Source organism: Helicobacter pylori (assembly GCF_011175115.1).
Taxonomy (GTDB): Bacteria; Campylobacterota; Campylobacteria; order Campylobacterales; family Helicobacteraceae; genus Helicobacter; species Helicobacter pylori_DF.
In genome coordinates, this window is the sequence record NZ_SHOW01000003.1 from 1 (window position 1) to 55,255 (window position 55,255).

At 40.4% G+C, this 55,255-nt stretch carries 63 protein-coding genes and 1 pseudogene (1 of these 64 cut by a window edge); 27 read left to right on the top strand and 37 right to left on the bottom strand.

Features of this window, described 5'->3' with window-relative positions; all coding sequences use genetic code 11:
• The 12 genes from EXS92_RS04150 to EXS92_RS04205 all read right to left on the bottom strand — a co-directional run.
• Positions 1-1,423: SabA family sialic acid-binding adhesin (locus EXS92_RS04150; protein ID WP_341848048.1), on the bottom strand; the 1,423-nt coding region annotated here is incomplete at its 3' end.
• A 306-nt stretch (positions 1,424-1,729) separates the two neighbouring features.
• On the bottom strand, positions 1,730-1,987 hold the full coding sequence (gene rpsR / locus EXS92_RS04155) for a 30S ribosomal protein S18 (RefSeq protein ID WP_000440196.1): 258 nt from the start codon (positions 1,985-1,987) through the stop codon (positions 1,730-1,732).
• A 22-nt stretch (positions 1,988-2,009) separates the two neighbouring features.
• On the bottom strand, positions 2,010-2,555 hold the full coding sequence (locus tag EXS92_RS04160; RefSeq protein WP_165515663.1) for a single-stranded DNA-binding protein: 546 nt from the start codon (positions 2,553-2,555) through the stop codon (positions 2,010-2,012).
• Positions 2,556-2,564: 9 nt separating this feature from the next.
• Positions 2,565-2,993, bottom strand: a complete 429-nt coding sequence (gene rpsF, locus EXS92_RS04165) for a 30S ribosomal protein S6 (RefSeq protein WP_079373994.1) — start codon at positions 2,991-2,993, stop codon at positions 2,565-2,567.
• Between the two features lie 154 nt (positions 2,994-3,147).
• Positions 3,148-4,176: a DNA polymerase III subunit delta gene (holA, locus tag EXS92_RS04170; RefSeq protein ID WP_165515664.1), complete on the bottom strand. Its 1,029-nt coding sequence runs from the start codon at positions 4,174-4,176 to the stop codon at positions 3,148-3,150.
• Positions 4,166-6,100 (bottom strand): RNB domain-containing ribonuclease, encoded by a 1,935-nt coding sequence (locus tag EXS92_RS04175; RefSeq protein WP_165515665.1) that lies wholly within the window; start codon positions 6,098-6,100, stop codon positions 4,166-4,168. Before EXS92_RS04175 ends, holA begins: the two co-directional genes overlap by 11 nt.
• The gene (locus tag EXS92_RS04180; RefSeq protein WP_165515666.1) at positions 6,100-6,891 is read right to left on the bottom strand and encodes a shikimate dehydrogenase; all 792 of its coding nucleotides are present in this window, start codon (positions 6,889-6,891) and stop codon (positions 6,100-6,102) included. Before EXS92_RS04180 ends, EXS92_RS04175 begins: the two co-directional genes overlap by 1 nt.
• Positions 6,892-6,898: 7 nt before the next feature.
• The gene (locus EXS92_RS04185; RefSeq protein ID WP_165515667.1) at positions 6,899-7,489 is read right to left on the bottom strand and encodes an SH3 domain-containing protein; all 591 of its coding nucleotides are present in this window, start codon (positions 7,487-7,489) and stop codon (positions 6,899-6,901) included.
• 8 nt (positions 7,490-7,497) lie between these two features.
• Positions 7,498-8,544, bottom strand: a complete 1,047-nt coding sequence (locus EXS92_RS04190; protein ID WP_165515668.1) for a microcin C ABC transporter permease YejB — start codon at positions 8,542-8,544, stop codon at positions 7,498-7,500.
• The gene (locus EXS92_RS04195; RefSeq protein WP_165515669.1) at positions 8,541-10,325 is read right to left on the bottom strand and encodes an ABC transporter substrate-binding protein; all 1,785 of its coding nucleotides are present in this window, start codon (positions 10,323-10,325) and stop codon (positions 8,541-8,543) included. Before EXS92_RS04195 ends, EXS92_RS04190 begins: the two co-directional genes overlap by 4 nt.
• Entirely contained in the window at positions 10,326-11,306 is a 981-nt protein-coding gene (gene trpS / locus EXS92_RS04200; protein ID WP_165515670.1) for a tryptophan--tRNA ligase, read from the bottom strand. It abuts the gene before it with no gap.
• 70 nt (positions 11,307-11,376) lie between these two features.
• Entirely contained in the window at positions 11,377-12,099 is a 723-nt protein-coding gene (locus EXS92_RS04205) for a methyltransferase (protein ID WP_207625101.1), read from the bottom strand.
• A gap of 123 nt (positions 12,100-12,222) precedes the next feature.
• On the opposite strand from EXS92_RS04205, the gene secG reads away from it, so the two are divergent.
• The 22 genes from secG (at position 12,223) to EXS92_RS04315 (ending at position 33,465) form a co-directional block, all read left to right on the top strand.
• Entirely contained in the window at positions 12,223-12,825 is a 603-nt protein-coding gene (secG, locus tag EXS92_RS04210) for a preprotein translocase subunit SecG (RefSeq protein WP_165515672.1), read from the top strand.
• On the top strand, positions 12,825-13,382 hold the full coding sequence (gene frr / locus EXS92_RS04215; RefSeq protein WP_000938344.1) for a ribosome recycling factor: 558 nt from the start codon (positions 12,825-12,827) through the stop codon (positions 13,380-13,382). The genes secG and frr overlap by 1 nt, the downstream gene beginning before the upstream one ends.
• Before the next feature lie 3 nt (positions 13,383-13,385).
• A complete protein-coding gene (gene pyrE, locus EXS92_RS04220) occupies positions 13,386-13,991 on the top strand; it encodes an orotate phosphoribosyltransferase (protein ID WP_165515673.1) in 606 nt (201 codons plus the stop codon).
• Positions 13,981-14,445: an RDD family protein gene (locus tag EXS92_RS04225; protein ID WP_165515674.1), complete on the top strand. Its 465-nt coding sequence runs from the start codon at positions 13,981-13,983 to the stop codon at positions 14,443-14,445. The genes pyrE and EXS92_RS04225 overlap by 11 nt, the downstream gene beginning before the upstream one ends.
• A complete protein-coding gene (locus tag EXS92_RS04230) occupies positions 14,442-15,131 on the top strand; it encodes an SIR2 family NAD-dependent protein deacylase (RefSeq protein WP_165515675.1) in 690 nt (229 codons plus the stop codon). Before EXS92_RS04225 ends, EXS92_RS04230 begins: the two co-directional genes overlap by 4 nt.
• Before the next feature lie 107 nt (positions 15,132-15,238).
• Entirely contained in the window at positions 15,239-15,640 is a 402-nt protein-coding gene (locus EXS92_RS04235; RefSeq protein WP_001183540.1) for an NAD(P)H-quinone oxidoreductase subunit 3, read from the top strand.
• Positions 15,640-16,119 (top strand): NuoB/complex I 20 kDa subunit family protein, encoded by a 480-nt coding sequence (locus tag EXS92_RS04240; protein WP_001183508.1) that lies wholly within the window; start codon positions 15,640-15,642, stop codon positions 16,117-16,119. The genes EXS92_RS04235 and EXS92_RS04240 overlap by 1 nt, the downstream gene beginning before the upstream one ends.
• The gene (locus EXS92_RS04245; protein ID WP_001862738.1) at positions 16,119-16,916 is read left to right on the top strand and encodes an NADH-quinone oxidoreductase subunit C; all 798 of its coding nucleotides are present in this window, start codon (positions 16,119-16,121) and stop codon (positions 16,914-16,916) included. Before EXS92_RS04240 ends, EXS92_RS04245 begins: the two co-directional genes overlap by 1 nt.
• A gap of 1 nt (position 16,917) precedes the next feature.
• Positions 16,918-18,147 carry an NADH dehydrogenase (quinone) subunit D gene (nuoD, locus tag EXS92_RS04250; protein ID WP_165515676.1) on the top strand — a complete coding sequence of 410 codons (1,230 nt, stop codon included), beginning with the start codon at positions 16,918-16,920 and terminating at the stop codon, positions 18,145-18,147.
• Positions 18,144-18,374 (top strand): NADH-ubiquinone oxidoreductase subunit E family protein, encoded by a 231-nt coding sequence (locus tag EXS92_RS04255; protein ID WP_000819164.1) that lies wholly within the window; start codon positions 18,144-18,146, stop codon positions 18,372-18,374. The genes nuoD and EXS92_RS04255 overlap by 4 nt, the downstream gene beginning before the upstream one ends.
• Positions 18,375-18,376: 2 nt before the next feature.
• A complete protein-coding gene (locus tag EXS92_RS04260) occupies positions 18,377-19,363 on the top strand; it encodes a hypothetical protein (protein WP_165515677.1) in 987 nt (328 codons plus the stop codon).
• Complete coding sequence (locus EXS92_RS04265) at positions 19,360-21,891, top strand: NADH-quinone oxidoreductase subunit G (RefSeq protein ID WP_165515678.1); 2,532 nt, start codon at positions 19,360-19,362, stop codon at positions 21,889-21,891. The genes EXS92_RS04260 and EXS92_RS04265 overlap by 4 nt, the downstream gene beginning before the upstream one ends.
• Positions 21,888-22,877 (top strand): NADH-quinone oxidoreductase subunit NuoH, encoded by a 990-nt coding sequence (gene nuoH / locus EXS92_RS04270; RefSeq protein ID WP_001277308.1) that lies wholly within the window; start codon positions 21,888-21,890, stop codon positions 22,875-22,877. Before EXS92_RS04265 ends, nuoH begins: the two co-directional genes overlap by 4 nt.
• Positions 22,878-22,887: 10 nt before the next feature.
• Positions 22,888-23,550: an NADH-quinone oxidoreductase subunit NuoI gene (gene nuoI, locus EXS92_RS04275; RefSeq protein WP_165515679.1), complete on the top strand. Its 663-nt coding sequence runs from the start codon at positions 22,888-22,890 to the stop codon at positions 23,548-23,550.
• Entirely contained in the window at positions 23,543-24,091 is a 549-nt protein-coding gene (locus tag EXS92_RS04280) for an NADH-quinone oxidoreductase subunit J (RefSeq protein ID WP_000464222.1), read from the top strand. Before nuoI ends, EXS92_RS04280 begins: the two co-directional genes overlap by 8 nt.
• Positions 24,088-24,390 (top strand): NADH-quinone oxidoreductase subunit NuoK, encoded by a 303-nt coding sequence (gene nuoK / locus EXS92_RS04285; RefSeq protein WP_000579758.1) that lies wholly within the window; start codon positions 24,088-24,090, stop codon positions 24,388-24,390. The genes EXS92_RS04280 and nuoK overlap by 4 nt, the downstream gene beginning before the upstream one ends.
• 2 nt (positions 24,391-24,392) lie before the next feature.
• Positions 24,393-26,231, top strand: coding sequence for an NADH-quinone oxidoreductase subunit L (gene nuoL, locus EXS92_RS04290; RefSeq protein ID WP_165515680.1), 1,839 nt, complete (start codon positions 24,393-24,395; stop codon positions 26,229-26,231).
• A 3-nt stretch (positions 26,232-26,234) separates the two neighbouring features.
• Positions 26,235-27,773, top strand: a complete 1,539-nt coding sequence (locus EXS92_RS04295) for an NADH-quinone oxidoreductase subunit M (RefSeq protein ID WP_165515681.1) — start codon at positions 26,235-26,237, stop codon at positions 27,771-27,773.
• Positions 27,760-29,232, top strand: a complete 1,473-nt coding sequence (nuoN, locus tag EXS92_RS04300) for an NADH-quinone oxidoreductase subunit NuoN (RefSeq protein WP_165515682.1) — start codon at positions 27,760-27,762, stop codon at positions 29,230-29,232. The genes EXS92_RS04295 and nuoN overlap by 14 nt, the downstream gene beginning before the upstream one ends.
• The gene (locus EXS92_RS04305; protein ID WP_165515683.1) at positions 29,222-31,633 is read left to right on the top strand and encodes a DUF7494 domain-containing protein; all 2,412 of its coding nucleotides are present in this window, start codon (positions 29,222-29,224) and stop codon (positions 31,631-31,633) included. The genes nuoN and EXS92_RS04305 overlap by 11 nt, the downstream gene beginning before the upstream one ends.
• Positions 31,634-33,013 (top strand): phosphomannomutase/phosphoglucomutase, encoded by a 1,380-nt coding sequence (locus EXS92_RS04310; RefSeq protein ID WP_165515684.1) that lies wholly within the window; start codon positions 31,634-31,636, stop codon positions 33,011-33,013.
• 176 nt (positions 33,014-33,189) lie between these two features.
• Positions 33,190-33,465, top strand: coding sequence for a hypothetical protein (locus EXS92_RS04315; RefSeq protein WP_021175450.1), 276 nt, complete (start codon positions 33,190-33,192; stop codon positions 33,463-33,465).
• 242 nt (positions 33,466-33,707) lie between these two features.
• On the opposite strand, the gene trpA is transcribed toward EXS92_RS04315, so the two are convergent.
• The 8 genes from trpA to EXS92_RS04355 form a co-directional block, all read right to left on the bottom strand.
• The gene (gene trpA, locus EXS92_RS04320; RefSeq protein WP_021175451.1) at positions 33,708-34,496 is read right to left on the bottom strand and encodes a tryptophan synthase subunit alpha; all 789 of its coding nucleotides are present in this window, start codon (positions 34,494-34,496) and stop codon (positions 33,708-33,710) included.
• Between the two features lies 1 nt (position 34,497).
• Entirely contained in the window at positions 34,498-35,670 is a 1,173-nt protein-coding gene (trpB, locus tag EXS92_RS04325) for a tryptophan synthase subunit beta (RefSeq protein WP_165515685.1), read from the bottom strand.
• Complete coding sequence (gene trpCF, locus EXS92_RS04330; protein WP_165515686.1) at positions 35,671-37,029, bottom strand: bifunctional indole-3-glycerol-phosphate synthase TrpC/phosphoribosylanthranilate isomerase TrpF; 1,359 nt, start codon at positions 37,027-37,029, stop codon at positions 35,671-35,673.
• Complete coding sequence (gene trpD / locus EXS92_RS04335; RefSeq protein WP_165515687.1) at positions 37,022-38,029, bottom strand: anthranilate phosphoribosyltransferase; 1,008 nt, start codon at positions 38,027-38,029, stop codon at positions 37,022-37,024. The genes trpCF and trpD overlap by 8 nt, the downstream gene beginning before the upstream one ends.
• A complete protein-coding gene (locus tag EXS92_RS04340) occupies positions 38,026-38,610 on the bottom strand; it encodes an aminodeoxychorismate/anthranilate synthase component II (protein WP_165515688.1) in 585 nt (194 codons plus the stop codon). Before EXS92_RS04340 ends, trpD begins: the two co-directional genes overlap by 4 nt.
• A complete protein-coding gene (gene trpE, locus EXS92_RS04345) occupies positions 38,607-40,109 on the bottom strand; it encodes an anthranilate synthase component I (RefSeq protein WP_165515689.1) in 1,503 nt (500 codons plus the stop codon). Before trpE ends, EXS92_RS04340 begins: the two co-directional genes overlap by 4 nt.
• A gap of 233 nt (positions 40,110-40,342) precedes the next feature.
• Entirely contained in the window at positions 40,343-41,401 is a 1,059-nt protein-coding gene (locus EXS92_RS04350) for a glycosyltransferase family 9 protein (RefSeq protein ID WP_165515690.1), read from the bottom strand.
• 67 nt (positions 41,402-41,468) lie between these two features.
• Positions 41,469-42,206 (bottom strand): 5'-nucleotidase, lipoprotein e(P4) family, encoded by a 738-nt coding sequence (locus tag EXS92_RS04355; protein ID WP_165515691.1) that lies wholly within the window; start codon positions 42,204-42,206, stop codon positions 41,469-41,471.
• 123 nt (positions 42,207-42,329) lie between these two features.
• Here EXS92_RS04355 and EXS92_RS04360 point away from each other — a divergent pair, with 123 nt between their 5' ends.
• Positions 42,330-42,878 (top strand): YceI family protein, encoded by a 549-nt coding sequence (locus tag EXS92_RS04360; protein WP_097696189.1) that lies wholly within the window; start codon positions 42,330-42,332, stop codon positions 42,876-42,878.
• 63 nt (positions 42,879-42,941) lie between these two features.
• Here EXS92_RS04360 and tenA read toward each other — a convergent pair whose 3' ends face one another.
• A complete protein-coding gene (gene tenA / locus EXS92_RS04365; protein ID WP_165515692.1) occupies positions 42,942-43,595 on the bottom strand; it encodes a thiaminase II in 654 nt (217 codons plus the stop codon).
• A gap of 726 nt (positions 43,596-44,321) precedes the next feature.
• On the opposite strand from tenA, the gene EXS92_RS04370 reads away from it, so the two are divergent.
• The 4 genes and pseudogenes from EXS92_RS04370 to EXS92_RS04385 all read left to right on the top strand — a co-directional run bounded on the left by EXS92_RS04370 (position 44,322) and on the right by EXS92_RS04385 (position 46,600).
• On the top strand, positions 44,322-44,657 hold the full coding sequence (locus tag EXS92_RS04370) for a pantothenate kinase (protein WP_207633379.1): 336 nt from the start codon (positions 44,322-44,324) through the stop codon (positions 44,655-44,657).
• A 23-nt stretch (positions 44,658-44,680) separates the two neighbouring features.
• Positions 44,681-45,150, top strand: a pseudogene (locus EXS92_RS04375) (hypothetical protein).
• A 185-nt stretch (positions 45,151-45,335) separates the two neighbouring features.
• The gene (gene pnuC / locus EXS92_RS04380; RefSeq protein WP_165515694.1) at positions 45,336-45,998 is read left to right on the top strand and encodes a nicotinamide riboside transporter PnuC; all 663 of its coding nucleotides are present in this window, start codon (positions 45,336-45,338) and stop codon (positions 45,996-45,998) included.
• Positions 45,986-46,600: a thiamine diphosphokinase gene (locus tag EXS92_RS04385; protein WP_165515695.1), complete on the top strand. Its 615-nt coding sequence runs from the start codon at positions 45,986-45,988 to the stop codon at positions 46,598-46,600. The genes pnuC and EXS92_RS04385 overlap by 13 nt, the downstream gene beginning before the upstream one ends.
• 506 nt (positions 46,601-47,106) lie before the next feature.
• Here EXS92_RS04385 and rplQ read toward each other — a convergent pair.
• From rplQ to rplE, 16 genes are all read right to left on the bottom strand, one after another.
• Entirely contained in the window at positions 47,107-47,457 is a 351-nt protein-coding gene (rplQ, locus tag EXS92_RS04390) for a 50S ribosomal protein L17 (RefSeq protein ID WP_001216119.1), read from the bottom strand.
• Entirely contained in the window at positions 47,457-48,491 is a 1,035-nt protein-coding gene (locus tag EXS92_RS04395; protein WP_165515696.1) for a DNA-directed RNA polymerase subunit alpha, read from the bottom strand. The genes rplQ and EXS92_RS04395 overlap by 1 nt, the downstream gene beginning before the upstream one ends.
• 11 nt (positions 48,492-48,502) lie before the next feature.
• Positions 48,503-49,129, bottom strand: a complete 627-nt coding sequence (gene rpsD, locus EXS92_RS04400; protein WP_000135247.1) for a 30S ribosomal protein S4 — start codon at positions 49,127-49,129, stop codon at positions 48,503-48,505.
• A gap of 9 nt (positions 49,130-49,138) precedes the next feature.
• Entirely contained in the window at positions 49,139-49,534 is a 396-nt protein-coding gene (gene rpsK / locus EXS92_RS04405) for a 30S ribosomal protein S11 (protein WP_001129277.1), read from the bottom strand.
• 22 nt (positions 49,535-49,556) lie between these two features.
• Positions 49,557-49,919 carry a 30S ribosomal protein S13 gene (rpsM, locus tag EXS92_RS04410; RefSeq protein ID WP_000090809.1) on the bottom strand — a complete coding sequence of 121 codons (363 nt, stop codon included), beginning with the start codon at positions 49,917-49,919 and terminating at the stop codon, positions 49,557-49,559.
• 3 nt (positions 49,920-49,922) lie between these two features.
• Positions 49,923-50,036 (bottom strand): 50S ribosomal protein L36, encoded by a 114-nt coding sequence (gene rpmJ, locus EXS92_RS04415; RefSeq protein ID WP_000868339.1) that lies wholly within the window; start codon positions 50,034-50,036, stop codon positions 49,923-49,925.
• Between the two features lie 78 nt (positions 50,037-50,114).
• The gene (gene infA / locus EXS92_RS04420; RefSeq protein ID WP_000090248.1) at positions 50,115-50,333 is read right to left on the bottom strand and encodes a translation initiation factor IF-1; all 219 of its coding nucleotides are present in this window, start codon (positions 50,331-50,333) and stop codon (positions 50,115-50,117) included.
• A complete protein-coding gene (map, locus tag EXS92_RS04425; RefSeq protein WP_165515697.1) occupies positions 50,333-51,094 on the bottom strand; it encodes a type I methionyl aminopeptidase in 762 nt (253 codons plus the stop codon). Before map ends, infA begins: the two co-directional genes overlap by 1 nt.
• Positions 51,094-52,356: a preprotein translocase subunit SecY gene (gene secY / locus EXS92_RS04430; RefSeq protein WP_165515698.1), complete on the bottom strand. Its 1,263-nt coding sequence runs from the start codon at positions 52,354-52,356 to the stop codon at positions 51,094-51,096. The genes map and secY overlap by 1 nt, the downstream gene beginning before the upstream one ends.
• Positions 52,357-52,398: 42 nt before the next feature.
• Positions 52,399-52,800, bottom strand: coding sequence for a 50S ribosomal protein L15 (gene rplO / locus EXS92_RS04435; RefSeq protein WP_000522167.1), 402 nt, complete (start codon positions 52,798-52,800; stop codon positions 52,399-52,401).
• Between the two features lie 19 nt (positions 52,801-52,819).
• On the bottom strand, positions 52,820-53,263 hold the full coding sequence (gene rpsE, locus EXS92_RS04440) for a 30S ribosomal protein S5 (protein WP_001860543.1): 444 nt from the start codon (positions 53,261-53,263) through the stop codon (positions 52,820-52,822).
• Between the two features lie 14 nt (positions 53,264-53,277).
• Positions 53,278-53,634, bottom strand: a complete 357-nt coding sequence (rplR, locus tag EXS92_RS04445; RefSeq protein ID WP_108338159.1) for a 50S ribosomal protein L18 — start codon at positions 53,632-53,634, stop codon at positions 53,278-53,280.
• Positions 53,635-53,647: 13 nt separating this feature from the next.
• Positions 53,648-54,184 (bottom strand): 50S ribosomal protein L6, encoded by a 537-nt coding sequence (rplF, locus tag EXS92_RS04450; protein WP_000086607.1) that lies wholly within the window; start codon positions 54,182-54,184, stop codon positions 53,648-53,650.
• Positions 54,185-54,194: 10 nt separating this feature from the next.
• Positions 54,195-54,590: a 30S ribosomal protein S8 gene (rpsH, locus tag EXS92_RS04455; protein WP_000245802.1), complete on the bottom strand. Its 396-nt coding sequence runs from the start codon at positions 54,588-54,590 to the stop codon at positions 54,195-54,197.
• A 9-nt stretch (positions 54,591-54,599) separates the two neighbouring features.
• Positions 54,600-54,785, bottom strand: coding sequence for a type Z 30S ribosomal protein S14 (locus tag EXS92_RS04460; RefSeq protein ID WP_078248048.1), 186 nt, complete (start codon positions 54,783-54,785; stop codon positions 54,600-54,602).
• A 9-nt stretch (positions 54,786-54,794) separates the two neighbouring features.
• Positions 54,795-55,255, bottom strand: partial view of a 50S ribosomal protein L5 gene (rplE, locus tag EXS92_RS04465; RefSeq protein WP_000467365.1) — the 3' portion only. It continues 85 nt past the right edge of the window; 461 of the gene's 546 nt are visible here — the last part of the coding sequence; its start codon lies off the right edge, out of view; its stop codon occupies positions 54,795-54,797.

Genomic DNA, 55,255 nt, shown 5'->3' on the forward strand with positions numbered 1-55,255 from the left:
CGGCTTGCTGTATTTGCTGCTCTTGAGTGCCAAAATGAGCGATGCTGTTGGTTAAATTCGTTATGGTTTGTTCCACATAGGCGCAACCAGAAGCGAAAGTTTGATTGGTAACCGTGCCAGGAGCTGAACCTTGTGTGCCACCAGTGCCAGCTGTTGAGGGGTTGTGGCATGTGGCTAAAAAGCCTTTAACAAAATTTTGAAAAGTCCCGGTAAGCCTCTCAGGGTTAATGGCTTGCCCCACTTGATTGGCTAAATCAAGCATTTTGGCTTGCGCGCTAGCGTTAGCGAGCATGCCTTGCGCAAAGCTAGCGTCTGTGAAAGGGTTGAAAGGCTTGCCTCCACTGCCTCTCACTTGAGCTGTTTGTTCATTGGTATTAATGGCGCTCGTTTGATTGACAAGCTCTTGCGCGTCTGTGATCATCTTTTGGATCGTGCTGATTTCTTGTGAAAAAGCACCGCACAGCTTGTTAGAGGGCCATTCCCATTTTGGGCCATTAGCTTGGTTATTAGGCGCGCTGAAAAACGGGCATGCTTCGTTGATGGTGTTGATGAGCGTGCTCGCTTGCGCTAAGAGCGCTTGAGCGCTATCAGGCACTCCATTCAATGCGTTGGTGATTTCGGTGTAGGAGACCTTTGATGTATTACCTGGTGCACCCGAATCAACGACTTTTGAACTGATCGTGGTGCTTACTTGTTTGCCGTCTATGGTTTGGGTTTTGGTTACGGTTCCGCCATTTCGTTTGCTGTCATCTATTCCAAGTAATGACGGATCGCAGTTGTTATTCCCGTTCCCTGAGCATGTGTAAGTATAGCTTACATTCACCTTCCCATTGCTGTTGTTGAGCGCTGGCAAGCCGTTTTTTAAAGCCGTTTGGAGGATTTGATAGGCTTCGTTAAGCTTTTTAAAATTCTCAATACTCATAGGGCCATAGTATCCAGGAGGATAACCATTCAAAGAACAAGTGATGGAAGTGGATCGATACCCTGGCTCGTTGTTGAAGATGGTTGTTGAAGAAGTGCTTTTTGTGCCACCGGCATTACCCCCACACTGCGTAACATAGCCTACGACATTCCAAAACCCCACCGCCGCATTGATCGCTAAAAGCACGGCTTGATAGGCCGGGGAATTTTTGGTATCGCCAATCAAGTTTTTGGCGCTTGCGCCCAGGTTTTCACGCGCCGAGTTGATCGCGCTCGGGTCAGCGGACAATTGGATGAGGGTGTTTAGGGTGCTGTATCTGGTTAAAAGCTTGCTCAAGTTTTCATAATTGTCTGAAAGCTGTTGGATGCCTTTGGTGTTGGTTACCATTTGAGCGGCTTCACCGATTTGATAGCCCGCGCTCATGTAAAAGCCGTCGTCTTCAGCGCTCAAAGTGGAAACTAAAAGCGAGCCTAAAGTCAATGAAAGGATGTGTTTTTTCATGTTTTCTCCTTTTTAGATTAAATTGGATTTTAATATTAGGGATTTCATACATTAAGAATGCATTTGCATTGGAATGTATTAAAAGCATTATAGCATGAAAGCGTTTTTTTTTTTTTGTAATTTTGAAAAAATTGTGTCATTTTTTGCTTTTTTTTGTTTTTTTGCGTTACTTTTGAACGCTTTTAATTGGGTTTTAAAAACGCTTTTAACGCTTTTACAACCAACATTTAACAAAAATAGAACGAAGATTAAATAAGATTAAACAAGATTAAAAGGGCATGCCCCCCATTAGCCCTAATCAAAAACTTAATGCTGTTTAAAAGGGCTATCCACGACCTTTTTCCTGTCCACAATGTAGGGGATTAAAGCCATGTGGCGGGCTCTTTTGATTGCCACTTCCACCCTCTCTTGCCACTTTTTGCTATTGCCTGTCAACCTCCTTGGCATGATTTTATAGCGCTCTGATAGCGTGTGCTTGAGCATGTCTAAATCTTTATAGTCAATAAAGCTGATTTTAGCTTCGGTGTATTTGCAATAGCGCTTTGAATAGCGTTTTCTTTCCATAATGTCTCCTTAATTTTAACCCTTAAAAGGGGATTTCTTCTTCATCAATATTGATTTCAGGCACGCTGTTTTGATACTTGGACGGCTGTGCTTGTGAATTTTCTTTAGCGTAAGCGTTTTGCGGGTAGCTTTGGGCTTGGCTGAAAGGATCCTGGCTAGGGGCGTTGTAATTAGCGGGATAAGCGTTGTTGAAATTCTCATGCATTACGCTATCTTGCATAGCGCTTGCTTGGGGATTGTCTGACTTTTTATCCATAAATTGCAACGAGTCCGCTGTGATAGTGTGGCGGGAATTTTTTTTGCCCGTTTGATCCATCCAACTCTCATAAGTCAAACGGCCTTCTATCAAAACGCTTGACCCCTTGCTCAAATACTGGTTAGCGATTTCGGCTGTTCGCCCAAACAAACGAGCGTCTATGAAGCACACTTCTTCGCCTAGCGTGCCGTCTTGCTTTTTAAAGCGCCTGCTTGTGGCTAAACCTATTGTAGCCGCAGCCGAACCGCTAGGCAAATATTTCAACTCCACATTCCTAGTCAAACGCCCTACCATAATCACTTTATTAAACATGATAAGCCCTTATTCGCTATGAGATCCTGTGCTTTTTGCTTCCTCTGCGTGGTGAGAATGCGCGTGTTCGGTTTTTTCATGCTTTTCTTTGGCGTGTGATGGCTTTTTATTAGCCCTATCCACTAACGCATGCCACGCTTCTACTTCTTTCTTGCTTTCGTATTTGATCACAATGAAACGCAACACATCTTCATTGATGCGATACAATCTTTCAAGCTCTAAAATCATGGACGGCTCTGCTTTGAAATACGCCACATAATAATAGCCTCTTTTGTGCTTTTTGATTTCATAGGCTAAATTACGCATGCCCATATCTAGGCTCGTTTCAATCACGCCATGGTGCTTAGTGATCACTTCTTTATAAAACTCAATTTTGGATTTAATCTCTTCTTCTACTAAAGTAGGTTTGAGAATAAACATCGTTTCATAATGCCTCATCCATTCTCCTTGTGGTTGTATAGCCCTTTTTTTTACTAAAAAAGAGCAAGGTCTAAAAAACTTTCAATTATACCTTGCTTTCGCTTGTTTTTGGATTAAATTTAATTTTATTGGAATATTGAACCTAAAATCTAAAAATACCTTTCAGCATTTTTTAAGGGTTAATGATTTTTTGAATGGAGGTCAAATACAAAAAGCCCAATTCCTTTTGCCCTTGCATGCTTTGAATGTGCCATAACCTAAAAATTTCAAAAACCCTCTTATAGCCGGCTTCTTTCAAACGCAGGGCGTTTTTAGCGTAATTTTCAGCAATTTCTTTAGGAGGAGCGTAGCCTAAAACCTCTTTAGCGTCCATTAAACCGGTCGTTTTAATGTGGGCGAAAAATAAAAAAAGCTGGTAAAAATACCGCTCTAACCCCCTTAAAATATCCGCATCCTTTTTGCCCTCTTTTAACAAATAATCATAAATATCAAGCACGCTTTTTTTCAAAAAAAGCCCTAAAATGAGCTTTTGCAAATCCATATCCCCCGCATTGGAGCTTAATTCTTGAATGTCTTCTAAAGTGATGGGCGCATTTAAAACCGCTAGCTTGTCTAAATCGTTAAACGAAACGCCTAAATCTTCGTTATTGGTTTCAAAAAGAGCGTTTAAAAGATGGCTGCTGATGTCTAAATGTAAAAAATTAGCCCTTTCTTGTAAGAATTTCAAACTCTCCCAAGTTTTAGGGGTAAAAAAGCGCGCGCAGATCGCTTCATCTTTCAAGGGGCTTTTTTGGAAAAATTTAACGATAGCATCGCTAGTGTATTTGTATTTGTATTTGGTGGTGTCGCTTTTAGCATTATAAAGCCCTATGATAAGCCTGTTATGGCTAGGCCGCTCTAAAACTTTTAAAAAAAGATTGATATCATTTTCCTTAAATTTCTTATGCAGCACAAAATCCAGTTTTAAAACGACTAAACTGCTCCCTCCAAATAAAGAATCCTGCTCTAAAAGGGTTGCAATCTGGCTTTTTTCATAATCGCTCGCATAAAAAAACGAAGTTTCTGTGTCAGGGTTATTGCATTTAAAAAGCGAGCTAATCGTTTGAATGTAATAATGGATAAAAAAATCAAACTCCCCATACAAAAACACCGCTTTAGGGAGTCGTTGTTTTAAATAATTGTCCAAATCTTTACGATACATGCTCTTTAATCCTTTCTGTGATTTCGCCCCAAACTTGCCCTAAAACCAAATCCGCATGCGTGATTTTAACGCGCACCTTTTCTAAAGACTTAAAAACCTTGTTCGTTTTGACTAAAACTTTAAGCCCTATTAATTCTTTTAGCCCCACCACCACCCAATCTTTAACCTCCAAAACAACGCCCAAAAATTCTTTTTCTAAAAGTTCTAAAGCCAAGCGAGCGAATTTGCGTTTGACAAAATCCCTTTCAATCAAAGCGGCCTTTTTTTGTAAAGCGTTCAACTCAGCACACAATTTAGGCGTTTCTTCTAACAAATACGAACAGCCTTTAGCTTGATGAAACAACAATTCTTTTAAAAGCCTGTGTAAGGCTAAATCGCTGTATCGTCTAATGGGCGAAGTGAAATGCGTATAGCTGGCAAACCCCAAACCAAAATGGCTTTCTTGCATAGGGCTATAAAGGGCTAAATTTTGAGATTTAATGATCAAGCGCGAAACTTCTCTTTCTAACTTCTTTTCTTTGGCTATCTTTAAAGCATGCTCTAAAAAAGGAAAAAAGCCCATGTTTTTAGGGCGCATGATCTCATAATCAAAAAGCTTATCGTAGAGGCGTTTTTGCTGCTCCAAACTGGGCTCTTTGTGGGTGCGGTATATCCCCCTATGGTGAAAATGCTCATCTAATAACCTAGCACTAGACTGGTTGGCTAAGAGCATGGCTTCTTCTATAAGGGTGTGCGCGTTGCTTTCTGTTTGCGTTTCAATTTTTTCTATACGCCCTTCTTCATTCAAATACAGCTTGTTTTCAAACGAATTGAAATTAAACCCTTTTTTTAAACGCTCCTTTTTTAACTTCAAAGCCATTTCTAAAAACCCCAAAAGGCTTTGTTGCAAATCTTTATCTAACGAGCTTTGTTGGGTATTTAAAAAATGATTGATTTCTTCATAAGTGCAATTAGCCCTAACTTCAATAACGCCTTGAGATAATCGGGCGTTTTCCAAATCATCTAAAGGGATTTCATACACTAAAGCCAGGCGTTTTTCAAACGCTTTTAGTGAGCATGCCCCTTGAGACAAACTCAAAGGCAGCATGGGATACACGCTATTAGGGAAATACACGCTAAAGCCCCTAATCCTAGCTTCTTTATCCAAACTGGAATATTTCGGCACAAATTCGCTCACGTCAGCAACCGCCACAAACAAAACCCTTTTTTCTTGATCATAAAAAATCGCATCGTCAAAATCTTTAGCGTCTTTGGGGTCAATGGTGATAAAAGGGAGGTGAGAATAATTGATCCTGTTTTTAAAATCGCTCGCTTTAAGTTGCGCGTAATGTTGGGCTAAATTCAAACAATCTTTTGAAAAATCCTTAATCCTGTCAAAAAGGCTTAAAGAAAGGTTTTCATCTATTAAAGGGTCTTCTAAAGCCCCTAAAATTTCGCTGATTTCACGCTTTTTAAGATCGATTTTTACCACGCAATGCCTGGGCAATTCTAATAAGGATCTTTGGCTGTGCTTTAAAAGAATGGGTTTTTTAAAAGGCTCTTTAAAAGGGATAGCCACAATCTGGTGATTTTTTTTAGCCAAGTAAGCTATCATCGTGTGATCTGCATTTAAAAGAGTGGCTTTAAAAAAGGCCATGGGGCGTTTTTTAGAACATTCTATTTTGCATAAAATCAAAGCGTCTGTTTTAAAAGATGGGGGTAAGTTTTTGATTAAAGGGTCTTTGGGGTAATTTTTCGCTAAAGAAATGAAAAACGCCTTATTTTCTGCCCGCTCAATTCTGCCTATATCAAAGCCTTCTTTTAAAAAATAGCGTTCCTTGTTGAAACCAAGCGCTTCTTTTAAAACGCCCTTTTCTATTAGAGGGGCGAATGCTTTAGGGATCTTTTTAACCCCAAAAAACAGGCTTCTTAAAAACCCTTGCATCAAAAAACACTTCGCATGACTTCAAACGCTTTTGAATAAGGGATTTGAGAAGCGCTGAATTTTTCAAAACTTAAAGAAGCTTGATAGATGAGCATGTCTTTTCCGTCTTGAAAGGGGATTTTTAACTCTTTGGCTAAAGATAAAAAGGGCGTTAAAAACCCATACGCCAAATCATAAGCGAGCTTAGCCTCTTTAAAATACCCTTTCAAAACCTCTTTATTTAAAGGCAATTCGTTATTCAAACTCGCTGAAGTGGCGTTAATAATCAAATCAAAAGCGCTTTTAGGAGGCTCCATAAAACAATCACAGCCCAAGCGTTGGAAAAAATCCAATCCCCTAGCAGAGCGGTTCAACACGCTCACTTTCAAGCCTTGTTTTTTCAATTCGCACGCTAAAGCCTTAGCGCTCCCCCCAGATCCTAAAATCAGAGTGCTCTGGTAGCCCTCATCTCCCAAAGAGAGCCAAAACCCTAAAGCGTCGGTATTGTAGCCCACAAGTTCATCATTTTCTAAAACAAGCGTATTGACTGAAGCGCATTCAAGCGCAATACCCTTGATTTTGTCGCAAACTTGAAACGCCCTTTCTTTAAAGGGTAAGGTTACATTAACCCCACTCAATCCTAAATGCAAGAACTCGCTTTTGATGTGGCTTTCTAAAGGGAGTAATATGGGGTGGTAATGCCCCAAAAACCCCAATTCTTTTTGAAAAGTCAAAAAACAAGCGTTATGGATTAAGGGCGATTTGGAATGCTTAATGGGATTTCCAAAAACCCCAAAAGATTTTAATTTCATTATTCTTTCATTCAGCCTTTTTTAAAAGTTTTAAAAACACATAGCCCTTTGTTTCGTGAGAAAATTCAATTTCAGCCCAATCGTTTTGGATTCCTAAAACTTTCACGCTTTTATCTCTTGCAAGCGAGCCAATGATTTTACCTTTTGTGCTAGGAAAAGCGCGCACATTCACGCCACTGACTGCGACTTTATACTCTAAAGGTTTTTTTCCCATTGTAGAGATTGTAGGGGTTTTTTGATTGTTTTGAATAGGTGAAGCGCTGTTTTGTTTGGGTTCGTTTTGGATTTTATCCTCTTGTTTAGTTTCTTGTTTATTCTCTTGTTTTTGCGTGGGTGTTTCTAAAGGCAAAGGAGGATTTTTAGCGGGGTTTTCTTCTGTGGCGGTTGTGGCCGTGTTGGCTTCTTCTTGTTTGGGCGAAAGCGCACTACTTTGATGCTCTATCTCGGTTTTTTCTAAATTCTGGTTTATTGAAGTGCTGTCTTTTTTCGCATAAAAACCAAGCACAGCATGCGCTAAAGCATACAACAACATAAACCCTAAAACCACCAAAAAAGGCTGCACAAAAAGTTTTAAAGAAGATTTCATTTCAGTTTTCATTCCTACCCTCAACGCTTTTCAAAATCAATCCTAGGGTCAATCACCACGCAGAGCAAATCGCTTATCAAACTCGCTACCAAACCTAAAAGCGTGAAAATATAAAGCGAACCAAACACGACAGGATAATCCCTACTCACAATGCTTTCATACCCTAAAAGCCCTAACCCATCTAGGCTAAAAACAATTTCTATCAATAAGCTTGAGCTAAAAAACATGCCCAAAAAAGCTTGCGGGAAACCCGCCACCACTAATAAAATCGCATTGCGGAACACATGCGCATAAAAAATACGCCCCACTGAACAGCCCTTAGCCTTAGCGCTCACCACATAGAGTTTGCCCATTTCATCTAAAAAAGAGTTTTTCACTAAAAGCGTAAGGCTTGCAAAACCCCCTAAAGAAATGCAAAGAACGGGCAAAGTGATATGCCATAAATAATCCTTGATTTTGCCCAATGCACTCAAACTCTCAAAATTATCGCTCACTAGCCCTTTTAAAGGGAACCAGTGCCAATAATTCCCTCCAGCAAAAAACACGATCAACACCACCGCAAACAAAAAGGCCGGGATAGCGTTAGCGACAATGATCACCACGCTGCTTAACACATCTAAAGGCTCGTTATTGCGTTTGGCTTTAAAAATCCCTAAAGGGATAGAAATAAGATAAATCAAAAGCGTGCTAAAAAGCCCTAACGAAATGGATACGGGCAATTTTTCCTTAATCAAATCTATCACTTTAATCTGGCGATAAAAGCTCTCCCCAAAATCAAATTGCAGGTATTTTTTGAGCATGAGAAGGTAGCGCTCCCCTATAGGCTTGTCAAAACCATAGAGTTTTTTTAAATTTTCTAACAAATCGCTCTCTAACCCTTGAGACGCCCTATAGGCACGATCTTTAACAACGCCTTGAATCTCTTTGGATTGCGTGTTATTGATTTTAGCCATCATCTGCTCAATAGGCCCTCCTGGGGCGGATTGGATCAGAAAAAAATTAATCGTCATGATGGCTAATAAAGTAGGGATAATCAAAAGCAAGCGTTTGAGGATGTAAGCAATCATTGAAGATCCTTTTCTTTTATCCACCACAAATACGGCGAAAATCCATAGCTAGGGCTGATTTCAGGCATGCCAATGTAATTATACGCTGCGATCCTGTAATTAGGCAAATAAAAATGCGGTATCACATAAAACCCCCACAACAGCACTCTATCCATCGCTTGAATGGCGGCTAGTTGCTCCTTGTAATCTTTAGCGTTAATGATTTTTTCAATCAAATCATCTACCGCTTTGCTAGAGATTCCTGCATAATTCCTTGTGCCTTTTTCTTTCGCGCTCAAAGAGCCAAAATAAAAGCGTTGCTCATTACCCGGGAAAGACGATTGGCCAATCACTCCTACAATCATGTCAAAATCATAGCTTTTGACCCGATTGACATACTGGCTTAAATCCACTCTTTGGATTTTCATTTCAATCCCTAACACCCTTAAGTTTTTAGCAAAGGCTAGAGCTAATCTTTCAAAGGCCGGGCTGTTTAAAAGCAAAGTGAAACTAAACGGCTTGTTATTCTTATCCACCAAACGCATGTTTTTGTAAGAAAAGCCCGCGCTTTCTAAAAGCTTTTGAGCGTATTTTAAATTTTCTCTCAAATTATCGCCCAAAACATCAGCCCCATCGGTTCTAGGCACGACATAAGGCTCTTTAAAAACCCTTTCATCTAAACTCTTTTCATAAGGGGCTAGCAGGGCTTTTTCTTCAGGGCTTGGAAGGGGAGGGGACGCATAGATAGAGTTACTGAAAAAACTGGTGGTGCGCTTGTATTGCGAAAAAAACAAATTTTTATTCGCCCATTCAAAATCAAACGCATAAAATAAGGCTTCACGCACCCTTTTATCCTTGAAAATTTCTCGGCGCGTGTTGAAGAAAAACCCTTGCATGCCGCTTGGCATTTTGTGGGCTATGAGGTATTTAGTGATTTTTTTATTATCCATAGCTTTCCCCACATAGCCCCTAGCCCAAACCTTAGCCGTGCTTTCAAGGCGCCAGTCATACGCCCCGCTTAAAAAAGCCTGTAAGGCGACGGTTTCATCTTTGTAATACTCAAATTTGATTTGATCAAAATTGAATTGCCCCTTTCTGCTGGGCAAATTTTTCGCCCAATAATTAGGGTTTCTTTGGTAGGTGATTTTCTTGCCCACATCAAAAGAAGCGATCACATAAGGGCCGCTAGAAACAGGAATGAGTAAAGGGTTTTTTTCAAAATAATCCTTTTGAAACGCTTTTTTGGAAAAGATTTGCAACTGCCCTAAAATAAGGGGCAATTCTTTATTTTCAGTGGTTTTGAAAATGAATTTAACATGGTGTTTGTCTAAGATAACCGCCTTTTTAACATCTTGGTAATACTGCCTATAAATAGGCGATCCTAATTTCATGATCGTATCAAAACTAAACTTCACGTCGCTCGCTAAAATGGGAGCGTTATTGCTGAATCTCGCTCTTTTATCTATCGTAAAAATCACATAGCTGTTATCCTTAGCCACTTCTGCGTCTTTAGCGATCAAAGGGTATTCTGCAAAAGGTTCGTCTAAACTTTGCACCATTAAAGTGTCATAAATGAGATCCAAGCCTTCGGCTTTAGTGCCTTTAAGCGCGAAAGGGTTAAGGCTATCAAAAGTCCCTATAGCGTCATTTCTTAAAACACCGCCTTTTCTAGCGTTAGGGTTAGCGTATTCAAAATGCGTGAAATTGTCTTTATATTTAGGCTCTTCGCCTAAGTATAAATAAGGCGTAGCCTTAAGGAAACAAAACACCCCTAACCATAAACCTAAAATTTTAAAGACCACTCAAATTAACCCCATCAATTCTTTAGCCTTTTGGTAAGTCGCCCTCGCTAAAGGCCTGGCTTTTTCAGCACCGCAATTTAAGACGGCTTTCACTTCATCATCGCTGATTTCTTTGTATCTTTCTTGGATAGGCTTTAAAGATTGGATCACTACTTCAGCTAATTCCTTTTTAAAATCCCCATAGCCTTTATTTTTGAAACGCTCCTCTATGTTTTCTGGGCTTTCATCGCTTAAAAGCATGTAGATATTCAAAAGGTTAAAAATGCCCTCTCTTTTTTCATCAAATGCAATAACGCCCATAGAATCAGTGGCCGCTTTTTTGATTTTTTTTACAATAATGTCTGGCTCATCTAAAAGAAAAATCGCATGGTTAGCCCCTTTATGCGATTTACTCATCTTCACTTTTGGATCGTCTAGCCCCATAACCCTTGCCCCCACTTTAGCGATCAAAGGCTCTGGCACTTTAAAGCAGTCTCCAAAATCCCTGTTAAATTTTTCTGCAACGTTTCGTGTGAGCTCTAAATGCTGTTTTTGATCTTCGCCCACTGGCACTAAATCGCTTTGGTATAACAAAATATCTGACGCCATCAAAATAGGGTAATTGAAAAGCCCCACGTTCACGCTTTTAGGGTTTTTTAAAGACTTGTCTTTGAATTGCGTCATTCGTTGCATTTCCCCCATAGAAACCTGGCAATCTAGTAGCCACGCTAAAGCCGGGTGCTCATCCACTTCACTTTGAATGAATAATCCCGATTGCTTAGGACTAATCCCGCAAGCTAAAAGCAATTTAACCAGCTCATAGGTTTGGGATTTTAAAAATGTAGGCTCTATGGGTAGGGTGATCGCATGCGAATTGACGATACAAAAAAGGTTTTCATACTCATCTTGCAATTCTACCCAATGCTTGATCGCTCCTAGATAGTTGCCCAAGTGGATTTGCCCGGTAGGTTGGATGCCTGAAAAGACTCGTTTTTTATGCATGTTGTTTCTCGTTGGTTTAGTTAGTGTTATTGTAACCACCTAATTTTAATATTTTAATTTATCTTAGTTTTTAAGAACGCTTGATCCCCGAAAAGAGTAACACTTCATAGCTCAATTTTTCAAACGCCATGTTTTGAAAAAAATGTTTTTTTTGCTTGAAACTCAGCGTTGAACCCCCCAAAAGACCGCATTTTTTAAGGTAATTCAAGCAATCTTGTTTGCGGTTGAAATAAAGGGCGAAGCGCTTGTTTTCTAATTCTATTTGAAAATGTTTAAAAGCGTTTTTGATTAAGGATTTGAGCGTTTTAAGATCCCTTAAAGGCGAAGGCGTGCCTAAAAATTCATGCACTTCATGCAAACTAAAATCCGTATGGATAGCTAAAGCAACCTCCTTACTAGAAAGAGCGATTTTTTCTAAAACGCTTTTTAAATCCCTTGCCCATTGTAAAGAGGAAGAAGACACAACCAGATCGTAAGCGTGAAAAACATGTTCTTCAAAATCCGCATGCTCTAAAGAGATTTTTTGAATGTTAAGAGAACGCGTGGGGTGTAATTTGAGCATGTTCATGGAATTATCCAAAGCGATAAAGTCTTCAATCACAATGTTTTGCTGCTCTAAAGCGTTAAGAACAGCCCCACTCCCTGATCCTAGATCCAAAACTTTAGCGTAATGTTTTTGTTTTAAAAATTGAACAAGACAGATAGCGATTTGTTGCTGGATATGGGCAAAGAGGTGATAAGTTTTGGCATGCTTATTGAATGCATGCTGATTGAATGAATGAAATGAGTCCAACACCACCGCCTTTAACGCGCCGCGCTTGAAATTAAAACTAAATTTTAGTGTATTCTTAGCAAATTTTAGATAAGATCAAGCGTAATTTTTTCTAAATTTCAGGCATTTAAGGAATCAGTGTTTATGACAAGCGCTCTGTTAGGCTTACAAATTGTTTTAGCGGTATTGATTGTGGTGGTGGTTTTGTTGCAAAAAAGTTCTAGCATCGGCTTAGGGGCTTATAGCGGGAGTAATGAGTCTTTGTTTGGCGCTAAAGGGCCTGCGAGCTTTATGGCGAAATTGACCATGTTTTTAGGGCTGTTATTTGTTGCCAACACCATCGCTTTGGGCTATTTTTATAACAAAGAATATGGCAAAAGCATTTTAGATGAAACTAAAACCAACAAAGAGCTTTCGCCCTTAGTCCCTGCCACCGGCACGCTTAACCCAACGCTTAATCCCACGCTAAACCCAACACTCAACCCTTTAGAGCAAGTTCCCACTAATCCTTTAATGCCCAAACAAACGCCTAGCGAACTTCCTAAAGAGCCAGCCAAAGCGCCTTTTATTGAAAGCCCCAAACAGAATGAAAAAAATGATGCCAAAAAAGAGAATAAAGAGAACAATATAAAGGGCGTTGAAAAAACCAAAGAGAATACAAAAACGCCCCCAACCTCCCACCAAAAGCCTAAAACGCATGCAACGCAAACCAACGCCCATACAAACCAAAAAAAGGATGAAAAATAATGTTACAAGCCATTTATAACGAAACCAAAGATCTGATGCAAAAAAGCATTCAGGCTTTAAATAGAGATTTTTCCACTCTAAGGAGTGCGAAAGTTTCAGTCAATATTTTAGATCACATCAAAGTGGATTATTACGGCACGCCCACCGCATTAAATCAAGTCGGCTCGGTGATGAGCCTAGATGCGACCACTCTTCAAATCAGCCCATGGGAAAAAAACCTGCTCAAAGAAATTGAAAGATCCATTCAAGAAGCCAATATCGGCGTGAATCCTAATAACGACGGCGAAACGATCAAGCTTTTTTTCCCGCCCATGACAACCGAGCAAAGAAAACTCATCGCAAAAGACGCCAAAGCGATGGGTGAAAAGGCTAAAGTGGCTGTAAGGAATATCCGCCAAGACGCTAACAACAAGATAAAAAAATTAGAAAAAGACAAAGAAATCAGCGAAGATGAAAGCAAAAAAGCCCAAGAGCAGATCCAAAAAATCACCGATGAAGCCATTAAAACAATTGATGAAAGCGTGAAAAACAAAGAAGACGCGATTTTAAAGGTCTAAACCATGGATATTAAGGCATGTTATCAAAACGCTCAAGCGCTGTTAGAGGGGCATTTCTTGCTCAGCAGCGGGTTTCATTCTAATTATTATTTGCAATCCGCTAAAGTCTTAGAAGATCCCAAACTAGCCGAACAATTAGCCAAAGAATTGGCCAAACAGATCCAAGAAGCCCATTTGAATATTGAATGCGTGTGCTCGCCTGCTATTGGGGGGATCTTGGCTGGGTATGAGCTTGCAAGGGCTTTGGGCGTGCGTTTTATTTTCACTGAAAGGGTGGATAATACCATGGCGTTAAGGCGTGGTTTTGAAGTCAAAAAAAACGAAAAAATTTTAGTGTGTGAGGACATTATCACTACGGGAAAATCCGCTATGGAATGCGTTAAAGTTTTAGAAGAAAAGGGGGCTCAAATCGTGGCTTTTGGCGCTTTAGCTAATCGGGGCATTTGCAAGCGCGCTCATTCTCATTTAAAAGCCCAAGAGGGCGCGTGTTTGCCTAGCCATTTGCCCCTTTTTGCTTTAGAAGATTTTGTTTTTGACATGCACAAGCCTAGCTCTTGCCCTTTATGCGCTACTAGCGTTGCTATCAAACCGGGAAGTCGTGGCAACTAAAAAAACCAAAAAAAATAAAACCCCAGAAAAAAAGCAAGCGTTAGAAAGCCCTTTAAAAGGGCTGTATCTCTCTTTACGTTTAAAGGCCTTTATCACCGATATTTTTATGATTTATACCCCCATGCTTTACATAATGACCTATGCGATTTTAGGGAGCGCGAAGGATTTTAGGGAAAACCAGAGCGCGATTTTTTTATGCTTGCTTTTTTATGCCTTAACACACAGCTTTTTTATCGCTTTTAAATCCCAAAGCCCTGGCATGCGTTACGCTCAGTTTAAATTAGTCAAAAATAACCGCAAAGAAGTGGGCTTTTTTTTAGCTTTGTGGCGCTTTGTTTTGTGGGTGTTGAGCATGGGGTTACTTGTAGGGTTTGTTGCGCCTTTTATGTTTAAGTTTTTTTTGCATGACAAACTCAGCGGCACTCATATTGAACTCATCAAGGAGGAAACATGAAAAATTTAGTGATTTTAAGCGGGGCTGGCATTTCAGCAGAAAGCGGGATTAAAACCTTTAGAGATGCTGATGGCTTGTGGGAAGGGCATGACATCATGGAAGTCGCCTCGCCTTATGGTTGGAAAAAGAACCCGCAAAAGGTGTTGGATTTTTACAACCAAAGGCGCCGACAGCTTTTTGAAGTTTATCCTAACAAAGCCCATAAGGCTTTAGCGGAATTGGAAAAACACTATCAAGTCCATATCATCACTCAAAATGTAGATGATTTGCATGAAAGGGCGGGTTCTTCTCACATTTTACACTTGCATGGGGAATTGTTAAGCGTTCGCAGCGAAAAAGATCCTAATTTAATTTATAGGTGGGAAAAGGACTTGAATTTAGGCGACTTGGCTAAAGACAAATCGCAATTACGCCCTGATATTGTGTGGTTTGGCGAAGAGGTGCCTTTGCTTAAAGAAGCGATTTCTTTAGTCAAACAAGCGCATCTTTTAATCATCATTGGCACTTCTTTGCAAGTTTATCCCGCCGCTAGTCTCTACACGCATGCGCATAAAGACGCCCTCATTTATTACATTGACCCTAAAGCTAAAAACGCCCATTTACCCCAGAATATCCAATGCATTAATGAAAGCGCGGTGCATGCCATGCAAGATTTAATGCCCAAACTCATAGAAATGGCCTCTTAAGAGATGTTAAAATAATTTTTATTTTTTCAGCTAACGATTAGCAAAAACATGGTTTAATTGCTTCCATCGTTTGCTAAAAGTAATAATTAAAGGAGTTTGAGAGCCTGATGCAACAAGCCACAGAAGCATTGAATCACCCCTATTTTGGCGTTTTTGTTTTGTTGGTATTCACCTTTTGGGTGTTTAACTTAACCTTAAGGATCCAAAGGTTTTTAAGCCGTAAAATGGCTCAAAAAAAGGGCGAAAAGCTCAAGCTCGCTCCCTATGAATGCGGGCCTGTGGCTCTCAAGCAGCCTAATAGAGTGTCGCACCATTTCTATATCATGGCCATGCTTTTTATTTTATTTGATGTAGAAATCGTTTTCATGTTCCCTTGGGCGATTGATTTTAAAAAATTAGGCTTGTTTGGACTCGTTGAAATGCTAGGCTTTGTCTTCTTTTTAACCATTGGTTTTATTTACGCTTTAAAGCGAAACGCTTTGAGCTGGCAGAAATTAGAGGTGAAATAATGCAACAAGCACCGGTTGTTCTAAGCACTTTGGATAAATTATTGAATTGGGGGCGTTCTAATTCGCTCTGGCCCTTAACTTATGGCTTGGCGTGTTGTGCGATTGAGATGATGGCGACAGGGGGTTCAAGGTTTGATTTTGACAGATTTGGCACGATTTTTAGAGCGAGCCCTAGGCAATCTGATGTGATGATCATCGCTGGCACGCTCACTAAAAAGCATGCCGAATTCATGCGTAGGCTCTATGATCAAATGCCTGAACCTAAATGGGTGATTTCTATGGGGAGTTGCGCTAACACGGGCGGGATGTTCAACACTTATGCGACCGTTCAAGGAGCAGACAGGATCGTTCCTGTGGATATTTACTTGCCCGGTTGCGCGCCACGCCCAGAGACTTTACAATACGCTCTTATGGTTTTGCAAGATAAAATCAGACGCTCTAAAGCGATCAAACAAGACGCTCCCAAAAGGTTAGTGTGATGGTAAGAAAACAATCCCCCTATGAAGATGTGCAAAAACAATCGCGCCAGCATGACCCCTATAAAATCATAGAACCCACCCCTAAAAAATATTTAGAGGGCAGCGCTTATGAGGTCATTTACAACCACCTTTCTTACAAACATGAGATTTTAGACAAATATATAGAAACGAACACGGCTGTGTTTTGGATCAAAAAAGACGATATTTTTTCTGTTGCTACGATTTTAAGGCATTTGGGCTATGAGTGTTTGAGCGAAATGAGCGCGATAGATTTGTGTGCTAAAAAAGGGCATTTTGAATTGTTTTATCAATTTGTGGGTTTTAGCGATAGCTGTAAGAACCGCCGTAGGGTGCGCGTGAAATGCGTTTTGTTGCCTAATGAGAGCGTGGATTCTTTGAGTTTTTTATACCGATCGGCTAATTGGAGCGAAAGGGAAGCGTATGACATGCTTGGTATTGTGTTTGACAAACACCCCTATTTGAAGCGCCTTATCATGCCGCATGATTGGGTAGGCCACCCTTTATTGCGTTCTTACCCGCTCAAAGGCGATGAATTCGCCCAATGGTATGAAGTGGATAAAATTTTTGGCAAAGAATATCGAGAAGTGGTGGGCAAAGAGCAGAGAGACAGTGCGAGGGTGGATGAAAAAGACACTTTTAATTTCGCCAAAATCGGCTATGAGCAGGGCAAGGGCGAAGAATTAAAAGAAGTAGAAGAAAAACATGCGTTTAAGAAAATCCCTTTTGTCAAAGATTTGCACAAAATCGCCCCCACTATCTTAAAAAAGAGGCTATAAAATGGCTCAAAATTTCACGAAACTCAACCCCCAGTTTGAAAACATCATTTTTGAACATGACGACAACCAAATGATTTTAAACTTTGGCCCTCAACACCCCAGTAGTCATGGGCAATTGCGCTTGATTTTGGAATTAGAGGGCGAAAAAATCATTAAGGCTACCCCTGAAATTGGCTACTTGCATAGAGGCTGTGAAAAGTTAGGCGAAAACATGACCTATAACGAATACATGCCCACTACTGATAGATTGGATTACACTTCTTCTACCAGCAATAATTACGCTTACGCTTATGCGGTAGAGACCTTACTCAACTTAGAAATCCCTCGCCGAGCGCAAGTGATCCGCACGATTTTACTAGAGCTTAACCGCATGATTTCACACATCTTTTTTATCAGCGTGCATGCTTTAGATGTGGGGGCGATGAGCGTGTTTTTGTATGCGTTTAAAACGAGGGAATACGGCTTGGATTTGATGGAGGATTATTGCGGGGCTAGGCTCACGCATAACGCTATAAGGATTGGGGGCGTGCCTTTAGATTTACCCCCTAATTGGCTAGAGGGCTTAAGAAAATTTTTAGGCGAAATGAAAGAATGCAAAAAACTCATTCAAGGCTTATTGGATAAAAATCGCATTTGGCGGATGCGCTTGGAAAATGTGGGCGTTGTAACGCCCAAAATGGCGCAAAGTTGGGGCATGAGCGGTATCATGCTAAGAGGGACTGGGATCGCTTATGACATTAGAAAAGAAGAGCCTTATGAGCTTTATAAAGAGCTTGATTTTGATGTGCCGGTGGGTAATTATGGCGATAGTTATGACCGGTATTGTTTGTATATGTTAGAAATTGATGAAAGCATTCGCATCGTTGAACAACTCATTCCCATGTATGCTAAAACCGATACGCCTATCATGGCTCAAAACCCGCATTATATTTCTGCCCCTAAAGAAGATATAATGACGCAAAACTACGCCTTGATGCAGCATTTTGTTTTAGTGGCTCAAGGCATGCGCCCGCCTGTTGGGGAAGTGTATGCCCCCACAGAAAGCCCTAAAGGGGAATTAGGATTTTTTATCCATTCAGAGGGCGAGCCTTACTCTCATAGACTAAAAATCAGAGCTCCTAGCTTTTATCACATCGGGGCTTTGAGCGATATTTTAGTGGGGCAATATTTAGCGGATGCAGTAACCGTGATTGGCTCAACCAATGCGGTGTTTGGCGAGGTGGATAGATGAAACGCTTTGATTTACGCCCCTTAAAAGCAGATATTTTTGAACGCTTAGAAGAATTGATTGAAAAAGAAATGCAACCTAATGAAGTCGCTATTTTCATGTTTGAAGTGGGGGATTTTTCTAACATCCCTAAGAGCGCTGAATTTATCCAATCTAAAGGGCATGAGCTCCTCAATTCTTTGCGTTTCAATCAAGCGGATTGGACGATTGTCGTGAGAAAAAAGGCTTGATTTTGAGCGGCTTTAACCCCTTAAATTCCCCTTTAAGCGCAAGCTCTTCAATTAGTTTGAAAGAAGCCTATTGTTTAGAAAAATTATCTCTTCAAAAAGGGTTTGAAATCCATTACAAGATGACAAAAGATAGCTTAAACCTTTTAGAAAAAAGCGATTTGTGCGTTTTGTTTGGGGGGTTTTCAAACGCTTGTTTGAATGAAAACGAACGATTGATTTTAGGAAGCATTAACCAATCAAAACGCCCCTACGCCCTATTAAGACCCTTACAAGATACAAGAGACTTGCAAGAAAATTGCCTTTTTGCGTCGTATGAAATCCACACGGAAGCGGCGATTTTGGCCTTGATTTTAAGGGGCATTTTGGAACAAACTTCCCAATTAAAAGGGCATGTTTTAGAAAAGGTTGATGTGGGGTATTTAAGCTCTGAAGCGAACATGAGCGAAGAAGAATTACAAGAACTCATCGCGCTTATTGTTAAAGCAAAAAAAAGGGTGCTTGTTTTAAACAGAGAAATCACTAAGCATGCTCATAGCGCCTTTTTATACACCCTTTTAAGCGAGTTGCAAAATTACCTAGAAATTTTGCATATCCCTTGCAATGATTCAGGCACAACGACCGCTTTTTATGATTTTAAAGATCAAGAATGGCTGCTAGAAACAGCCTTTAAAGAGGGCATTTTGCCTTTTAAATCGCAACTCCAATCAAAAGATTTAGAGTTTTTAGAGCGAATGGGTGAGGCTAACGGCTCGTTTGTCTATGTTTCTTACAAGAGCCTTGAAACCCCCAAATTATCTTTTTCCAAGCAATTTAAGATCGCTAATAAGATCCAGCATTCTAAGGCAAAGTTTCAAATCTCCAATCAAACGCTAGAATGCGAGTTAGAAGAAAGCCCCCATTTAAAGGGCTTGATTGCGATTTTAGAAGGGGCGTTTTTTGATGCTTACCCTTATATCCCTATTTTATCCCACTCTCAAGGAATTTCATGATCACAATGAATATCAATGGCAAAATAATTGAATGCCAAGAGGGACAAAGCGTTTTAGAGGCCGCTAGGAGTGCTGGGATCTACATCCCTACTATTTGTTATTTAAGCGGTTGCTCGCCCACAGTCGCATGCAAAATGTGCATGGTTGAAATGGATGGCAAACGCATTTATAGCTGCAACACGAAAGCCAAAAACAATGCCGTTATTCTCACTAACACCCCCACGCTCATGGATGAAAGAAAAAGCATCATGCAAACTTATGATGTCAACCACCCCCTAGAGTGTGGCGTGTGCGATAAAAGCGGGGAGTGCGAATTGCAAGATATGACGCATTTAACCGGCGTGGAGCACCAACCCTATGCGGTGGCTGATGATTTTAAAGCGCTAGATTCATGGGCAAAAGCCTTGTATGATCCTAATTTGTGCATCATGTGCGAAAGGTGCGTAACCACTTGCAAGGACAATGTGGGCGAAAACAACCTTAAAGCCACTAAAGCCGACTTGCATGCTCCGGATAAATTTAAAGACAGCATGTCCAAAGACGCTTTTAGCGTGTGGAGTCGTAAGCAAAAAGGCATTATTTCTTTTGTGGGCAGTGTGCCTTGTTATGATTGCGGGGAATGCATTGCGGTATGCCCTGTGGGCGCTTTGAGCTATAAAGATTTCGCTTACACGGCTAACGCATGGGAACTAAAAAAGATCCATTCTACTTGTTCGCACTGCTCAGCCGGGTGTTTGATTTCTTATGATGTGCGCCATTTTGATACTCTAGGCGAAGAATCTAAAATTTTTAGGGTGCTTAATGATTTTTACCATAACCCTATTTGTGGGGCAGGCCGGTTTGCTTTTGATGTGAGCTCTAGCCCTAAAGGCAGTGCTAATCTTAAAGAAGCGCAAAACGCCCTCAAAGAATGCGAAGCGGTGCGAATAGGTGGGGATATTACGAATGAAGAGGCGTTTTTAATAGAGCGTTTGAGGAAAGAGCTTGATTTTAAAATCTACAATCAAGAAGTGTATCATTTCCAGCAATTCTTAAAAGTATTGGGCGAAGTTAAACGCCCCAATATTGAAGAGATTAAAACTTCCAATTTGGTCGTTACGATAGGATCTTCTATCAAAACAGAAAACCCTTTGGTGCGCTATGCTATTAATAACGCTCTCAAACTCAATAAAGCTTCTTTGATCGCTATGCACCCTATTAAGGATAACGCGCTAGCGAATTTGTGTCGAAGCTCTTTTTGCATCACCCATGAAGTGGGGGCTGAAGAAATCCTTTTAGGCATGCTTTTAAAAATGCTTAATATTGAAAGCGCGGCTCTAAAAAGCTTAGAAGATTCCAAGCAAGATATTGTAGATGAAGCGGCTCTTAAAGCCTTAGAAGAAGAGCGAAAAAAAGCTTTAGAACAAGCCGAGCAAGGGTGCAGTATTGGAGAAAATAAGGCAGAAAATCAAGAAGAGGATAAAACAGAAGCGACTACCCCAAAAGAAAATCAAGAAGAAAACAAGACAGAGGTTAAAGAAGAAAAAATTGAAGTCCCTACCAAAACCACTTATTTGTTGCTTGAAGAAGCGGGCATCAATTTAGAAACTTATGAAAAAATTCTCGCTCTTTTGCAAAAATCAAATAACACCCTACTAGTGGTTGGCGAAGAAATCTATAGCCATAAACAAGCCCACAATATCGCTAAAATGTTGCGTTTGCTAGCCCAAAAAAGCGCTATTAAACTCATTCTTATCCCCCCGAGCGCGAACGCTTTAGGCATCGTTTCTATTTGTCAATTGAGCGAAGAAATTTTTGAACATGAAAAAATCGTAGGCATTCGCGCTCAAGGGGATTTCACTATCAATAGCGACGATAGGGTTTTTGGGAAAGACGCTCTCAGCAAAGTGGATTTTATTTTGCCCAGTCTCAACCAGCTAGAAGGCACGATCACCAATGTTGAAGGGCGTGTGTTGCCCTTAAAACCGGCTTTGAGGTTTGAGGGCTATGACTTGAGCGATATTGTGCAAGGCTTTGGCTTTGTGGAAGAAAATCTCACAGAATGCACCCACAAACTCCCTACAGAAGCGGGCTTTAAAGCCACAGAGTTTGATCATCTAACCAACTATTTCACTAACGATAGGGCTAATCACAGGGGCTATTTATTAGGAACAAGCCATTTTGAAAACAGCGCTAAAGAGCATGAAAAAACAGAATGCGAACCTATCAAGCCTTTAAAAGAAAAAATCGCTTTCAACGCTTATTTAAAATACCCAGAAACGCAATTCAATAACGCCACCAATAAAAGCGAGAATTTGCAATTAAAGACTGGTATTTATGTGTCTAAAGCTTTCTTAAAAAAATTGGATAAAGAAGTGGGGCAAAACATCACTTTATTTAAAGAAGAAGAGGAATTAACAGGCGTTTTGTATCTTGATGAGAGCTTGGATCAGGAGGTGTTTGTCATTTCGCCTTCTCTTTTGACAAACCATTCTAACTTTTTTAGAGATGGCGTGTTTGATAGCGTGGATTTAAAGGAGCAAGCATGAGCGCTTATATCATTGAAACCTTGATTAAAATTTTGATTTTAGTCGCTGTTTTTTCGGCTTTAGGAGGCTTTGCCACTTATATTGAAAGGAAAGTGTTAGCCTATTTCCAACGCCGTTTAGGGCCTTGTTATGTGGGGCCTTTTGGGCTTTTGCAAGTCGCAGCAGACGGCATTAAGCTTTTCACTAAAGAAGACATTATCCCCCAAGGCGCGAACAAATTCATTTTCACGCTAGCGCCCATTATTGCGATGGTGAGCGCGTTTGTGTCCATGGCGCCTATCCCTTTTTTCCCTAATTTCACTCTGTTTGGCTATGAGATCAAGCCCCTTATTTCTGACATCAACATTGGCTTTTTGTTTTTCTTGGCCGTGGGTTCAGCAGGGATTTATGCACCCATTTTAGCCGGGCTTGCCTCTAATAACAAATACTCTTTGATTGGCTCCGCGAGAGCGACGATCCAACTGCTCAGCTTTGAAGTGGTCAGCACTTTAACCATTCTAGCCCCCTTAATGGTGGTAGGATCGCTCTCTTTAGTGGAAATCAATCATTACCAAAGCGGTGGGTTTTTAGACTGGCTTGTGTTTAAGCAACCTCTAGCGTTTGTTTTGTTTTTGATCGCAAGCTATGCCGAATTGAATCGAACCCCCTTTGACTTGTTAGAGCATGAAGCCGAGATCGTGGCAGGGTATTGCACCGAATACAGCGGCTTGAAATGGGGCATGTTCTTTTTAGCGGAATACGCGCATTTATTCGCTTTTTCTTTTGTGATTTCTATTGTGTTTTTTGGCGGGTTTAACGCATGGGGCTTTATCCCTGGAGGCATAGCGATTTTGATTAAAGCGGGCTTTTTTGTCTTTTTATCCATGTGGGTTAGAGCGACTTATCCGCATGTAAGGCCCGACCAACTGATGGATATGTGCTGGAAAATCATGCTGCCTTTAGCGTTATTGAATATCGTGCTAACAGGCATTATCATTTTAATTTAAAGGAGGTTTTATGGCCAAACAAGAATACAAGCAACTTCCTAAACGAGCCGAAGTCCATAGCGCGACCGAGCAGTTTAAAGACACCGTTAAAACGAGCTTGGGTTTGGATCTATTCAAAGGGTTAGGGCTTACGATCAAGGAATTTTTTAGCCCAAGCGTAACCATCCATTACCCTATGGAGCAACTCCCCTTAAGCCCACGCTATCGCGCGGTGCATCATTTGCAGCGGCTTTTAGACTCAGGCTCTGAAAGGTGTATCGGCTGTGGGCTGTGCGAAAAGATTTGCACGAGCAATTGCATAAGGATCATCACGCATAAAGGCGAAGACAACCGCAAAAAGATCGATTCTTACACGATCAATTTGGGGCGTTGCATTTATTGTGGGCTGTGCGCGGAAGTTTGCCCAGAATTAGCGATTGTTATGGGGAATCGGTTTGAAAACGCCAGCACCCAACGTTCCCAATACGGCTCTAAAAGCGAGTTTTTAACGAGCGAACAAGACGCTAAAAACTGCTCGCATGCCGAGTTTTTAGGCTTTGGTGCGGTAAGCCCTAATTATAACGAACGCATGCAAGCCACCCCTTTAGATTATGTTCAAGAGCTCTCAAAAGAAGAATCACAAGAAGAAACTCCAACAAACCCAGAAAGCCATAAGGGAGATGAAAATGTTTGAAACCATTGCCTTTTATTTCTTTGCGATCCTTACTTTGAGCATGGCGTTAGTGGTGATCACCACCACGAATATCCTCTATGCCATTACCGCTCTCGCTAGCAGCATGGTTTTTATCTCTGCTTTTTTCTTTTTGCTAGACGCTGAGTTTTTGGGCGTGGTGCAAATCACGGTGTATGTGGGCGCAGTCATTGTGATGTATGCGTTTGGCATGATGTTTTTCAACTCCGCTGCGGAAGTGGTTGAACGCAAGCAAAGCCCTAAAATCTTGTGCGTTCTTTCGTTTGGCGTGGCAATATTACTCACCTTGATTTTAAGCGCTCCTAGCATTGGCGAAAACCTTTCTAATCAAGTCAATTCTAACGCTATTGATGCGCAAATCCCTAACATTAAAGCGATTGGTTATGTGCTTTTTACTAATTACCTCATTCCCTTTGAAGCAGCGGCTTTAATGCTTTTAGTCGCTATGGTTGGAGGCATCGCTACAGGGATTCAAAAAATCCATGGGAAAAATCACACGCAATTTATAAAGGAATCTCTATGATAGGGTTAAACCACTATTTGATTGTTTCAGGGTTGCTCTTTTGCATTGGTTTAGCGGGCATGTTGAAACGCAAAAACATTCTGTTACTCTTTTTTTCTACAGAAATCATGCTCAATGCGATCAATATCGGTTTTGTAGCGATCTCTAAATACACGCACAATTTAGACGGGCAGATGTTCGCGCTCTTTATTATCGCTATTGCCGCTAGTGAGGTGGCTATTGGTTTGGGCTTGGTGATTTTGTGGTTTAAGAAATTCAAAAGCCTAGATATTGATTCTTTAAACGCTATGAAGGGTTGAGCATGCAATATTCTTCTTTGCTGTCAGTGGTGTTGTTTTTGCCTTTAATCGGCGCGATTTATGCCGGACTGTTTGGGGCTAAAGCTAAAGCGTTGCATGTGGGCGTTTTCAATTCTTTGTGCGTGCTGGTTTCTTTCATTGGTGCGGTGGTTCTTTTCATTCAAGCATGGCATCATCAAAGCTATGAAAAATATTTGTTTGACTGGATCGTGGTAGGGAATTTTAAAGTCGGCTTTTCTCTCATGCTGGATAATATCAATGCGGTCATGATTGTCGTGGTAACTTTAGTTTCTTTCTTAGTGCATGTGTATTCTATAGGCTATATGGAGCATGATAAAGGGTTTAACCGCTATTTTTCCTACCTCAGCGGCTTTGTGTTTTCCATGCTGGTGTTGGTGTTGAGCGATAATTTTTTAGGGCTTTTCATTGGTTGGGAAGGGGTGGGGCTATGCTCTTACTTGCTCATTGGCTTTTGGTATCATAAAACAAGCGCGAATAACGCTTCCATTGAAGCCTTTGTGATGAATCGGATCACGGATTTAGGCATGCTCATGGGGATTATTTTGATCTTTTGGAATTTTGGCACTCTTCAGTATAAAGAAGTCTTTAGCACACTTAATAACGCCGATTATTCCATGCTCTTTTTCATCAGCGTGTTTCTTTTCATTGGCGCTATGGGGAAGAGCGCTCAATTCCCTATGCACACATGGTTAGCCAACGCTATGGAGGGGCCTACCCCTGTATCCGCACTCATCCATGCAGCGACGATGGTAACCGCTGGGGTGTATCTGGTCATTAGAGCCAATCCCTTGTATAGCGCGGTGTTTGAAGTGGGTTATTTCATCGCATGTTTAGGGGCGTTTGTGGCTCTTTTTGGAGCGAGCATGGCTTTAGTCAATAAGGATTTAAAACGCATTGTGGCTTATTCCACGCTTTCTCAATTAGGCTATATGTTTGTAGCGGCCGGTCTTGGGGCTTATGCGATCGCGCTTTTCCACCTCTTTACGCATGCGTTTTTCAAATCCCTCCTTTTCTTAGGCTCAGGGAATGTCATGCATGCGATGGAAGACAATTTGGATATTACTAAAATGGGCGCTTTATACAAGCCCATGAAGATCACAGCGATCTTTATGATTATAGGATCAGTGGCTTTGTGCGGGATTTACCCTTTCGCAGGATACTTTTCTAAAGACAAAATTTTAGAAGTGGCTTTTGGGATGCACCACCACATTTTATGGTTTGTTCTTCTAATTGGGGCGATCTTTACCGCTTTTTATAGCTTCAGGCTCATCATGCTGGTGTTTTTTGCACCCAAACAGCACGAAATCAACCACCCCCATGAAGCCAAAAATTTCATGCTTTTAAGCATGCTACCCTTAGGGGTTTTAGCGGTCATTGCCGGGTTTTTTGAAGAGCCGTTTTTTCATTTCATCTCTCAAGTGATCCCTAGCGTTGGAGAGTATCTAGTCCCTCTCGCTCTTTTAATCAGTATCACCACCATAGTGGTATTATTGAGCATCGCCTATGCCATATTTAAATATAAAAATGGTATCACTTCCAAAAAAGAGGGGGGCTTTTTATACAAGCTCTTGCTCAACCAATACTATATCCCACAGCTCTATCAAGGGATTGCAAAAGTTTTTAGCGCTATCGCTTCATTCTTGCACCAGGTCGTGGAATTAAGGATCATTGATGCGATAGTGGATACCATAGGAAGAAGCGTTTTTGTTATAGGGCGTGTGTTTAGAATCAGTCAAGATGGGAATTTAACCTCCATGCTGCGCTTCATGGTGGCCGGGGTTTTAATCTTATTAGCGTTTGTAGCTTTTTTTGGGAGATAAGAAATGCAGTTTTTACATGCGCATCTTTTAAGTGTGGTGATCTTTTTCCCCATGCTGAGCGCGCTATTAGCGTTCTTTATGAGCGATCAAGCGAGCAGAGCGTATGCGATCGTCATCGCTTTGATTGAATTGTTATTAATCTTGTTGTTGTGGCATGGGTTTGATATTCAAACAGCCGGCATGCAGTTTGAAGAAATGAAGGAATTAGTCTATCAAATTGGCGTGAATTACCATGTGGGCGTTGATGGCATCGCGCTCTTTTTGTTGCTCTTAAACGCTATCGTGGTGTTATTGTCCGTGATTTATGTCAAAGAGCGTCGTAAAGACTTTGCGATTTGTCTTTTATTGCTAGAGGGGATTTTAATGGGCGTGTTTTCTTCTCTCAATATGATCTTTTTCTACGCTTTTTGGGAAATCTCGCTCTTGCCGGTCTTATACCTCATCGGTCGTTTTGGCCGTAATAATAAGATCTATTCTGGCATGAAGTTTTTTCTCTACACCTTTTTAGCGTCATTATGCATGCTCTTAGGCATTTTATACATCGGGTATGAATACGCGAATAATTACGGCATGATGAGTTTTGATATTTTAGACTGGTATCAGTTGAACTTTTCTAGCGGGGTTAAAACCTGGCTCTTTGTGGCTTTCTTAATAGGGATTGCGGTTAAAATCCCGCTCTTTCCCTTACACACATGGCTGCCTTATGCGTATTCTAACGCTCCTACTTTAGGCTCTGTCATGCTTTCGGCCTTGCTTTCTAAAATGGGGACTTACGCTTTATTACGCTTCTTACTCCCGCTTTTTCCTGAGCTTTCAGAAATCTATTTAACCCCTATAGCCATTGTGGCGCTGTGCATGATCATTTATGGAGGTTTTCTAGCCTACGCTCAAAAAGATTTAAAAACCCTCATCGCTTATAGCTCATTCTCGCACATGGGAGTCGTGGTGCTTGGGGTTTTTTCTTTCAATGTTGAGGGGGTTTCAGGGGCGGTGTTTATGATGTTTGCGCATGGTATTATCGTCATGGGATTATTTTTGCTCGCTGGTATCTTGGAAGAACGCGCCAGCAGTTTGGAAATCGCTCGCTTTGGATCGATCGCTAAAAGCGCTCCTATTTTTGCAGCCTTTTTTATGATCGTTTTAATGGCGAATGTGGGCATGCCTTTAAGCATTGGCTTTGTGGGAGAGTTTTTAAGCTTGTTAGGGTTTTTTGCCACTTACCCTCTTTTGGCTATCATTGCCGGGACAAGCATCATTTTATCAGCGGTTTACATGCTCACTTCATATAAAGATGTTTTCTTTGGTAATTTGAAAGCCGGGAACAATCAAATCAGCGTGTTTGAAGATTTGAACGCTCGTGAGGTAGGGGTTTTAAGCGTGATTTTAGCTTTGATTTTAATTTTAGGGATTTATCCTAAAATCCTTTTAAAACCGATTGAGCAAGGCTCTAAGCAGCTTTTAGAGGTGATAGAAATCCGCTCGCTCCCTTTTTTAGGTTCATTGGATACTAAGATAAAAGAGGTCTCTTATGCTAATAGATAGTCTCCACATCTCTTTTGACAGCTTTAATTTTGAGAGCGTTTTACCCATGCTGGTGTTGGTGTGTGGGGGGATTTTCACGCTCTTAATCAACGCTTTCACTTCCAGGTTTTCACGCAATTTGAATGTATTTTTATGCATGCTTTTTTTGGTTTTGGATTTTTTGGTGGTTTTAGGGTTAGAGCAGCAAGAAAACGCCTTTTTTGGGTTTTTGAGCTTGGATACTCTCTCGCTCATCTCTCAAAGCATTGTCTTGATTTCAGCCTTTTTTCTCATTTTCTTAGCCCTTTCCAAAGAACGCTTCAACGAATTTCAGACCGCTGAGTTTTATTCTTTATACTTGTTTATTGTCGCTGGCTTTCAGTTTATGGTTTCAAGCAACCATTTATTGTTAATCCTTATTGGGTTAGAAACAGCGTCCTTACCCCTTTGTGTGTTAATGGCGTTGAGCGATAAACGCTACGGCTTGGAAGCAGGGATCAAGTATTTCACTATGGGGGCGATGGCGAGCGCGTTTTTTGCTATGGGCGCGATGGCTTTTTACTTGCTCACAGGGAGCTTGAATCTTGAAGTCATTATCCTATACTTGCACACCGAGGGCGTTACAAACCCCATGCTCTTTGCGATGGGTGCTATTTTTTTGATTGGAGCGATTGGCTTTAAGGTTTCTTTAGTGCCTTTCCATACCTGGATGCCTGATGTGTATGAGGGCAATAACCCGGTCTTTGCGAGCTATATTTCCATTGTGCCTAAAATCGCTGGCTTTGTGGTAGCGACTCGCCTTTTTGGGGCGTTTATAGACACTCGCATCGCTTGGGTAGAAGACATTTTTTATGTTTTGATTCTTATGACTATCACCATCCCTAATTTCATTGCTTTATGGCAAGAAGATGTCAAAAGAATGCTCGCTTACAGCTCCATTTCGCATTCTGGGTTCGCTTTAGCATGCGTGTTTATCCACACTGAAGATAGCCAACAAGCGATGTTTGTTTATTGGTTCATGTTCGCCTTCACTTACATTGGGGCTTTTGGCCTTTTATGGCTCTTAAAAAGCCGGGAAAAAACATGGGATGAACGCTACGATCACCCTTATTCCAAATTCAACGGCCTTATCAAAACCCACCCTTTAGTGGCGATCTTAGGCGCTATTTTTGTTTTTGGGCTTGCAGGGATCCCGCCTTTTAGCGTGTTTTGGGGGAAATTTTTAGCCGTTGAAAGCGCTTTAGAGAGCAATCACATTCTTTTAGCGGTGGTGATGTTAGTTAATAGCGCGGTGGCTGCGTTTTATTATTTCCGTTGGCTCGTGGCGATGTTTTTCAATAAGCCCTTACAAAGCTACGCTCAAAACGATATTTACACCCAAAACGCCACCATGCCCATTTATGCGGTCATTATTGCTATGGCGTTAGCGTGCTTGTTCTCTGTGTTTATGATGCGAGGGCTTTTAGAGTTTGTGGCTTAAGTCAAAAATCTTTCTTTTAATGAGTGTGGGCTTGCTCTCCCATTCGCTCAACGCCTTAAGCCTCACGCTCACGCAAGGCAAAGAAGGGGGGGAAGATTTTTCGGTTTTAACCTTACGACACAATAAGGCGTTTTCTTGTTTTTATACCAATGAAAAACCGCCAAGCGGGATTGAAGCGTCTTTATCCATTATACACGCTAAACGCCCCATAGAATGCGTGATAGACTCTATCCCTAAGGAGGGTTTTACCCCTTTAGAAAACGCTTTTTTCAATATCACCTATTCCATGCGCCAACAACAATTCATTTTACACATCAAACCCAAAGTGATGCGAAGGCTCACCCTTTTTTCTTTTGATAGGGATTATAAAAAAGCGATCCCCCTTTTTGTGGAAAACGATCCTAAAGCCAAAATGTGGCAGATCATAGGCTATGATCAAAATATCCCTTTTTTGAGCGAAAAAGACAACGCTCAAAAAGGCTTGAATTTCCCCATTGTCATTAAAGACGCTCAAACCCCCATCATTCAAGAACTAGACGTGAATAACAAACCCCTACTCACCACAAAGGGCTATGACTTAAACGCTTATTTAGAGGCTAAAAAACAAATGGATTCGCAAGCCTATTTTGACGCTTTACGCACGATCAGCCGTGCGTTTAAAAACTACCCTCAAACGATGTTTAAAAAAGATTTGTATTTGTTAGAAATTATCGCATTAGGCCAATTAGGCATTAAAAAATCCTTACTCATAGACATTGGCACCAAGTGGATTAAAAATTACCCAACTGACCCCAATATCCCTGAAGCGCTATACTATGTCGCTAAAGCTTTAGACGAAAACAACAATTACAAACAGGCCATGCGTTATTACAAACGCATTCTTTTAGAATACAAAAACTCCCGCTACGCTCCCTTAGCCCAAATGCGTTTAGCCATTGAAGCGGCTGAAAGCTCTGATTTGAGCAACGCCAGTATGCTTTTTAAAGAAGCTTTTTCTAATGCTAAAGACAAAGAGAGCGCGAGTGAAATCGCTCTTAATTGGGCCGAAGCAGAGATAAACTATCAAAATTTTAATAACGCTAAATACCTCATTGATAAGGTGGTCCAATCCAACCCAGATTATATTTCTACGCATAGCGAATCAGCCCTAGACTTGCTCAAGTTATTGAAAAAAAACCAGATGAATGAAAGCGCGATTGAGATCGCTCACTTGCTCCTTAATCAAGACGATGACTTGAAAGCTAAAGAGCAAGCGCTTTATGATTTAGGGGCGTTGTATGCAAGGATCAAAGACTTTAAAAACGCCCACCTTTACAATCTGCAATATTTGCAAGACCATGCGGAATTGGATAAAGCTTCTGTCGTTAGAGCACGCGATGAAAAAGCCCTTTTTTCCATGGAGGGGAACACGCAAGAAAAAATCGCCCACTACGATAAAATCATTCAAAATTTCCCTAATTCTAATGAAGCCCTAAAAGCTTTAGAATTGAAAGCCCAACTGTTGTTTGAAAATAAGCGTTACGCTGAAGTGTTAAGCATGCAAAAAAATTTGCCTAAAGATTCTCCTTTAATCCAAAAAACGCTCAATGTCCTTGCCAAAACCCCATTAGAGGACAATCGTTGCGAAGAAGCCTTAAAATACTTATCCCAAATTACCGCCTTTGCATTCAACCCCAAAGAAGAAATCCAAGCCTTTGATTGCTTGTATTTCGCATCGCTCAAAGAAAAAGCGCAAATTATTGCCCTAAACGCTTTAAAAACAGCTAAAACCCCTAGCGAAAAATTAATATGGCTTTATCGTTTGGGGCGCAATTACTACCGCTTAGGGGATTTTAAAAATTCCACTCTGGCCTCTAAAGACGCTTTAACTCTCGCTCAAAGCTTGAACAAAAAAGAATTTTATGATATTGCTTTTGTTTTGTTTTCAGATTACATGCAAAGCAATGAAAAAGGATTGGCCCTCAATTTGTATGCGTTTTTAGAAAAGCATTTCAAAGACGATAAACGCATGGCGTTGGTTTATTTTAAATTGCTAGAGAATGAAAAAGACCCTAAAAGCGTCAAAATTTATGCCACAAGCTTGCTCAAACTCCAAGACGCTTACAAGGACTATTCTTACACACCCTTTAGCGAATTTGCTCTCATTGACGCTTACAGAACCACCAAAGATTATTCAAAAGCGTTAGAAACGCTAGACAAGCTTTTAAACCGCAGGCTTTCTTTAGAAGATCACCAAAAAGCCTTGTATTTACAATCAAGCCTACTGGATTTAACCCATCAAAAAGCAAAATCTAAAGCCAGTTTAGAAAAATGTGTTCAATTAAAACAAAAAGATCAAACAAACGCATGGCAAAATTTATGCGAACAGGGTTTAAATTTATTCAAAAACAAGGAGTCATGAATGGACATTAGCATTTTTAGAGAATACGACATTAGAGGCATTTACCCCACCACTTTAGATGAAAATACGGCTTTTAGTATCGGCGTGGAGTTGGGGAAAATCATGCGAGAATACGATAAAAGCGTGTTTGTAGGGCATGACGCAAGGGTGCATGGGCGCTTTTTGTTTGAAGCTTTGAGCGCGGGGCTGCAATCAAGTGGCTTGAAAGTGTATGATTTAGGGCTAATCCCCACACCGGTAGCGTATTTTGCGGCCTTTAATGAAATCAATGGCATTCAATGCCCTAATTCCATCATGATCACTGGCTCTCACAACCCCAAAGAATACAACGGCTTTAAAATCACGCTCAACCAAAACCCGTTTTATGGCAAGGACATTCAAGCTTTAAAAGACACGCTTTTAAACGCCAAGCATGAAATAAAACCCCTAAAAGAAACACCAGAGAAAGTCAATGCCCTAGAAGCCTATCAGCGCTATTTGATCAAGGATTTTAAGCATTTGAAAAACCTTAAATACAAAATCGCCCTGGATTTTGGCAATGGCGTGGGAGCGTTAGGATTAGAGCCGATTTTAAAGGCTTTAAACATTGATTTTAGCAGCCTTTATAGCGATCCTGATGGGGATTTTCCTAACCACCACCCAGACCCTAGCGAAGCGAAAAACTTAAAAGATTTAGAAAAACACATGCAAGAAAACGCTATTTTGATAGGCTTTGCTTTTGATGGCGATGCGGATAGGATCGCGATGCTAAGCTCTCATCATATCTATGCGGGCGATGAATTAGCGATTTTATTCGCTAAACGCTTGCATGCTCAAGGCATCACCCCTTTTGTGATCGGCGAAGTCAAATGCTCTCAAGTGATGTATAACGCAATCAATACTTTTGGTAAGACGCTCATGTATAAAACCGGGCATAGCAATTTAAAAATCAAGCTCAAAGAAACCAACGCGCATTTTGCGGCTGAAATGAGCGGACATATCTTTTTTAAAGAACGCTATTTTGGCTATGATGACGCTCTTTATGCATGCTTAAGGGCTTTGGAGTTATTGCTTGAACAAAGTCCAAGTGATTTGGAAAACATTATTAAAAACCTCCCCTATTCCTACACCACGCCTGAAGAAAAAATCGCCGTGAGCGAAGAAGAAAAATTTGAAATCATTCACAACTTACAAGAAGCGCTTAAAAACCCGCCAAGCCATTTCCCTACAATCAAAGAAATCATCAGCATTGATGGCGTGAGGGTGGTTTTTGAACATGGCTTTGGGCTTATTCGCGCAAGCAACACCACCCCCTATTTAGTCAGCCGCTTTGAAGGCAAGGATGAAGCAACGGCGTTAGAATATAAAAGGGCGTTGCTTGGGCTATTAGAAAAACTTTAAAATAGAGCTTGGGATAATCTCATTTCATATCCCTTACTCTTAAAAATATTGGATCAATTAAACAAGTTGCTTTAAAACCACACATAAAATCATAAGATCTCAAATTTTTTGCACTATTTAAGCTAAGCCTAAGCCTATTATAATGGAAAGTTTTCAATTAATCGTAAAGGATTTTTATGAACACAAATAATAAAAATAAAAACGCTTCTCATCTCACTCATGAAATGAAAAAGGAACACGGAGGTCTTATAGAAGCAGGCAAAAAAGCTGAAATGCAACCAATCTTTAAAGCACTATATCATGTAGCTAAAGAAGAATCTGAAGGATATAAAAAAGCGGCTGAAGGATATAAAAAAGCGCTTGAAGCAAAAGAAAGGATGGATAAAATCGTAAATGATCTAAAAACAATCAACCATGACAATAACACAATAGACATAGAACCCGAAGATTAAGAGGACTAAGCAACCAATAGTTCTTTTTAAAAGTATTATTTAAAAGTATTATAAAGAGCTTATGGCTTGGTATATCAAAACTAGCCTTTTTTATTATCAAAATACCTGCGATTTTAGCCGCTATCAACCACGCTACAAGGCTGCCTTTATATTGTTGTTAGGCTTCAGACGCATGCAATAAAACCTGATGATGATTGTTAATCTGTGATCTTTAATTTTTAACGCAACAAAGCCTAAAAGCCTTAAAAAATCATTCCTCCTATAAACCCTTTAATTTTTTCTAGCATGGCGTTTTCATTGTTTAAATTTTCTTCTATGATTTTGACTAACGCTGAGCCGCAAATCACGCCATCAGCGCCCATACCTTTAGCGTTTGTGATGTGTTCTTTTTTAGAAATGCCAAAGCCCAGTAAGGCTGGGGTGGGGCTAAAGGCTTTTAAGGTTTTGATGATCGCGCTTGCATCGTTCTCTAGAGCATGGCTTATCCCTGTAACCCCACTCCTGGCTAAAGTGTAGATATAGCCTTGCGAATGCGTAGCGACTTGTTCTAAATCTTTAACGCTCGCATTAGGGCTGGCGATAAAGATCTGCTTGATTTGGTGTTTTTGAGCGGATTTGATGACTAATTCTTTCTCTATTAGGGGCATATCCGCTATTAAAACGCTATCCACGCCGCATTCTTTGATTTGAGCGTAAAAGCCATCAACGCCGTAAGAAAAAATGAGATTCGCATACGCTAAAAGCCCTATGGGAATGTGGGGATTGTAATCTCTGACCGCCCTTAAAAGCTGGAAATTTTTAGCCATGCTAGCGTGTTTTAACGCCCTTAAATGGCTCGCTTGTATGGTAACGCCATCCGCTACAGGATCAGAAAAAGCAAAACCCAATTCTAAAGCGTTCACCCCGCTATCAATTAGGGTTTTAATGATTTCAAAACTCCATTCATAATTGGGATCGCCCAAGGTTACAAACGGGATAAACGCCATTTTTTCTTGTTTTTTTAAGGTTTCAAACATGTTTTGATACCTCATTTTAAACCTCCTTTAAAGCGTTATAAACGGTGTTTAAATCCTTATCCCCCCGACCGCTTAAATTCACTACGATGATACTTTCTTCTTCTTTTTGAGCGAGTTTTAAGGCATACGCTAAGGCGTGTGAGCTTTCTAGTGCTGGGATAATGCCTTCTTTTTGGCACAACAACCTGAAGGCTTCTAACGCTTCAGCATCGCTTGCGCTTTCATAAACTGCACGCTTACTCTCTTTTAAATAGCTGTGTTCTGGCCCCACCCCTGGATAATCAAGCCCGGCGCTAATGCTGTGGCTTTCTGCAATCTGGCCTTCATCATCTTGTAAAAGATAGGTTTTATTCCCATGCAAAATCCCCACACGCCCCTTATTCAAAGTCGCCCCATGCTTATTGGTTTCTAGCCCTAATCCGGCCGGCTCTACGCCTATGAGTTTCACTTCTTTATCGTTTAAAAACGCGCTGAATATCCCTATAGCGTTAGACCCCCCTCCAACGCATGCGATCACATAATCAGGCAAGCGGTTTTCTTTTTCTAAAATTTGGCTTTTAACCTCATCGCCTATCATTTTTTGAAAGGTTTTAACCATTGTGGGGTAAGGGTGCGGCCCGGCGGCTGTGCCTAGTAAATAATGCGTGTCCTTGTAACTGCTCGCCCAATCTCTTAAGGCCTCATTCACGGCGTCTTTAAGCGTCGCGCTCCCTGAATTAACTTCTCTCACTTCAGCGCCCAATAAGCGCATTCTAAAAACATTCATTTCTTGGCGTTTGATGTCTTTTTCTCCCATAAAAATCACGCATTTTAAACCCAATAACGCGCAAGCGATAGCCGTCGCCACGCCATGCTGCCCAGCGCCCGTTTCAGCAATGATCCTTGTTTTACCCATTTTTTTCGCTAAAAGGGCTTGCCCTAAGGCTTGATTAGTCTTGTGTGCCCCGCCATGGATTAAATCCTCTCGTTTTAAATAAAGCTTGACTTTAGGGTTAGAAACGATGTTTTGACACAAGGTTAAAGGGCTAGGACGGCCCACAAAATCTTTTAAAAGATGAAAATATTCTTTTTGGAATTTTTCATCTTTCAAACATGCATCAAACGCCTGTTCTAACTCTCTTAATGCAGGCACTAACAATTCTGAAACAAAACTCCCTCCAAACTCCCCAAAATACGCTTTTTTATTCATTTAATACTCTCTTAAAATTCGGGCTAATCGCTTGATTTTATCCTTATTTTTAATCCCGGGGCTTATTTCTAAACCTGAATTGAAATCCAACCCCAACGCTTTAATTTTCAAGGCTTCTTGAATATTATCCAAATTAAGCCCCCCAGCTAACATGAAAGGCGTTTTGACATTTTCTAAAATACCCCAATCAAAACTCACGCCATTGCCTCCCATTTTATCCCCCTTAGTGTCGTATAAGATTAGAGAGGCCTCTTTAGTTTTAGGTGCTAAATCTTTAGCGTTCATCACGCTTATTACTTGCCAGATCGCGCAAGTTTTAGGGAACGATTTTTTTAATTGAGCGATTTCTTTTTGCGAATAGCCATAAAGCTGCACCGCTTTTAAATCAAGTTTTTTAACGATTTTTGCGATTTTTTTGATTTTATCTTTCACAAACACGCCCACAAAATCCAGTTTTTTAACCGCTTTTGTGATTTTTAGGGCTTTTTTAGGCTTGATGTATCGGGGCGAAGATTTTTCAAAAATCAAACCCCCATAAATAAAATGGTTTTTATAAACGGCTTTAGCGTCTTTAATCCTTGTAAGCCCGCACACTTTATTTTCGCCTAAAATCAATTTAATACACGCTTTTTTCAAATCTTTTTCTTTCATTAAAGAGCTGCCCACTAAAAAGCCATTCACATAGGGAGCTAGGGCTTTGATTTGCACATGCGAATAAATACCGGACTCACTGATAATGAGCGCGTCTTTAGGCAAAAGGGGGCGTAATTTGAGCGTGTTGTTGATGTCGGTTGCTAGGGTGTGCAAATCCCTATTATTGATGCCTATAATGTCGTATTGGAGTTTGAGCAAGCGTTTGATTTCTTGCTTATTGGAAACTTCAGTTAACACGCTCATGTTTAAGGATTTGGCGAGATTGAAAAGCTCTAAATAATTCTTATCATCTAACACGCTTAACATTAAAAGCACCGCATTAGCCCCCATCATTCTAGCGAGTTTGATTTGAAAAGCATCAATGATAAAATCTTTACACAAAATGGGCTTGGTGAAATGCTGCGAGACAATTTTAATGTTTTTATAAGAGCCTAAAAAATATTTAGAATCAGCTAAAACTGAAACACAAGAGGCGAATTTTTCATAAGTCTTGGCTATTTTTAACAGATCAAAATCTTTTCTGATCAAACCTTTAGAGGGCGATGCTTTTTTGCATTCTAAAATAAAGCTTGTCTTTTTTTCTAGTAACGCTTTTTTAAAATCCCTGTCGCTTGGGGTTATGTTTGCGGGCAAGGTGTGATTTTTTTTGAGTGCAGAAACTTCTAAGAGTTTGTCTTTAAGGATGTTTTCTAACACGCTAGGCATGGCTTAGCCTTATGATTTTTTGCAAATGCGTATAAGGCGCTTTGGTTTTTAAATGCTCTAAAGTCATGCCCACACCCTCTTTTAAATCTTTAGCTTTATGGCTTAAATACAACAAACTCGCCACATTCGCCACAACCACCATCGTGTGCGAATTTTTGCCTTTATTTTCTAAAATATCTAAACACGCTTGAGTGCTTTCTTTGGCGTTTCCAATCTGTAATTCTTTCAAATCATAGGGGGGTAAATCAAAATCTTTAGCGCTCAAGTCATACTCTAAAATTTCGTTATTTTTCAATTCACACGCATGCGTAATGTCATGCAACACGATTTCATCTGTCCCCCCTCCATTAACCACCATCGCCCTTTTAACGCCTAAAGCCTTCAATGCTAGCGCCATAGTCTTACACAAGGATCTGTCATACACGCCTAAAAGCTGGATTTTTGGCCTTAAGGGGTTGATTAAAGGCCCTAAGCAATTGAAAATCGTTTTAGTGAAAAGCTCTTTTCTTAAAGGGGCGGATTTTTTAAAACTTTGATGGTATAAAGGCGCGAATAAAAACCCAAAATGCGTTTGTTTGAAGCAATTCTCTAATTGCGTGGGGTTCATTTCAATATTCACGCCCAAATTTTCTAACAAATCCGCGCTCCCGCTATGACTGGACACGCTCCTTGATCCATGTTTAGCCATAGATAACCCCATAGAGCTGGCAATGAGCGCAGCAATCGTGCTGACATTGATCGTTTTTAACCCATCGCCCCCTGTGCCACAATTGTCTATTAAATCCAAGCCGCTGTTAAAAGGCTTAGGGGCATGCTCTAAAAGCGTGGTTGCAGCAACGCTAATCTCCTTAAAGCTCTCGCCCTTGATTTTTAAAGCGCACAAAATGGCCCCAAGTTGCGCTGGGCTTACTTTTTCGTGGATAATGAGAGTGAATAACTTTTTGACTTCTTCATCGCTTAAGTCTTTTTGATGATACAGAGCGTTTAAAATCTCTTTCATGATAACCCTCTTAAAAACCCCACGCTTCGCTCTAACAACGCCCTCCCTTGTAAAGTCATGATGCTTTCAGGGTGGAATTGGTAAGCTAGGATCTTATCTTCTTCATTGACAATAGCCATAGGGATATTGTCATGCTCGGCGATCACTTCTAAATTTTTAGGCAACCCGCTCGCCATTAAAGAATGGTAACGCCCCACCACCATGCTTTCCCCTAAACCTTTAAAAACGGCATGCTTTTTGAGTGCGATAGTGGTCGCTTTGCCATGCACGATTTCTTTGCTCCTTATGATTTTAGCCCCATAGCTTTGCGCTAAAGCCTGCAAGCCCAAACAAACCCCTAAAATAGGGAATTTCTTTTTAGCCATTGCAATGATTTCTAAAAGATTGCCTGAATTACTAGGGTTACTAGGCCCGGGTGAAATGAACAATAAGGGGGTTTTTGATTCTTCATGCATCAAGCCCATAAGATAACTCGGATCAATATCGTTTTGATAAACGGCCACTTCATAACCCAAACACTCTAATTCATACACCAAATTATAAGAGAAAGAATCAAAATTGTCTATAAAAAAGATTTTCATAAGCTTGTTTTCCTGATCGCATCAATAAGGGCTTGCGCTTTGGCTCTTGTTTCATTCGCTTCGTTTTGCGGCACGCTGTCTAACACGATGCCAGCTCCTGCTTGGATCACCGCCTTATTGTTTTTGACAAAACATGAACGGATAGTGATGCAAGAATCCATAGAACCCTCGCTGTTTAAATACCCCACACTCCCCCCATAAGAGCCTCTCCTTTGCTTTTCTAATTGGTAAATGAGCTTGATCGCAGAGATTTTAGGCGCACCGCTGAGCGTGCCAGCGTTCATAAAACTCCTATAAGCATGCAAACTATCGCACCCTTTTTTCAATTCCCCCACAACCCTTGAGACTAAATGCATGACATTGGAATATTTATCCACCTTTAAAAGCTTGTCGCAATAGCGTTTTTTTGAAACTCTGGCCATGTCGTTTCTGGCTAAATCCACTAGCATGATGTGTTCAGCCCTTTCTTTATAGTCGTGTTGCAAATCAAATTCCATTTTACTATCTAAATCGTAATCAATATTGCCTTGCTTGTCCTTGCCCCTTAAACGGGTGCCAGCAATGGGATAAATTTCAGCCGTATTCATTAGGGCGTTGTATTTTAAAGCGCTCTCAGGGCTTGCCCCAAAAAGGATAAAATCGCTGTCTTTAATATAGAACATATAAGGGCTAGGGTTAGAGAGTTTTAAATGATAATACGCGCTCAAACCCTCCAAGCACTCCATGTAAAAACTGCGCGACAACACCGCTTGAAAAATCTCGCCTTTTTTGATTTCTTCTTGTAAGGATAGCACCTTTTTTTCAAACTCGCTATCATCGCAACTAACGCTAACTCCTGTGCTTTGCTTAGCTTTTTTAGGGATAAAATCGCCTTTGATGTTTTTAGCCAATTCTTTTAAATCCTGTAATTCTTTAGCTATCTCTGTTTTAAAGCGTTCATCAAAACACGCCCCCAAGATTTCAGCGCTTTTTTCTTTATGGTCTATGATGATCAAATTTTGCGCGACATAAAAAATAAAGTCATGCGCGGTGTTGTCTTGTGCTTTTAAGTTAGGTAAATCTTCAAAAAAATTGAGCATTTCAAAAGAAAAAACGCCCGCACTTAAAAGCATAAAAGGGTGTTTGGGTTTTGTTTTAACGCTTTTAAAAAGCCCCCTTAAAGCGTCAAAAGGGCTAGGCTCAAAGAGTTTTAAAAACTCATCTTGCGTTTTTTTATTTTTGGTATAAATTAAGGTTAGGGCATTGTCCTGTATAGGCGTTTTAAAAAACGCACTCAATGTTTGCAAAAACGCCCCGCCATTAGGCGTCAGGCTAGTGATAGTTACGATATTGTGGTTGCAAACTAGCTTCAAACAGGCTTTAGCCATTAATAGGGATTTGGTGTGCGCTTTGCTCTCAATCTCAGCGCTTTCAAAAAGCAAGGTGTGCTCGCGCTCTAATTGTTCATAAAGAGCTAGGGGGTAGGGAATATAAGGGGCTTTTTCTATGAGACTGATCATCAATTTCTTTATATTAAAAATAAACTCGTATTCTACAAGAAATAGATAAATGGGCAATAAATTAATATCCCTATTAGAGTTTGCAAGGGCTAATCTAACTTAAACTCAAATTGGATTTCTCAAGGCTCAATTTATGAGGAAATTAGAAATTTTAATTAGGAATGCGAAAAACCACTTTAATCAGATTAAACTTTTGAGTATTGTTAAGGTTGCTTGTGTGGCGCTTGTTGTCGTTATCTTTCTTGCATGTGGCAAGAAAGATTGGGTGCGATAAATTCAATAATATTCTCGCTTTCTTTTTTGATGTCAATCAAACCCATATCGTTTGAGCCATTAGGCGGGGTGATGCCTAAAAAACGCTCATTAAAAGGCCGCCATCTGGTAATAGAGGCGCTGAGTTCGTTAGGATAAAACCCAATAGATTGGTTGTCAAATAAAGCGTTCACATGCAAAGGGCCTGAAGCGTTCCCGATATAGACGGACAAATTCGCGCACAATTTGGCTAAATCCACTAAACTATGGCTCGTATCATAGAGATGAGCGAAAGGGACTTTTTTAAGGAGTTCTTCTGTGGCTTTCCTCTCGCCTGGCCCGCAAATAAGAATGATCTCACAACTTAAATTGTTGTGTAAACAATCAATCAGTTTGATAAAGTGTGAAGCAGGCAATACGGGCGAACTGCCTCCGCTATGCATATGCACGCCAATCCACAATAGATCAACATTAGCGTTGAGTTTTGAAGCGATGATGGATCGCTCTTTGGATTTGTCTTTAAGCTTCCATGCGATTTTTTTAAATTGAGCGTTAGGGAGGTTGTGATCTTTACAAAACGCATGGATTAAGTCCAAATTGTATTCGTATTCGGTTTTTAAGCATAACGATCGGCTTTGGCGCACGCTCTTTTGATAAAGCCAAGAATAGATTTTAGTCTTTGGGGCTAGGATGTAAGGAATAAATTTTCTCAAACTAAAAGCGAGTCTGGCGTTTTTAAAATTAGAAAATAAAAAGATAAGAGCGTCAATGGATTTGCGTTTGAGAGTGGCGCTCAAATGGTTATCTTCTATAATGACTTCATCAATGAAAGGGAATTCTAAAGCGATTGGGGTGGTATAGCTAGGCACAACCACGCCCAAATACACTTCTTTGCCTTTTTCTAAAAAAGCATGCTTGAGAGCGATTAAAGCGGGTATGGCTAAAATAAAATCGCCTAACTTATCGTTACGGATCACAAAAACTTTTTGAGAGTTTTCTTTATCTTTGCATTTTAAATCTTCAAACCCTACAAAATCCATAGCTCCGCCTAAGAGATCAAATTTTTTGTCATGTTAGCAAAAATCGTTCTTATGCGATGGATAAATTTTATTTTTTATTTTGCCATGCTTTTATAGGCTCATCTTCCCATGTGCCATAAAGAGAGTTGGGTAAAATAATCCATTCTGTGCCGAATTTTTGAGCGTTTTGCAAGACTTTGGCTTGTTGTTCTTGGCTGTTTTTAGCGTCTTTAGCAAAAAGCGCGTCAAAATCATGCAAAGTGTCGCCCACTTGTAAAACAATCTCATAATCCTTAGCGACTAACTCCCGCCTAACGGCTTTAGGCTTACCTTTTTCCTTTAATAAAACAGATTCTTCACTCACTTGGGGGAGCTTAAAGCTTTTGAGCGTTTTTAAAGTGAATGCCTTATTTTTTTGGGTGCGGTTAGAAATGTAAAAAATCTTAACGCCCTTAGAATTAGCGTATTCTAAAAAGTCTAGCGCTCCAGGAATGAGCGAAAGAGAGCCTTCTTTTTCAAATTTATCCCAAGTTTCTGGGGTGTATTTAATGCAGTTTTTGACTAAATAGCCCGCATAATCAAAAGTGTTCAAAACGGTTTCATCTAAATCCAAGATGACGGCTGGCTTTTTGTCTTTAACGAGCTTGAGGTTATTGTCTAGGGCCATTTTTGCCATTTTGTAACTTTGCAATTGCAAGGCTCTAATCTCAGCGCTTTGCTGATGATACTTAACGCTTCTTGTTATCGGCGAAACGCACTCTTTAGTGTCTAACACACTCATCAAACTCAATCCTAATAAAACTGATGCAAGGGTCTTTTTTACCATAACAACACCTACCTAATGGAGATTTTCTGTATTATACCTTAAAACAGACGATTAGGAGTATTTTACCATTAACCAATTTGTTGTATAGTTGGCGTTTTTAATTCAAAATGAAGCGAGGAAACAATGAAAAAAGCGTTAATGTTCACCCTTTTAGGCGTTAGTTTGGCGTTTGCAAAACCTTATACGATTGATAAGGCAAACTCTAGCGTGTGGTTTGAGGTTAAGCACTTCACATTCAATGAAACAAGAGGTGCGTTTGATAATTTTGATGGCAAAATTGATCTAGAGCCTAACACTAAAACGCTCAGCGTTTTTGAAGGCAATATTGATGTGAAAAGCGTCAATACTAGGGACAGAAAAAGAGATAACCATTTGAAAACAGCAGACTTTTTTGATGTGGTGAAATACCCCAAAGGGAGCTTTAAAATGACCAAATACGAAGATGGTAAAATCTATGGGGATTTGACTCTTCGTGGCGTAACTAAGCCTGTCGTGTTAGAAGCCAAAATCCAAGCCCCCTTACAAAACCCCATGAATAAAAAAGAATTCATGGTGTTACAAGCTGAAGGCAAAATCAACCGCAAGGATTTTGGTATCGGTAAAACCTTTAGCGATGCTGTCGTTGGAGATGAGGTAAAGATTGAGCTCAAACTAGAAGCTTACGCCCAATAATCGTTTTGCAAGAGATAGATATTTTCTTCTCTTGCGTTTTTCTAACAGCACAAAAACTTTTATTCAACTTTGATACGCCATATCCCAAAACAGATATTCGTATTCGCTTGTAGTGATAAAAATCTCCTTTAATTTTTCAATTTCTTGTTTTGAAGAAGCGAGTGTGAGGGAATCAAGCAAGTTGATATTCCAATTTACGCACGCTTGAAATTCTTTGGAACTATAGCCCTTAATCCAATGCCCATAAAAGGCATGTTCTAAAGCGTTGGGGATTTGGCTTAAATTTTGCGCGATCACCAAATAGCTCCAACCACAAGATAGAACAGCCGCCGCAACTTCTTTGATAGAACCCTTAAACCCTTCAGCGAGCATGTAGCTTGTATAGGATTTATTCGCTAGAGTGGGGCGCGCGTTTTGCAATTCTTTTGGAGTGATTTGAAGTTCTCTAATGTAATGGTTATGGATACTCATCTCGTTATTTAAAATGTCTTGTATAGCGTTAGAAAACTCCCTCATCACCGCTTCATCACAAGCCTTAACTACGCCCAAAGCAAACACCTTAGCGTATTCTAAAAGGAACAAATAATCCTGAATGATATAAAAACGGAATTTATCTCTTTCTAAAGTCCCACGCCCGATGCCTTGAACAAACGGATGGGAAATACAACCTCCCCAAATAGATCGCGCATTTTCATACAGATATTGTGAAACTTGCATTTTTACACTCCTAAAATCAATTCAACACGCATTCTAACACGAAAGCTCACAAATATGGTATAAAAATTTGTTTTTAAAAGATTTGTGAGTAAGCCCTGCTATCTAAAATTGAACGATATATCAAAATATCTGTGATTTTGAATAGCGGTTAATGATATTATAGGGCTTGTATTGCCTTTATGTTGTTTAAGATTGGCTATCCTTTGTAATCATAAAAAGGTTAATTCCATCTCACTCTGTAGGTTTTTATTTTTAGAAGTTTTTATTATGGGAACTTGTAGTATGGCACTTACAAGATAGGAGTCAATCTTAGATGCATGGTTTCAAACCTATTACAGAGCGAGATGGAATTAACCTTACTATTTATGGTTGGTTTAATCTCTGTATGAAGTCATATCGGCTGAAACTCAAAATAGTTTAGCATAAAAATAAAAAAGCGTCTAATATATTCAAAATAGGCGTTCAATTTTTAAGCGGTTGGTGTAAAAACGCAATTAAAGGCTTTAATGCTTGAAACTTAACGCTCTAAAACGCTTAAAAAATACTAAAACCATAAAACCAATGATTTACCTTAATCCTGTAATTTGTGAATAAACAAAACATCTACTTATCTTTTTTGTGATCTTTTGCTGATCTGTAACAATTTTCTTAATGCGATTGTGGTATAAATATCTCATCAAGGTGTGCAAAACATGTTTTGAATCTCAATTGATGAAAGGATTTGTTATGAGTGGATTAAGAACATTCAGTTGTGTAGTGGTTTTATGCGGTGCAATGGCTAATGTGGCTATAGCTAGTCCTAAAATAGAGGCAAGGGGTGAATTAGGCAAACTTATAGGGGGTGGTGTTGGGGGTTTTGTTGGTGATAAAATTGGAGGAGCAATTGGGGTTCCTGGAGGTCCAGTGGGTATTGGATTAGGGAGATTTCTTGGTAGCACAGCAGGAGGATATATTGGGTCTGAAATAGGCGATAGGGTAGAAGATTTTATCCGTGGCGTTGATAGAGAGCCACAAACCCCAAGAGAACCCACCTATGATCGTCATTTCGTGTATGATAGGTAGCTTTGGGCAAGAAAGGAGAGAGCATGAATATCAAAAATCGTTTGAGCGACTGGGAATATCAATGGGCAGTGGCCATAGTCTATGCGGGATGCATATCCACATTCCTTATAGCCTAGGCGTTGTCGATCCACTTTTTAGCCCTAAAGATAGTTATTATGCATGGCTAACGCTTTTAATAGCAACCCTATTGTCTAACCTTTTATTTGACCCACGAGGTAGGGATTGTTATAAATCTTTCCAAGTAAGATACCCTAGGTTTCTCAAAGCCATTTTTAAGGCTAGGTTTTTTGGCGCGTTTCATGACGCTGTGTTAGGGGCAAGACTGAGGGATTTTTATATGGCGCTTTTAACGATGCCCTTTATTGCCGCTATCCATGAAATTTCAGCGTATTGCGGGCATCCTAGCAATCTCCTTATAGAGGGTTTGGTTATGCTTGGCTTTCTTGTGTGTTTTGGGATTTGTTCTAGGCTTTGCGCTAAATTAGGGTGGTGATTCAACCCAAATAGCATTAAATGGAGGGGGGAGTAAAAAAATTAAAGAAATTTTAAAGCGCGTTCTCACTGATTTGTGTTACAATAAGGAGCATTTAAGGGGTGCTTTTTAAAACGCTCAAGTTTTAAAAGGCTGAGATCAAACCCGTAGAACTTGTCAAGGTAATTCTTGCGTAAGGAAATAACATGTTAATAACCACCCAACTATCCAAACGATTTTACGCCACGCTCATTCTTTCTTGCGTGTTTTTAACCATCACTAATATCCTTGTCAAAGGCTCGTTTATCAATCTTTTAGCGGGGCTTAGTGGGGTTTTGTATGCGTTTTTTGCCGGAGAAAGGCAAACGATTTGCTTTGTGTTTGGTCTTGTTTATAATTTGAGTTACGCTTATGTCGCTTATCAGTGGAAATTAAACGCTGATGTGATTTTATGCCTTTTTTTGTATATGCCGGTAACGATTTATGGGCTGTTCGCATGGAAAAAGACAGAGCAGCATGAAGGCGTTATCAAGGCTCAAAAACTTCCCAAAAGTTGGCGTTTTGCGCTCGTTTTAGGCGTAGGGGTTTTAACTTATGTGAGCGCTTTGTTTTTTAAAGAGATTAAAACGAATTTTTTATGGGCAGAGAGTTTTAATTTCGTCATCTTTATTATTGCTTTTATTTTACAGGTTTTGCGTTATATGGAGAGTTATGTTTTAATGACTTTGGGGAATATCGTGTCCATTATCGTGTGGTTTTGTATTTTCCAAATTTCTACAGAGAGCTTGGTGCAACTCTTCACAACGATCCTATACCTTTTTATTGGCTTGTATTATTTTAACCGTTGGAATAAGTCATGCAAGCAGTGATTTTAGCGAATGGGGAGTTTCCTAAATCCCAAAAATGCTTAGACCTTTTAAAAAACGCCCCCTTTTTAATCGCATGCGATGGGGCTGTTATATCATTGCATGCACTTCAATTCAAACCCAGCGTTGTTATAGGCGATCTAGATAGCATTGATTCGCATTTGAAAGCCTTGTATAACCCTATATGCGTGAGCGAACAAAACAGCAACGATTTGTCCAAAGCCTTTTTTTATGCTTTGAATAGGGGCTGTGATGACTTTATTTTTTTAGGGTTGAATGGCAAGCGAGAAGATCACGCTTTAGCGAACACTTTTTTATTGTTGGAGTATTTTAAATTTTGCAAAAAAATCCAAGCCATAAGCGACTATGGTCTTTTTAGGGTGTTAGAAACCCCTTTTACTTTGCCCAGTTTTAAAGGGGAGCAAATCTCGCTTTTTAGCTTGGATCTTAAAGCCCAATTCACTTCTAAAAACCTCAAATACCCCTTAAAAAACTTGCGTTTAAAAACGCTCTTTTCTGGCTCGCTCAATGAAGCTACAGATAGTTTTTTTAGCCTTAACTCTGAACCTAAATCGGTGGTGTTGGTGTATCAAAAGTTCTTATGAGCGGGTTTTATTAGGCGAATTTTTGTCTGTATATTACGCCAAGTTAAGGAGCATTTGAGAAAGTGGGCATAGAGGGTTCATCATTTTTTAACAAAACCATCACAAAGCGGCCAAATCAAACCATATCTAGCATGTCTAAAAACACAATCCATCTAACTCAATCTTTATAGTAGTTGGATTTCTTAAAATCATCAAACCAATTAGAAATCCCAATAAAAATGCAAGAAACACCGCTCAATTAAAGGGTGGGATAGAAGCGAGTTTTGAGTTTATTTTAATTTTTTAAAAAATGGGGTTTTAGTTGCTTGATTTTTGCAGTTTGAAGGTTATCGCTCAACTAACGCCAAGCTCTTTTATATTTTGAGAAAACGCTTTTTAGCATTTTTTAAATTTTATAATTAACGCTCAACAAAACAAGACCAAAGCTTTTAAGTGCTTCTTTTGAAAAGATAAAATCAAAGCGATACTAACCAAGACTAAAATCTTGGCTAGCAGCCCGTCAAATTTCACACAAATTCAATGGTGGCTAGAGTGGAAGCGTCCCCTCTTCTAAAAGTGGTGCGTTGGATCCTGGTGTATCCGCCATTCCTTTGCGCGTATTTGGGCGCGATTTCAGTTACAAGCTTGTGGGTGGCTTCTTTGTTTTGCAAATATGCAAAAACATGGCGGTGCGCATTAAAATCGCCCACACGAGCCGCTGTCGTTAATTTCTCAATGTAACTGCGCAATTCCTTAGCCTTATAAATCCCTGTTTCAATTTTGTTATGCTCAATCAAAGCGATCGCTAAATTTTTTAATAACGCCTTTCTGTGCGAGCTGGTTCTCCCAAGCTTGCGGTATCCGTGTTTGTGTCTCATCAGTCGTTACCTCCTTTATCTTCTAATTTTTCTAATCTTTTCTTTAAACTTTCTCTTTGTTCAGGGCTTAATTCTGTGCCTACCGGATAGCCCAAATCATTCAATTTTTCAGCGATTTCATCATAGGATTTTTTACCCATGTTTTTCACGCCCTTAAGCTCTTCTTCGCTCATCAACACGAGTTCGCCCACATACTTGATGCCGATTTTATCCAAGCAATTAAAACACCTAGCGCTCAAATTCATGCTTTCAATTTTAGCGCTCAAGTCTTTAGCGTCATCTCTTTGGGCGTAATCGCCTGAATACTCCGTGTTAGCAATGGGCCTTTCGCCAAAAACGCCTAGTTGCTTGCTCATCACTTTCACCGCTGATAAAAACGCTTTATAAGGGTCAATCTGCCCATCTGTTTCAATATCAAAAATGATTTTTTCATAGTTGGGATCGCCCTCAACCAAAACATTTTCAATCTCATAAACGACCTTTTTAATCGGCGTGAAAGAGCCGTCTAATGGCATGTAGCCCTCAGGCATCAATTCCCTTGTGTTTTCGCTTGGGACATACCCCATTCCTTTATAGATAATGAGCGAAAAATTCAATTGAGCGTCTTCGTTGATTGTCGCTAGGGGCATTTCCGGATTGACGATTTCTATATGCTCAGAATTCAAATCCCTAGCCCTAAGCTCCATAGGCCCTTTAAAAGAATAATCCACCACAACCGATTGGTTTTCTAAAGAGCTATCCTGCCCCACTAACGCCTTGGCTATAAAGCGGATATTCTTTAAATTCATGATAAAAAGCGACACATCTTCAGTAACTCCCCTTAATGAGTCAAACTCATGATGTGCACCTTCAATCTTTAAACCTACAGGAGCATACCCCACAGAGCTTAAAAGCAAAAGCCTTCTAATAGGATGAGCGAGCGTAACAGCGTAACCAAACTCAAATGGAGCCAGAGAAATCTTAACCCGATTGCCCTCTTTCTCTAGCACCTTAATTTCTGATGGGATCAAAGGTGCTGTTTTGATAACTTTCATGCTCTAACCCCTTACTTAGAATACAATTCTACAATGAGTCTTTCTTCAATAGGGACAACCACTTCTTCTCTTTCAGGGTAGCGGGTGAAGATGCCGTATTTTTTATCTTTTTCCACATCAATCCATGGCACAATCCCTGTTTGAGCTGTCAATTCCATCGCACGCACCACTTGAGGGTTGCTCTTGGTTTTTTCTTTGATCTCAATTTTTTGCCCTGAACGCACGAAATAAGAGGGAATATCCAAACGCTTACCATCCACAAGCACATGCCCATGCGTTACTAATTGCCTAGCAGAGCTTCTAGTGGTCGCAAACCCCATGCGATAGACGACATTGTCCAATCTTCTCTCAATCAAGCGGATAAGGTTTTCACCCGTATTGCCGTCCAAGCGATTGGCTTCCACAAAAATACTCCTGAATTGCTTTTCAGAAATGCCATACATCATTTTAGCTTTTTGCTTTTCTTTCAATTGCAACCCGTAATCAGAAGTCTTAGCGCGTCTTTGCCCATGCTGGCCTGGCCCATAAGCCCTTTTATCTAGCGCGCTCTTCCCACTCAATCGCCTTTCACCTTTTAAGGCTAAAGAAACCCCAAAACGCCTTTCTAGTCTTTCTACTGCGCCTCTATATCTTGCCATAAAGCCTCCTTACACTCTTCTTCTTTTAGGGGGTCTGCAACCATTATGAGGGAGTGGGGTGATGTCTTTAATCCAAAGCACTTTAACGCCCTCTGTTGCGCCCACGCTCTTAATAGCGGTCTCACGCCCACTGCCTGGCCCTTGAACCTTAATGCCCACTTCTTTAACGCCATGCTCTTTAGCCTTGCTTAGAGCGCTTTCTACAGCTTGTTGGGCCGCATAAGGGGTGGATTTTTTAGAGCCTTTAAACCCTAAACCGCCCGCCGTGCTCCAGCAAATCACATTGCCCATTTCATCAGTGATAGTGATGTTGGTATTATTAAAGGTCGCTGAAATATAAACAACCCCTCTAGCAATATTCTTTTTGACTACTTTCTTTTTAGCCGCTACATTTCTCTTAGCCATTAAATCATCATCTCCTTATTCGCTACTTGCTACCCACGGTTTTTTTCTTACCCTTACGAGTCCTAGCGTTATTTTTAGTGGTTTGGCCTCTTACAGGAAGACCCTTACGATGCCTAATCCCACGATAATTCCCTAAGTCCATTAAAGATTTAATATCCATTTGAACTTTTTTACGCAAATCGCCCTCTACTAGGTAGCTTTGCTGGATTTTTTTAGCGATGCTAGACACTTCATCTTCGCTCAATTCATGCACGCGCTTGTCAAAAGAAATGCCTACCGCTTCTAAAATCTCTCTGGAACTCTTAAGCCCAATCCCATAAATATAGGTGAGAGCATACTCTACTCTCTTCTTTTTTGGTAAATCTACACCAGCAATCCTTGCCATGCTTTATCCTTGTCTTTGTTTGTGTTTAGGGGTAGCGCAGATCACTCTAATAACGCCCCTTCTTTTAATGATTTTGCACTTATCGCACATCTTTTTCACTGATGGCCTGACTTTCATGATTTTTCTCCTTTGAAAAAATTAGGCACTACTAAAAACTTTTATACTAACATATTTTCATTGAAATAACCCTTAAATTCATTTATATCTAAAAGTTATCCGACCCTTGTCTAAGCTATAGGGCGTAAGCTCTAGCTTGACCCTATCGCCTAAAGCAATCCTAATATAGTGCATGCGCATCTTTCCAGAAATACGGCACAACACCACATGCTTATTGTCTAATTCCACCTTAAAAGTGGCGTTAGGCAACGCCTCAATCACTTTCCCATCCACTTCTATAACATCATCTCTTGCCATTAACGCTCCGTAAGAATCACTGCTTTATTACCAATTATGGCGATAGTATGCTCATGGTGGCTTGTGTTAAGCCCATCCACTGAAACCACGCTCCACTTATCCGCTAGTATTTTAGGCTCGCCTTGTTTTTGACACACCATAGGCTCTAAGCAAAACACCATGCCCTCTTTGATTTTAGGGCCGCTATTAGGTTTAACGCCTTTTTCTAGGTAGTTGGGGATTTCTGGCTCTTCATGGGGTTTTTTACCAATGCCATGCCCGCAAAATCCCTTCAAAGGCACAAAGCCCCTTTCTACAATAGCACCCTCTAAAATCTGACTCAACTCCTTAAAATGCATGCCCACTCTAATTGAACTAATGGCATGCATTAAGCTCTCTTTGGAGCAAGCGAGCAATTTTTCATCTTGCGGGCTTATCGCACCTATAGGAAGCGTGAGAGCCGAATCGCCATAATAGCCATCCACCTCCACCCCCAAATCCAAGCCTATAATATCCCCTTCTTGTAAAACATAATCCGTAGGAATGCCATGAATAACCACCTCATTTAAGGACATGCACACCGAGTTAGGGAAACCATAAAGCCCCTTAAAAGCAGGCCTGGCATGCGAGGATTTGATAAAATCTTCAGCCATTTTATCCAGCTCTAAAAGTGAAACCCCAGGCCTTACTTCTCGCTCTAAAAGGGCTAACGCTTGAGCGGTTAATTCCCCGGCTTTTCTTAGAGCTTTGATTTCTTTTGGGCTTTTAATAGAGATCGCCATTAAAAGCCTACCGCGCTTAAAGTTTTATACTTGCTCATATAAATTTGCGCTTCAATCTTTTTCATGGTGTCAATAGCGACTTGAACCACAATCAGCACCGCTGTGCCTCCAAAGTAAAAAGGCACGCCCATAGCCTTAACCAAAATCCAAGGCACGGTAGAAATGAGCGCTAAATACAATGAACCCCACAAAGTGAGCTTACTCGCTACAGCATTCAAAAACGATGAAGTCCCCTCTCCAGGCCTAAGCCCTGGAATATACCCGCCATTACGCCTCAAATTATCCGCAATATCCTTAGAATTGAACACGATAGAAGAATAAAAGTAAGCGAAAAAGATGATGAGCAAGAACATCAAAATATTATACGCATACCCTTGCGGGCTTAAAAAATCTGCAATCGCTTGCAAGGTTTTGTTGCTTGTGGCTTGCTGTAAGATCGTAGAAGGGAACACGAGCAGAGCTGAAGCGAAAATAGGGGGGATCACCCCGCTTAAATTCAACTTAATGGGAATGTAATTCATGATGCGCTTGTTTTGGTTTTGCATCACCACTTTACGCGCATAAGAAATAGGGATCCTGCGTTCAGCTAATTCCACATAGATGATCGCAAAAATAGTCGCTAAAACAATCAGCACAATACCAATGAGCATTAAAATATTGATCACGCCCGTATTGACCAAATTGAATGTGCCTGAAATAGCTGATGGGATCCCTGAAACAATCCCGGCAAAAATAATGAGGCTAATCCCATTCCCCACGCCCCTTTGCGTGATTTGCTCCCCTATCCACATGAGTAGCATCGTCCCTGTAAGCATTGAAAACGCTGAAACGATCATAAAAACTTGCATATCAATCATGATCGCTCCATTGGCTCCACCGCTAATGCTCCTTAAACCCACTGATACGCTCACCGCTTGGATTAAGGTGATTAAAATGGTCAAATAGCGCACGATTTGCATGTATTTTTGCATGCCGTCTCGCTCTTTTTTTATTTTGGCCAGGTTAGGGAAAGTCGCGCTCAAAAGCTCCATGATAATTGAAGAAGTGATATAGGGCATGATACCCAAAGAGATGATGCTCAAGCGAGAAACCGCATTCCCGCTAAACATGTTAAACAACCCCAAAGCGTTGTTGGAATTGCTGTCAAAAAAAGCCTTGATCGCTGCTAAATCTACGCCAGGAATGGGGATATAAGCTAAGACTCTGTAGAGAAATAAAAAACCCAAAGTGATGAGTATCTTACTAGCAATAGCTTTATTCATAATAACTTATTCCTCTTAAATCAAGCTGATACAATAGGGGCATTACTTCTGCCCGCTTGTTTTGATTCTCTCATCTTTAATTTTAGAAGCTAGGTTTTTAGCGTCTTTACCGATCAATTTCACGCCTTCAATATAAAGGGGGAAATGGTGTAAAGCGCGCAAGCTTGAAAAAGTGATTTCTTCTAAATTTTTAATCGCTTCATTCTTTTCCACATTGATAGAATAGATATGAGAATCTTTAGTCCTAAAACCTATTTTAGGCAAACGGCGTTGTAAGGGTTGCTGCCCCCCTTCAAAGCCTCTTTTAGCCTTATAGCCTGTCCTTGCGGTTTGACCTTTACCGCCTCTTGTGGCCGTCTTTCCCATGCCGCTTCCTTGACCACGGCCCACTCGTTTGATTTTCTTAACGCTACCTTTAGCCGGTTTTAAATTTTCTAATCCCATTATCATATCTCCTTTTTAACTACGCCTTAATTTTCGCTAAAGCGTCAAAAGTCGCGCGCACCACATTATAGGGGTTGTTGGAGCCTAAAGATTTGGTTAGAATATCCTTAATGCCTGCTAATTCCACGATAGGGCGCGTTGAACCCCCGGCAATCACTCCCGTTCCCTCACTTGCCGGTTTGAGTAAAATACGGCTTGCGTTGTATTTATGCTCAATATCATGAGCGATAGTCGTGCCTTTAATCGTTACATGAATCAGGTTTTTAAACGCATCATCTACCGCTTTTTTAATCGCATCAGGGACTTCTTTAGCCTTGCCTAAACCAAAGCCCACAAGCCCATTTTTATTGCCCACAACCACTAAAGCGTTAAAACGAAACCGCCTACCGCCCTTAACTACTTTGGTTACACGGCCAATATTCACAACGACTTCTTGAAACTCTTCTCTGTTAATCTCTTCCATACCTTTCCTTTCTGTCATAGAGCGATCCCATTCTCTCTCAAGCTTTCAGCAAACGCTGCTACCACGCCATGATAGAGGTAACCATTCCTGTCATAAACCGCTCGCTCAATCCCTGCTTTTTTCAATTCTTCAGCAAAGAGAGCGCCTAATTTCTTAGCGTCTTCTTGCGTGTTTTTAAAGCCCATTTTTCTGCCGTCAATATGCGTTATGGTGCTTTGCTTAACATCATCAATCGCTTGCACATAGAAATAGCGATTCGAACGAAAAACGCTCACCCTAGGCCTTAAATTATCGCCCAAGAGTTTGCTTTTAATCCTTAATTTTCGGCGATCCCTTAAGGCTTTCTTTTTATACAATGCTTTTGCGTTCATCACTCCACCTTATTTATTTTTTAGCTGTTTTACCAGCTTTTCTAATAATGACTTCATTGCTGTATTTCACGCCCTTGCCCTTGTATGGCTCTGGGGGTCTGAAGCTCCTGATTTCAGCGGCGACTTGCCCTACTTTTTGCTTATCGCTCCCTTTGATAGTGATCGTGTTTTTTTCCACCACCATTTCAATCCCTGCTGGAATGGGGTATTTCACCGGGTGGCTAAAACCCAAACTCAAATCCAAAGTTTTATTGCCCAAAGCCACCTTATAGCCCACGCCATTGACTTCTAAAGTCTTAGTGAAACCGGTGCTTAAGCCTGTTACAATGTTGTTGGCTAACGCCCCATAAGTCCCCCAATAAGCCCTAGACTGCGCGTCTTCGCCCACAGGCTGGAAGCTCAATTGGTTGTTTTCAAGCGTGATTTTCACTCGGTTGTGAGTTTCTAACTCATGCTTTTCTTTGCTGTTTTTAAAAAGAAGCTTGCTCCCTTCAACGCTCGCTTGCACAGAGCTTGGAATTTCAATGATTCTTTTCCCGATTCTTGACATTTTCAATCCTTTACCAAATGCTGCAAAGCACTTCGCCACCGACATTTTGTCTGTAAGCTTCTTCGTTGGTGATCACCCCCTTAGAAGTGCTTACCACAATCACGCCATAGCCATTTTTAAAGCGCTTCAACTCGTTTTTTTGCTTATACACACGACGACCGGGCTTGCTTAAGCGTTTCACTTCGCTGATTTTTGAATGCCCTTTTTCATCATAAGCCAATTGCACATAAACCGATTGTTTCTTGTCTTTATCTTTGATATTGAAATCTTTAATGAAGCCTTTTTCTTTAAAAATCTCTAAAATAGAAACCACGATTTTTGCGTAATAAAGCTGTGTGAATTCTAAGCGGCGCATAGAAGCGTTTCTCAAACGAGTTAATGAATCTGCAATTATATCATTTACCATATCTTATCCTTACCAACTGGCTTTTCTCAAGCCTGGGATGAGTCCCTCACTGCCCATTTTTCTTAGGCACACCCTACAAAGCCCAAAATCCCTATAAACCGAATGAGGTCTCCCACAAATGCGGCATCTCGTATAAGCCCTTACTTGGAATTTTGCTTTCCTTTGAGCCTTTGCTATCATTGATTTTTTAGCCATATTAACCCCTTATCTCACTTTTGCAAAAGGCAATCCAAGCAATTCTAACAACTTGAACGCTTCTTTATCGTTGTCCGTAGAAGTTACCATAGTGATGTTCATGCCATGACTGACCATAATATCATCATAAACCACTTCCGGGAAAATCAACTGCTCATTGATCCCAAAGGTGTAATTCCCGCGCCCATCAAAGCCATTCCGTGAAATCCCTCTAAAGTCTTTCACTCTGGGCAACGAAATCACAATCAGCTTTTCTAAGAAATTATACATGCGTTTATTCCTTAAGGTAACTTTCGCCCCTACCGCCATGCCTTCTCTGATCTTAAAGCCTGCAACGGATTTTTTCGCTTTAGTGATAACGGCTTTTTGCCCTGCAATCAAAGAAATCGTTTGCGCGATATTTTGCATGATTTTCATGTCTTTTGCATGCGCTCCAGCGCCCACGCTGATAACGATTTTTTCTAGCTTGG

Excerpts from the sequence above, each read along its gene's own strand:
- rpsR (WP_000440196.1), bottom strand. The coding sequence starts at position 1,987 with ATGGAAAGAAAACGCTATTCAAAGCGCTATTGCAAATACACCGAAGCT.
- EXS92_RS04160 (WP_165515663.1), bottom strand. The coding sequence starts at position 2,555 with ATGTTTAATAAAGTGATTATGGTAGGGCGTTTGACTAGGAATGTGGAG.
- rpsF (WP_079373994.1), bottom strand. The coding sequence starts at position 2,993 with ATGAGGCATTATGAAACGATGTTTATTCTCAAACCTACTTTAGTAGAA.
- holA (WP_165515664.1), bottom strand. The coding sequence starts at position 4,176 with ATGTATCGTAAAGATTTGGACAATTATTTAAAACAACGACTCCCTAAA.
- EXS92_RS04175 (WP_165515665.1), bottom strand. The coding sequence starts at position 6,100 with ATGCAAGGGTTTTTAAGAAGCCTGTTTTTTGGGGTTAAAAAGATCCCT.
- EXS92_RS04180 (WP_165515666.1), bottom strand. The coding sequence starts at position 6,891 with ATGAAATTAAAATCTTTTGGGGTTTTTGGAAATCCCATTAAGCATTCC.
- EXS92_RS04185 (WP_165515667.1), bottom strand. The coding sequence starts at position 7,489 with ATGAAAACTGAAATGAAATCTTCTTTAAAACTTTTTGTGCAGCCTTTT.
- EXS92_RS04190 (WP_165515668.1), bottom strand. The coding sequence starts at position 8,544 with ATGATTGCTTACATCCTCAAACGCTTGCTTTTGATTATCCCTACTTTA.
- trpS (WP_165515670.1), bottom strand. The coding sequence starts at position 11,306 with ATGCATAAAAAACGAGTCTTTTCAGGCATCCAACCTACCGGGCAAATC.
- secG (WP_165515672.1), top strand. The coding sequence starts at position 12,223 with ATGACAAGCGCTCTGTTAGGCTTACAAATTGTTTTAGCGGTATTGATT.
- frr (WP_000938344.1), top strand. The coding sequence starts at position 12,825 with ATGTTACAAGCCATTTATAACGAAACCAAAGATCTGATGCAAAAAAGC.
- pyrE (WP_165515673.1), top strand. The coding sequence starts at position 13,386 with ATGGATATTAAGGCATGTTATCAAAACGCTCAAGCGCTGTTAGAGGGG.
- EXS92_RS04230 (WP_165515675.1), top strand. The coding sequence starts at position 14,442 with ATGAAAAATTTAGTGATTTTAAGCGGGGCTGGCATTTCAGCAGAAAGC.
- EXS92_RS04235 (WP_001183540.1), top strand. The coding sequence starts at position 15,239 with ATGCAACAAGCCACAGAAGCATTGAATCACCCCTATTTTGGCGTTTTT.
- EXS92_RS04240 (WP_001183508.1), top strand. The coding sequence starts at position 15,640 with ATGCAACAAGCACCGGTTGTTCTAAGCACTTTGGATAAATTATTGAAT.
- EXS92_RS04245 (WP_001862738.1), top strand. The coding sequence starts at position 16,119 with ATGGTAAGAAAACAATCCCCCTATGAAGATGTGCAAAAACAATCGCGC.
- nuoD (WP_165515676.1), top strand. The coding sequence starts at position 16,918 with ATGGCTCAAAATTTCACGAAACTCAACCCCCAGTTTGAAAACATCATT.
- EXS92_RS04255 (WP_000819164.1), top strand. The coding sequence starts at position 18,144 with ATGAAACGCTTTGATTTACGCCCCTTAAAAGCAGATATTTTTGAACGC.
- EXS92_RS04265 (WP_165515678.1), top strand. The coding sequence starts at position 19,360 with ATGATCACAATGAATATCAATGGCAAAATAATTGAATGCCAAGAGGGA.
- nuoH (WP_001277308.1), top strand. The coding sequence starts at position 21,888 with ATGAGCGCTTATATCATTGAAACCTTGATTAAAATTTTGATTTTAGTC.
- nuoI (WP_165515679.1), top strand. The coding sequence starts at position 22,888 with ATGGCCAAACAAGAATACAAGCAACTTCCTAAACGAGCCGAAGTCCAT.
- EXS92_RS04280 (WP_000464222.1), top strand. The coding sequence starts at position 23,543 with ATGTTTGAAACCATTGCCTTTTATTTCTTTGCGATCCTTACTTTGAGC.
- nuoK (WP_000579758.1), top strand. The coding sequence starts at position 24,088 with ATGATAGGGTTAAACCACTATTTGATTGTTTCAGGGTTGCTCTTTTGC.
- nuoL (WP_165515680.1), top strand. The coding sequence starts at position 24,393 with ATGCAATATTCTTCTTTGCTGTCAGTGGTGTTGTTTTTGCCTTTAATC.
- EXS92_RS04295 (WP_165515681.1), top strand. The coding sequence starts at position 26,235 with ATGCAGTTTTTACATGCGCATCTTTTAAGTGTGGTGATCTTTTTCCCC.
- nuoN (WP_165515682.1), top strand. The coding sequence starts at position 27,760 with ATGCTAATAGATAGTCTCCACATCTCTTTTGACAGCTTTAATTTTGAG.
- EXS92_RS04310 (WP_165515684.1), top strand. The coding sequence starts at position 31,634 with ATGGACATTAGCATTTTTAGAGAATACGACATTAGAGGCATTTACCCC.
- EXS92_RS04315 (WP_021175450.1), top strand. The coding sequence starts at position 33,190 with ATGAACACAAATAATAAAAATAAAAACGCTTCTCATCTCACTCATGAA.
- trpA (WP_021175451.1), bottom strand. The coding sequence starts at position 34,496 with ATGAGGTATCAAAACATGTTTGAAACCTTAAAAAAACAAGAAAAAATG.
- trpB (WP_165515685.1), bottom strand. The coding sequence starts at position 35,670 with ATGAATAAAAAAGCGTATTTTGGGGAGTTTGGAGGGAGTTTTGTTTCA.
- trpCF (WP_165515686.1), bottom strand. The coding sequence starts at position 37,029 with ATGCCTAGCGTGTTAGAAAACATCCTTAAAGACAAACTCTTAGAAGTT.
- trpD (WP_165515687.1), bottom strand. The coding sequence starts at position 38,029 with ATGAAAGAGATTTTAAACGCTCTGTATCATCAAAAAGACTTAAGCGAT.
- EXS92_RS04340 (WP_165515688.1), bottom strand. The coding sequence starts at position 38,610 with ATGAAAATCTTTTTTATAGACAATTTTGATTCTTTCTCTTATAATTTG.
- trpE (WP_165515689.1), bottom strand. The coding sequence starts at position 40,109 with ATGATCAGTCTCATAGAAAAAGCCCCTTATATTCCCTACCCCCTAGCT.
- EXS92_RS04350 (WP_165515690.1), bottom strand. The coding sequence starts at position 41,401 with ATGGATTTTGTAGGGTTTGAAGATTTAAAATGCAAAGATAAAGAAAAC.
- EXS92_RS04355 (WP_165515691.1), bottom strand. The coding sequence starts at position 42,206 with ATGGTAAAAAAGACCCTTGCATCAGTTTTATTAGGATTGAGTTTGATG.
- EXS92_RS04360 (WP_097696189.1), top strand. The coding sequence starts at position 42,330 with ATGAAAAAAGCGTTAATGTTCACCCTTTTAGGCGTTAGTTTGGCGTTT.
- tenA (WP_165515692.1), bottom strand. The coding sequence starts at position 43,595 with ATGCAAGTTTCACAATATCTGTATGAAAATGCGCGATCTATTTGGGGA.
- EXS92_RS04370 (WP_207633379.1), top strand. The coding sequence starts at position 44,322 with ATGAGTGGATTAAGAACATTCAGTTGTGTAGTGGTTTTATGCGGTGCA.
- pnuC (WP_165515694.1), top strand. The coding sequence starts at position 45,336 with ATGTTAATAACCACCCAACTATCCAAACGATTTTACGCCACGCTCATT.
- EXS92_RS04385 (WP_165515695.1), top strand. The coding sequence starts at position 45,986 with ATGCAAGCAGTGATTTTAGCGAATGGGGAGTTTCCTAAATCCCAAAAA.
- rplQ (WP_001216119.1), bottom strand. The coding sequence starts at position 47,457 with ATGAGACACAAACACGGATACCGCAAGCTTGGGAGAACCAGCTCGCAC.
- EXS92_RS04395 (WP_165515696.1), bottom strand. The coding sequence starts at position 48,491 with ATGAAAGTTATCAAAACAGCACCTTTGATCCCATCAGAAATTAAGGTG.
- rpsD (WP_000135247.1), bottom strand. The coding sequence starts at position 49,129 with ATGGCAAGATATAGAGGCGCAGTAGAAAGACTAGAAAGGCGTTTTGGG.
- rpsK (WP_001129277.1), bottom strand. The coding sequence starts at position 49,534 with ATGGCTAAGAGAAATGTAGCGGCTAAAAAGAAAGTAGTCAAAAAGAAT.
- rpsM (WP_000090809.1), bottom strand. The coding sequence starts at position 49,919 with ATGGCAAGGATTGCTGGTGTAGATTTACCAAAAAAGAAGAGAGTAGAG.
- rpmJ (WP_000868339.1), bottom strand. The coding sequence starts at position 50,036 with ATGAAAGTCAGGCCATCAGTGAAAAAGATGTGCGATAAGTGCAAAATC.
- infA (WP_000090248.1), bottom strand. The coding sequence starts at position 50,333 with ATGGCAAGAGATGATGTTATAGAAGTGGATGGGAAAGTGATTGAGGCG.
- map (WP_165515697.1), bottom strand. The coding sequence starts at position 51,094 with ATGGCGATCTCTATTAAAAGCCCAAAAGAAATCAAAGCTCTAAGAAAA.
- secY (WP_165515698.1), bottom strand. The coding sequence starts at position 52,356 with ATGAATAAAGCTATTGCTAGTAAGATACTCATCACTTTGGGTTTTTTA.
- rplO (WP_000522167.1), bottom strand. The coding sequence starts at position 52,800 with ATGGGATTAGAAAATTTAAAACCGGCTAAAGGTAGCGTTAAGAAAATC.
- rpsE (WP_001860543.1), bottom strand. The coding sequence starts at position 53,263 with ATGGAAGAGATTAACAGAGAAGAGTTTCAAGAAGTCGTTGTGAATATT.
- rplR (WP_108338159.1), bottom strand. The coding sequence starts at position 53,634 with ATGAACGCAAAAGCATTGTATAAAAAGAAAGCCTTAAGGGATCGCCGA.
- rplF (WP_000086607.1), bottom strand. The coding sequence starts at position 54,184 with ATGTCAAGAATCGGGAAAAGAATCATTGAAATTCCAAGCTCTGTGCAA.
- rpsH (WP_000245802.1), bottom strand. The coding sequence starts at position 54,590 with ATGGTAAATGATATAATTGCAGATTCATTAACTCGTTTGAGAAACGCT.
- EXS92_RS04460 (WP_078248048.1), bottom strand. The coding sequence starts at position 54,785 with ATGGCTAAAAAATCAATGATAGCAAAGGCTCAAAGGAAAGCAAAATTC.